We start from the raw sequence: 57,671 nt of genomic DNA on the forward strand, positions 1-57,671 counted from the left end.
CATCTTGCACACCTTACCTTTTGTAAATTTTTCCGCAAAAAAGAACAGGTTTAGTTAAACCTACTTATAATATAAACTCTCCGCGTTCATGTGTCAATTGCGTAATCTGCAACAAGATTTGCAGTTCAAAACCGGCATATGGCACAAAATTCCAAGTTTTTCCCGGTAAAGTCGGGAACCATCCCGGTCTCGCCTGCATTTTCCAGCAGTTCATAACTCTGGCCTGCATCGTCCAGAACGTCCAGCCACTGCTCCAAACCGATGCTGTTTTCACACAGGTAGCGCAGCAGCTGCATTGCCCGGGCAAAACTGTCCTGCAGCAGCACCGCGCTGCGGCGCACCCGGCCATCCTGCTCCTGCCGCAGCTCCATTACAACACCCTGCGCAGCGGCGGCACCGCAATATACAAGGGTGTGGGCATGCTGCAGTCCTTCCAGTTCTGAATATGTACGGATATAGCGGCAGTATTCTTTGCTCATCATGGAAAACTCTCTCCTCTCTATCGCATTGACATCTTTCCTGCCCTTTACTATAATGAATTTAGAAGTATTTTTGTGTCGAAGTATGACATAATCATCCAATATTTTCCACTTTTGCCAATTCTTTTCCGTCATATCATCCGCTGGGATAAGGGAGAACAACATGTATTCTGTTACCAGAAGCTTTGGTCTGAACGGCCTGAGCGGCTTTGCCGTGGCAGTGGAGGCCGACATTTCCGGCGGTCTGCCCGCCTTTTCCATCGTGGGCCTGCCGGATTCCGCTGTGCGTGAAAGCGCCGACCGTGTGCGCGCCGCCATCAAAAATCTGGGCTTCAAGTTCCCGGACCGGCGCATTACCATCAATCTTGCCCCGGCGGATGTGCGCAAGACCGGCCCGGTGTACGACCTGCCGCTTCTGCTGGCAGTGCTCACTGCCAGCGGCCAGCTGGAGGATGTGCCTGCCGACGCGGCATTTCTGGGCGAACTGGCACTGGACGGCACCTTGCGGCCGGTTTCCGGCGTGCTGCCCATGGCGCTGGCTGCAGCAGAAAATGGCACCCACGCCCTGTATGTACCTGCCGAGAATGCCGCCGAAGCAGCCGAGGCCTGTGCCGACAGCATGGCCGTCTACCCCGCCCACACGGCACGCGAAGTTGTAGATGCCCTGCGCGGCATCTCCCCGCTTGCCCCGGCGGCTGTTGTTCCCTTTGACCCTGCAGACGCATGGGCACAGGTGCCGGATTTTGCGGACGTGATGGGCCAGTCGCTGGCGCGGCGGGCTATGGTCATTGCTGCCGCAGGCGGACACAATGTTTTGCTCATTGGCGCACCCGGCACCGGCAAATCCATGCTGGCAAAGCGTCTGCCCGGCATCCTGCCGCCGCTCACCCGCGAGGAAGCCGTGGAGACCACTAAAATTTATTCCATTGCAGGGCAGCTGCCGCAGGGCCGGGGCCTGATCTCTGCACGGCCTTTCCGCAGCCCGCACCACTCGGCCAGTGCCGCAGCTCTGGCTGGCGGCGGCGCACAGTTCCGGCCCGGCGAGTGCAGCCTTGCCAACTGCGGTGTGCTGTTTTTAGACGAATTGCCGGAGTTCTCCCGCGAGAGTCTGGAAGTGCTGCGCCAGCCGCTGGAGGACGGCCAGATTACCGTGAGCCGAGCGGCAGGCAGTGCCACCTATCCCAGCCGCTTCCAGCTGGTAGCCGCCATGAACCCCTGCAAATGCGGCTACTACGGCCACCCCACCCGGCAGTGCACCTGTTCGCCCAGTGCTGTGCGGCAGTACCGCAGCCGTGTGTCCGGCCCGCTGCTGGACCGCATCGACCTGTGCGTGGAGATGGACCCCATCGCCTTTGACGAGCTGCACGCCGTCGTCCCTTCCGAGAGCAGCGCCGATCTGCGCAAACAGGTGCTTGCCGCCCGGGCCATTCAGGCAAAGCGCTATGCCGCCCCAGGTTTTGAGGGTGTGCTCTGCAACGCCCAGCTCACCGCCGGGCAGGTGCGGCGCGTCTGCCGCATGACCCCCGCCGCCGAGCGGCTGCTGCGTGCCTCCTACGACGCTTTGGGCCTTTCCGCCCGCGCCCATGACCGCATCCTGCGGGTGGCCCGCACGGTGGCCGATCTGGCAGGCAAACAGCTGCTGGATGAGGACTGTGTGCTGGAAGCCCTGCAGTACCGGGCACAGGAAAAAGTGGAAGTATAAAAGCTTCTTCGTCTTTGCTTCGCAGATCCGCCTTCCCCAAAAAGGGAAGGGTTTGTGCAGTTTACCGTTACGCGCAAAAAAGCCATCTGTATCTTTCCAAATGCTCAATACGAGCAGAAGATCACAGATGGCTTTTTATAATTGCTTTTTAGAATCTGCGCCATGTATCCGGCAGGAACAGCACCAGCATCGGGAAGATTTCCAGACGGCCGGCCAGCATGTCGAAGATCATCACCAGCTTTGCAGGGTTCGTAAAGCTGCCAAAGTTCATCATGGGGCCCACCTGCGCAAGGCCCGGGCCGATGTTGTTCAAAGTAGCTGCAATGGCTGTGAAGTTCGTCACCATATCAAAGCCATCCAGACTGATGAGCAGGAAGGATACCACGAAGATGAAGAAATACGCGCCCATAAACACATTGGTGGTGCGAATGGTCTCGTGGTTGAGCAGCTTGCCGTCCATGCGGACGGGGGCCACCACCTGTGGGTGCAGCGCCTGCTTGAGCTCCTTGCCAAGGGTCTTGCCCAGAATGAGGAGGCGGCTCACCTTGATGCCGCCGCCGGTGCTGCCTGCGCAGGCACCAATGAACATGAGCACCACCAGAATTTCTTTGGAGAGAGTGGGCCACAGGTCAAAATCACAGCTGGAAAAACCGGTAGTGGTGATGATGGAACCCACCTGAAAGGCTGCCTGACGCACCGCTTCGCCAAAGCTGTTATAAAGGCTGTAGATATTGGCCGTGATAATGCCAATTGCCACCAGAATAATGGCGAAGTAGCCGCGCACTTCCTCGCTGATGGCGCGGTTGAATTTGCGCAGCAGCAGCAGGAAGTAGGCATTGAAGTTGACACCAAACAGGATCATGAAGATGGTCACGACCCACTGGATGTAGGGAGAAAAGCTGGTAAAGCTGTCGTTCTTGAAGCCGAAGCCGCCGGTGCCCGCCGTACCGAAGGCCGTGAGCATGGACTCAAACAGCGGCATGCCGCCCAGCAGCAGGAATACCACCTCCAGCACGGTGAGTGCAAAATAGATGCCGTACAGGATCTTTGCGGTAGACTGCACCTTGGGCACCAGCTTATCCACCTGAGGGCCGGGGCTTTCTGCCTTCATCAGGTTGACGTGGGAGCCGCCGGTCAGGGGCAGCAGCGAGAGCAGGAACACCAGAACGCCCATGCCGCCGATCCAGTGGGTGAAGCTACGCCAGAACAGGATGCCTTTGGGCAGATCCTCCACCCCGGGCAGGATGCTGGCACCGGTGGTGGTAAAGCCGGACACCGTCTCAAACAGGGCGTCCACCGGGTTCGGGATGCAGCCCGTCACCACAAACGGAACGGCGCCCACGATGGAAATGACGATCCAGCTCAGCGAGGTAGCAGCAAAGCCCTCTCGCATATAGAATACCTTGCTTTGGGGCTTGATGCCGCGCAGGGCGTAGCCGATGGCGGCGCTGACTGCCGCCGTGATCAGAAACACGCCCAGCACGAACCATTCGCCGTAGATCCAGCTGGCCGCTGCGGGCAGCAGCAGCAGCGCACCCTCGATCAGCATGACATAGCCCAGCAGACGGAAAACGATCGCATAATTCATAGTCTGCCTCCGTCAACCCTCTGCGCCCTTGTCCAGAATATCGCGCAGGTCATGCAGACCATGCTCCAGCGTGACCACGATCACGTTGTCGCCCACCTGGATCTGGTCGCCGCCGCGCGGGATCAGGATCTGATGGCCGCGGGTGATGCAGCACAGCAGCAGATTCTTTTTCAGGTGCAGCTGGCTCAGGGGGACACCGGTGGCAGCGCTCTTCTCGTGGACGGTAAATTCCAGCGCTTCCACGCGGTCGTCCAGAATGCGGTACAGCGTCTTGATGTTGCTGCCCGCTTCGTTCTGCAGTGCACGCACATACTGCACGATGTAATCGCAGGTCATGTACTTGGGGTAGACCACGCTGCCCAGATCCAGACCGGCCAGAATATCATCAAATTCCAGACGGTTGACTTTGGTGACCAGCTTGCCCTTGGAGTGCTTTTTGGCAAACAGGGTCAGCAGCACATTCTCCTCGTCAATGTTGGTCAGGGCCACAAAAGCCTCGGTGGACTCCATGCCCTCCGAGAGCAGGAATTCGCGGTTGGAGCCGTCCTCGTTCAGGATCTGTGCGCCGGGCAGCTGCTCGGCCAGCTCCATGCAGCGGGCAGGGTCGCGCTCCACGATGCGCACACGCACGTGGTTTTCCAGCAGCTCCTGGCTCAGATAGAAGGCGATGGCACCGCCGCCCACGATGAAGGCATTGCGCACCGGGCGCACCGGCAGGTGGATGCGCTGGAAGAACTCGTGGGCCTTATCCTGTGTTGCAAGGAAGGTGACCTGATCGCCGTTCTGCAGTACAAAGTTACCGTTCGGAATGATCACGCCGCCGCTGCGCTCCACTGCACACACCAGAATGTCGCTCTTCAGACGGGTGGGAATCTCGCGGATGGCCACGCCATCCAGCCCCTGCTCTGCAGTGAGTGCAAACTTGATCAGCCGCACACGGCCGTCTGCAAAGGTGTCGATCTTGCTTGCACCCGGGAAGCGCAGCAGATGGGAGATCTCCTTTGCTGCAGCCATTTCCGGATTGATGATGGCCGAAATGCCGATCTGCTTTTTGATAAAGTCCAGCTCATGACTGTAGGACGGGTTGCGCACACGGGCAATTGCATGGCAGTGGCCCGCCTTTTTGGCAAACATGCAGCACAGCAGGTTCAGCTCATCCGAACCGGTCACGGCAATGAACACATCCGCGTCTTCAATGCCGGCCTCTGCCAGCGTGGTGATCGAGGAACCGTTGCCCACGATGCCCAGCACATCGTAGCTTTCAGTCAGGTGCTCCACACGCGCTTTGTTGGTATCCACAATGGTCACATTATGGTCTTCCTCACTGAGCTGCCGCGCCAGCGCAGTACCAACCTTGCCGCCGCCCACCAGAATGATCTTCATAACAAGTCCTTTCTCTTTCCGCGTCCCTTCTGCCGGGACAGCACAAATCCATCATAGTATACCATATCTCCTGCCAAAGTTCCACTGTTTTCCACATTATGCAACAAAAACCTGCCAAATGACGCAAAAAAGCCCCGGGAGATACCGTCCCGGAAGCTTTTATTTCATTTAATAGCGCGCCACGCCGTCCTTCGTTACAAGGGCATACACCAGCGGGGCTTCCTCCGGCTTCTCAGGGCCGTATCCAAGGCCGCTGCGGTACTCGGCGGCGGCAGCTTCAAACTTATCGGCTGCGCCGTAGAAGGTAGCCAGACTCTCGCCCTTCTTTACGTAGTCGCCGCGCTTTTTATGCAAGGTGATGCCGGCGGCAAAATCCAGCGGGTCGCCCTTTTTCTGTCGGCCCGCACCCAGCAGCACGCTGGCAGAGCCGATCTTCTCGGCATCGTTCGCCACAATGTAACCGTCCTGCTCTGCCAGCAGCTCAAAGCTTGCCGCGGGCTGCTCAAACAGGCTGTAATCGTCCAGCACGCGGGTATCACCGCCCTGTGCCGCAAACATCTCCTTGCACTTTGCAAAGGCAGAGCCGTCGGCGATCACCGCCTCGGCCATGGCGCGGCACTCGGCAGGAGTGCCCTTATCGGCCAGCACCAGCATGTTCGCCGCCAGCTGCAGGCAGACCTCGGTCAGGTCGGCGGGGCCATGGCCCTTGAGCACATCCATGCTTTCCATGACTTCCAGACTGTTGCCAATGTTATGGCCCAGCGGGGTGTCCATATCGGTGATCATGGCAGCCACCCGGCGGCCGTGATGGGTGCCAATGGATACCATCAGCTTGGCCAGCTCAATGCTCTGGTCTACCGTTTTCATAAAAGCTCCGGTGCCGGTAGTCACATCCAGCAGGATGGCATCCGAGCCGGAAGCCAGTTTCTTGGACATGATGCTGGATGCGATGAGTGGGATGCAGCTGACGGTTGCGGTCACATCCCGCAGAGCATACATTTTTTTATCTGCAATGGCAATGCCCTCGCTCTGGCCAATGACCGACAGGCCGATCCTGTTCACCTGCGCAAAGAACTCCTCCTGTGAGAGGGCGGTTCTGGTGCCGGGCACGCTCTCCATCTTATCGATGGTGCCGCCGGTATGGCCAAGGCCCCGGCCGCTCATCTTGGCGATCTTCACGCCGCAGGCCGCCACGATGGGGGCAATGACCAGCGTGGTCTTGTCGCCCACGCCGCCGGTGGAGTGCTTGTCCACCTTGATGCCCGGAATGGGCGAAAGATCCACCATCACACCGCTGTGAGCCATCACATCGGTCAGCTCTGCGGTCTCCTCATCGGTCATGCCGCGCAGATAGACAGCCATCATCCATGCAGCCATCTGGTAATCAGTCACTTCTCCGCTGACATAGCCATTGACGATCTGCTCCAGCTCCTCACGGCTGTGCGTACCGCCATCACGCTTTTTTGCGATCAGATCATAAACGCGCATCGTATCACGCTCCTCGTTTTTTCAATAGTACGACATTGTAAGATATAGTATAGCAAAATTCCAAACAAAAGCAAGTATCATTCTGTAAACTTTGCCCAATTTTAAGCCAAAAAGGGCGCAGCCGCCCGAAAAAGCAGCTGCGCCCTTGTTTTGGGAACACAAATCGTCGTTTTAGCGGGATCCCTTGTCGTAGGGGATGCCCTCTGCCTTGGGTGCCATGCTGTTCTTGGAGGTAAACGCCAGAATGATCATGGACGCCACGAACGGCATCATGTTGTAGATGTTGCTGGACCAGTGCAGCTGTGCCAGGAAGGTGGAGTCTGCAATGTTTGCCAGACTCTTGAACACAGCAAAGAACATGGCTGCGCCAAAGATGTTGAAGGGCTTCCACTGGCCAAAGATCATAACAGCCATGGCAAGGAAGCCTGCGCCGGCCACGCCCACCTCAAAGTTCCAGGTCTGCACCGGGGGCACAATGTAGGCCATACCGCCGATCGCGCCCAGTGCACCGGAAATGACAACACCGGCATAGCGCATCTTGTAGACATTGATGCCCACAGAGTCCGCTGCCTGCGGATGCTCGCCGCAGGCACGCAGGCGCAGACCAAAGCGGGTCTTGTACAGCACTACATAGCTGATGATCAGCAGAATGATGCCCAGCGGCACAAAAATGCTCAGCTCCAGCCCGCCGATGCTGAACAGGAAGGGCCTGTTGGTGTAGTTCAGCTTTGCACTGCCGCTCTCGCTGAAATTCTTGGCAAGGACCACCGCGATGGCCGTGGCCAGCAGGTTCAGGGCCGTGCCGCCGATAGTCTGATCCGCCTTCAGGTTGATGGAGGCAAAGGCCAGCAGCAGACTGTACACCATACCGGCCAGTGCCGCCACCAGAACAGAGATCAGCACCACGAGGAAGACCGGCATTTCGGCAGGCAGCATGGTCAGGGTGAGAACACCCGCCACACCGCCAATGACCATGATGCCTTCCAGTGCAATGTTGATGATGCCGGAGTGCTCACTGAACATACCGCCCAGTGCCACCAGCATCAGAACGATGCCATACAGCAGCGTATATTTGATCAGAAGCAGCATATCACTTGCCCTCCTTTTCGGTTGCAGATTTTGCAGGAGCAGCAGGCTCTGCGTTCACATTGGTTTTATCGGCATTCTTGAACAGCAGTGCGTGGATCTTGCCGCGGAACAGCATGGAGAATGCACACAGGTAGATGATGATACCGCTGATCAGGTCCGAGATCTCAGTGGGGTAATACTTGGTGGAAAGGAAGGAGCCGCCCACCGAGATATGGGAAATGAAGATTGCCGAGAAAATGGTGCCAATGGGGTTGGAGCTTGCCAGCAGTGCAACGGAAATGCCGTTGAAGCCCATTGTCGGCAGGCTGGTGGAGTTCAGCGGGTTCCACTGGGACACATTGGACAGATAGTACAGGCCCGCACCAAAACCGGCCAGTGCACCGGCAATGGCCATGGAGAGGATGATGTTCTTCTTCTCGTTGATGCCGGCGTAGCGGGCAGCGCTCTTGTTCAGGCCCACAGCCTTGAGCTCGTAGCCGAAGGTGGTCTTGTTCAGCACCACCCAGATCAGAACTGCCACTGCTGCCGCCAGGAAGATGGCGATGGTGGTGCTGTTGGTCTGGAACAGCTTGTTCAGGCCGAAATCCGGGATGATGGACTGAGCGTAATCGGCGTTCTTGCTGATGTTGATGGTGCGGGTATTGCGCACATCGTACATGGGGCCGGTGCCGTTCTGGTAAATGAGCTCATTGACCAGATACAGGCCGATCCAGTTGAACATGATGGAGGTAATGACTTCGTTGATGTTGAAGTAGGCCTTGAAGAAGCCGGGGATCGCACCCCAGATGCCGCCCAGAATGGTGGCTGCAATCAGACAGACGAACCACGGCAGCTTGAGCATGATGGCGCAGTACAGAGCGCCGTAAGCGCCCAGCGTGTACTGACCCGCCGCACCGATGTTGAACAGGCCGGTCTTGAAGGCAAAGGCCACAGACAGACCGGTCATAATGAGGGGAGCCGCATTTGCCAGCTCCTTGCCGACACCGTAGGGTGCGTCATGGAAGCCGCCCTTCAGGATGCGCACAAAGCCGTCGCCCCATGCGTGAGCCGGGTTGATGGCCAGCAGCACCAGAAAACCGACCACAAGGCCGATCAGGATGCACAGCAGAGCAGCCAGCACACTGGTGATGGAGCTGTTCAGACTGCTGTGGGAAAGTTTTTTCTTGTTCATGTGTTATTTGCTCTCCTTTCCCTGCTTGCGTGCGCCTGCCATATACAGGCCCAGCTCCTGCACGGTGGTGGTCTTGGGGTCAAATTCGCCCACGACCTCGCCCTCGTACATCACAAGGATGCGGTCGGACAGGTTCATCACCTCGTCCAGCTCCAGACTGACCAGCAGCACGGCCGTACCCTTATCGCGCTCGGCCACGATCTGACGGTGGATGTATTCAATTGCACCAACGTCCAGACCGCGGGTTGGCTGAACTGCCACCAAGAGCTTCGGGTCCTTATCGATCTCACGGGCAATGATGGCCTTCTGCTGGTTGCCGCCGGACATGCTGCGCACGGTGGTCAGGCTGCCCTGACCGCTGCGCACATCGTACTGGGCAATGAGCTTATCGGAATATTCGCGCACCTTATCGCTGCGGATAAAGCCGCCCTTCTGGAACTCGGGCTGCCAGTAGCGCTGCAGCACCATGTTGTTTTCCAGACTGTAGTCCAGCACAAGGCCGTGCTTGTGGCGGTCCTCCGGGATGTGGCTCATGCCGTCCTTGGAGCGCTGACGGATGGACTCGTTGGTGATGTCCTTGCCGTCCAGTGTGATCTTGCCGCTGCTGATCTTTTCCAGACCGGTCAGGCCGTAGACGAACTCGGTCTGACCGTTGCCCTCGATACCGGCAAGACAGACGATCTCACCGGCGTGCACCTGAAAAGAGACATTCCGGACTGCGTCCTTCTTGTGCTGGGCGCTGTGCATGGTAACGTTTTCCACATCCAGCACCACCCTGCCGGGGTCTGCGGGCTTTTTGTCCACCTGCAGCTGCACATCACGGCCAACCATCATGCGGGAAAGCTCTTCCTTGGTGGTGTCCTTGATGTCCACGGTGCCCATATACTTGCCCTTGCGCAGAACAGTGCAGCGGTCTGCCACCGCCATGATCTCGTTGAGCTTGTGGGTAATGAACAGGATGGACTTGCCTTCCTTCTTGAACCCGCGCATGATCTCCATCAGTTCGTCGATCTCCTGCGGGGTCAGCACTGCGGTAGGCTCGTCAAAGATCAGGATCTCGTTGTCGCGGTACAGCATCTTCAGGATCTCAACGCGCTGCTGCATACCAACAGAGATATCGCTGATCAGTGCATCCGGGTCCACGCGCAGGCCGTACTTTTCGCTCAGGGCCATCACCTTTTTGCGTGCCTCGGCCTTCTGCAAAAAGCCCATCTTGTTGGGTTCCACCCCCAGAATGATGTTGTCCAGCACGCTGAAGCATTCCACCAGCTTGAAGTGCTGGTGCACCATGCCGATGCCCAGTGCGTTTGCATCATTTGGGTTGCGGATGACAACCTCCTTGCCGTTTTTGCGGATCTGACCAGCTTCCGGTTGGTACAGGCCAAACAGCACGCTCATCAGTGTACTTTTGCCGGCGCCGTTCTCGCCCAGCAGGGCATGTACCTCGCCTTTGCGCAGCTGCAGGGTGATATCGTCGTTTGCCTTGATTCCAGGGAACTCCTTGGTAATGTGGAGCATTTCGATCACAAAATCCTCTGCCAATCTGCTCACTCTCCTTTCGTGTCGTTTCGACACCGATACTTCTTTAAGTTCCATTATACCTGATTTGCGGCAATTTGCACATGTCTTTTTTGCTTTTTGGCAGAAAGCACAGACAATAGTATTACTTTTGTACTCTTTTCACGAAGAGTACGCTGCATTTTTCCCGCATTACGCCAATAGAAGACAAAAAAAAGCGGGACACCCCGTTACAGGATGCCCCGCTTTGAAAAGAACTATCGATCGTCCGCAGGCAGGCCTGCCGGACAACAGCTTACTGGATGTAGTTGACGGTGGTGAACTCGCTGACGGTGGGCTTGGTAGCGTCGTCGGAGCTGTTATCAACAGTGATCTCGCCGCTCTTGATCTTGCCCTTGACTTCCTCGTACTCGTCGGTGGTGAAGGACTCGAAGTTCCAGCTGTCTGCATCGGTGGGCAGGCCGATATAATCGCCGTCCTCCAGACCGAAGTTGCCATTGGAACCTGCGATGTCGCCCCAGCTGCCGGCATCGATATCAGCCAGAGCAGTGTTGACAGCCTCGGACAGGCCCTTCATAGCAGAGGTGATGAACGGGTTATAAGCGTAGGTGCCATCTGCAACGCCGTTTGCACCGATGTAGTTCTGGTCAACGTCAACGCCGATGACGTAGCCATTGTTCTTCAGAGCAGCCTCAACAGCGGAGGTGTAGATGCCGCCGCCGCAGGCAAAGACGACCTGAGTGCCGTTGGAGTACCAGCCCTCCATACGGGAGGTGATGTTTGCATCGCCGTAGAACTGGCCGCCATAGAAGTAGTTGATCTCGATGTTCTGGCCCAGCTCAGCAGCAGCGGCATCAGCGCCCTGCACGAAGCCGTAGCCGTAACGGATAACAGCGGGAACAGCCATGCCGCCCAGGAAGCCCAGCTTGGTCTTGCCGTCCTTTGCGATGGCGTAGCCTGCCAGATAGCCTGCCTGCTCCTCCTTGAAGGTGATGCAGTAGCAGTTAGCAGGGATAGCGTCGGTGCCGATATCGCCCTGAGTCACATCGATGGCGATGAACTTGACATCGGGATACTGGTCAGCAGCCCATGCCAGAGAAGCGCCGTACAGGTAGCCGACACAGACGATCACATCAGCGCCGTCGTTGACAGCCTGACGGATCATGGTCTCGCGGTCCTCATCGGAAGCATCAGCCTCGGGAATGTAGTACTGGCAGTCATCGCCCATGTAGCCGGAAACAGCAGTCCAGCATGCCTGGTTGAAGCTCTCATCATCGATCGTGCCGGTATCGCAGGTCAGAGCGACCTTGACGATCTTCTCACCGCCCTCAGCAGCAGAGGAAGCAGTAGAAGCAGCAGCGGAAGAAGCGGTGCTGGTAGAAGAAGCGGAAGAACCGCCGCAAGCGGTCAGAGCAGCGGCAGCGGCAGCGGCACCAGCCACAGCCAGGAAATTACGACGAGAAATCATCATAATCAAACTCTCCTTTTATTTTTAATAAAATTGCGTCAAACAAATAAAATGCGCAGAACTGCACATTTACTGGCTCAAGTATAACGGCAAGCCGTGTCAGATGCAAGCGAATTCCGATTACAAAATCTTTACAATAATTTTGTAAGTTTTTATCAAAAGTAGTATTTATGCACAAATTTGCCGTAGTTCCGTGCGTTCTCTGTGCTTTGGCACACAATGCACGTATTGCCGTCACTTTATTGTCCTGCAGTGCACCTCTGCGTTTTTATCCCGTCACTTCACGGCACGGTTGCCCGCCACATTGGAGGGGCCAAAACCGAAGGGCAGCAGTTCGTCCATGCTGCGCTCGATAAAGTCTTCCGGTGTCTTTGCCATGATAACGTTCAGTTCCGGCCCGCCGAATTCAAACAGAGCCTGGCGGCACACCCCGCAGGGAGAAGTGATCTGCTCGTTCACCTCGCCGCGGCGGCTGCCCACCACAGCAATGTCGGTGAACTCGGTCACGCCCTCGGCCACCGCCTTGAACAGAGCCGTGCGCTCTGCACAGCTGGTGGGGGTAAAGGCAGCGTTCTCCACGTTGCAGCCGGTAAAAATGCGGCCATCCTTGGCGCGCAGGGCAGCACCCACCATAAAATCGCTGTAGGGCACATAGGCTTTTTCCCGTGCAGCCAGTGCCATGCGGATGAGCTCCTTCTTTTCTTCCAGGGTCAGGTTTGTCATATCCGTCACTCCTTTTTTGGTTTTCAGAGGTCGAAAACAGCGCGGCAAGCCCTTTTGCAGGCAAACCGCGCTGAAATGCGTTTTTAACGCTTAGTATTCTGCACCCAGTGCTACCTTCATCATATCGGTAAAGCTCTTCTGGCGCTGTTCTGCCGTGGTGATTTCCGGCGAAACAAAGCTGTCGGAAATGGTCAGCAGGCAGGCAGCGTTCTTGCCCAGCACCTGTGCATTGGCAAACAGGGCAAAGCTCTCCATCTCCACGCACAGGCAGCCGCGCTCGTCGCGCAGCTTTTCCCAGTAGGTGGGCTTTGCATCGGAGGGCTGACGGTAGAACACATCCGAAGAGTGGATGTTGCCCTCAATGAGGGGGATACCCTGCTTGGCGGCAGATGCGCGCAGCTTGTCGTTCAGGCTCTGGCTGGGCAGCGTGATGTCCCCTTCAAAGCCGCTCTGCACACGGGCATAGTTGCTTTCACTCACAGCACCGGCGGCCAGCACCGTATCAAACAGTCTGGCCTTGTCGGTATAGCTGCCGGCAGAGCCGATGCGGATGATGTTCTCTACATCGTAGAACTTGAACAGCTCATAGGAATAAATGCCGATGGACGGCATACCCATGCCGCTGCCCATCACGCTGATGGGCCGGCCCTCGTAAGTGCCGGTAAAGCCAAGCATGCCGCGCACGCCGGTCACCTGACGGACATCCTTAAGGAAGGTGTCCGCAATGAATTTTGCACGCAGGGGATCGCCCGGCATCAGGACGGTCTTTGCAAAATCGCCTTTTTCAGCACTGATGTGAGGGGTAGACATAAGATCATCTCTCCTTTTCTGTTACATAATACAGCAGATGGGCCTTCTCCGGAGAAAAAGCCCTCTGCAAACTTGCCTTTACCTATACTTTCTGCGGTTGAACACATTCTGCGGCGCGATGTAGCTGCCGTTGCGGCGGATCTCAAAGTGGCAGTGGTTGCCACTGGAGCGTCCGGTGCTGCCCACATAGCCGATCAGCTGGCCCTGCTTGACCGACTGACCAGAGTGCACCGCCAGCGACAGACAGTGCGCATACACCGTGGTGTAGCCGCTGCCGTGGCTGATGATGATGGAGTAGCCATAACCCGTACCGGCACCGGCCTTGTTGTAGCCGGCCTTGGTCACGGTGCCGCCCGCCGATGCGTAGATGGGCGTACCGGCAGCCGCACAGATATCCACACCCTTGTGGCTGCCGCCGTACCAGCGCGAGCAGTTCCGGTAGCCGGGCACCGGCCAGATGAACTGACCGCTGCCGGTGATGTAGCTGGTGCTGCTGGTCACCTTTTTGGTGCCCTTCACGATCTTTTCCGTGACAGGCTCCTGCACCACTTCCGTGCTCAGGATCTTCTGGGAAAGCTGGATGCCATCGGTGTTATAAACACGCTGCGCCGTGATCTGACGCAGGCCGTTCACACCGTTCTGCACCGTTTTCTTGGTACCCACCGTGTACTCGTTGGAGGTGGTGGTCTCGGTGGTATAGGGGATCTCCTCCTGCCAGGTCTCCACCTTGGTGATGCGCACTTCCAGCGTAGCTTCCTGCTTGGTCACGATCAGCTCATCACCGGCCTGAATGTTAGATTTCTCGTTCAGGGGCGCGCCCTTGAAATTGGTATTCAGTTCGCACAGCTCACGGAAGGTGAGGTCGTTTTTCTGGGCGATGCTCCATAGCGTGTCGCCTGTGCCCACTGTGTAGATCTTTTCCTGCTGCTGCACACCGGAAAGTTCCTTTTCCACATCCGCTTCGTCCTGAAAGCTGTCGTTGAAGTAGATGCCGTTTTCCAGCGTGACTTCCTTGTTGAAGCCCACGGTCACGTTGGAGTTCTCAGGGTCCTCATAGGGTTCCAGCAGGCTGCTCAGGTAGCTCTGCAGGCTGACACCATCGCTGCATACTGCGGTCAGCTCACCATCCAGATACAGGGCCGTGCCCTCGCTGATCTCGTCGCTGGCGCTCTTCAGGATCGCGTCCGCCATCTCGTTTTCATCCATGGTCTTGTGGGCCACGGTAACGGTGTAGGTAGGCTCCACGGTCCACTTTGCATGGTCGGTGTCTGCGTAGTTGATACGCTCCTGCACCGCCTCGCGGGCCGAGTTGAACACATCCTCATTGGCCACATAGCCGACGGTCTGACCGTTCACCTGCACCTCCAGCGCATAAGGCTGGCGGACGGTATGGTTGAACACGGTCACCATAACGGCCAGTGCGCACACCGGCAGCACATACATGGCCATGCGCGGCAGTGTTTTCAGGTTGCGGCGCACGCCGCTGGCCAGATAATGTACGCTGGCTTTGCAGGCTGCGGCAAAGCCTTTTTCTTTCCGCACCCGTTGGGCGTGCACCAGCAGCGAACCGCAGCCCCGGAAGAACAGCCAGATCGGGCCGAACAGGTCCCGGAACATCTGCGCTGCCCCCGGGAACGCCATTGCCGCAGCATTTGCCAGCAGTGTCGTAAATGCCTGCCACAGCCACAGCCAGCCGCTGCGCAGGCCGCGCCCAACGCGGACGAATCCATACTCTGTAGAATAGCCCAGTGCATACAGCGTCTCCCCGATGACTGGCACGGCAGAATTCTGGGCAAGCTTTCTGCCAAAATCATTCACATGATTCTGGGTTTTACGGCGCAGCCGGTGCCGGTGCAAAAGCCCCATGCATTGCAGCTGTGCCCAAAGGGAGCGCAGCCTCTGGCCGCGTTTCGGTTTTACCGGTGAAGCGGGCTGCTGCTCCTTTGTCTTGTCTTCGATCAAAAGGTTTTTCTCCTTCCTTGCCGCCAATGCACACACGGTGCCGGGATAAGACGGCGGCGGTCTTGGGCGCACATGCCCTTTCCAGCAGGCTCATGCACACAACATTCTTATTTTATTATACACCCTGCCGTCTTTGAAACAAGCATTGTCACAAAATTTGGGCGGTTCTTTCACTTACTTTTCACCAAAAAGCTGTTTCATATCCTGCGGCAGCGGGCTTTCCGCCGCAGCAGTCTTCCAGTTATTTCCATTCGCCGGGCATTCCACCCGGATTCCGCCCTCAACCGGGGTGTACACCGGCACCCGGAAGCTCTGCCTTGCACAGTGCAGCGCCTGCCGCCCAATGCGCTCCCGGCTCCCGCCGTAAAGGTCATCCCCAGCCAGCGGGTGGCCGATGGACGCAAAATGCACCCGGATCTGATGGGTGCGGCCCGTTACCGGCACACAGGCTGCAAGGCTCAGGCCGTTTTCTGCTTTTAATATGGTATACTCGGTACGGCTGGGCTTGCCGTCCGGGGTCACGCAGCGGCCAATGATGCTCTCCGCCTGGCGGCCAATGGGCGCGTCGATCACGCCCGGACCCAGCGGCAGCTCTCCCTCCACAACGGCATAGTAGAGCTTTTCCACATTCCGGGCCAGCAGCGGCGCAGCATAGGCGTGCTTTGCAGCCAGAACAAGGCCGCTGGTGTCCTTATCGATACGGTTCACCGGGCGGAACACCGGGCTGATGCCCTGCTGCGCAGCCCATGCCGCATACCCGTTGGCAAGGGTATCGTAGGGGTAGTTCAGGGTGGGGTGCACGGCCAGATGCGGCGGCTTTTCCAGCACCACTGCAAAGGCATCCTCATAGACCACGTTTACCGGGATCTCCGGCTGCGGGGCCACACCTTCCCCTTCCGGCGGCAGCTCAAAGCTAACCGTCTGCCCCGGGTACACCCTGCGGTTGGCAAGGACAGGCTCTCCATCCGCAAAAAAGCCGCTGCCCCGGAACTTGACTGCACGGGCAAGGTCGGTAGAAACGGCACACTGGCGCAGAAAGTTGCGCAGAAGCACTCCGTTTTGGGTCTGCGGCGTATCGGGCACCGTAAAAAACAGCCGCATATGCCCCCACCTCCTGTGCAAAAAACATAAAAATATATAAGATATTATATCAAAAAAGGCTTCTACTTGCAAATCCTGCTTTTTTATGGTATCATGAGGAGCGGAAAACGAGTGGAACATACGGCGGCGGGGCGGCTTTGACCGCTCTGAGGAAAGTCCGGGCCTCACAGAGCACGGTAACTGCTAACGGCAGCCGAGGGTGACCTTAGGGAAAGTGCAACAGAAAACAAACCGCCGCAGCAATGCGGTAAGGATGAAACGGCGAGGTAAGAGCTCACCAGCGCATGGGTGACCATGCGGCTTTGTAAACCCTACCGGAAGCAACGCCTATATGGGACGTACAGCGCTGCTCGCGTGTCCCGAAGGCGGCACGAACCTGTCAGCAATGGCAGGTCTAGACAGATCGTCGTTTAATACAGAACCCGGCTTACGGTCTATCTCGTTTTCCATTTTTCAGTCTTTGATTCCCGCACATTTTTGTGTGGGATTTTTTATTTTTTGTCTTGCCCGCTTCCTCCGTCGGGCAGTGCGAGATGGAGAGAGCGCGGCTGTTTTGTTTTTGTCATTGTTCTTTTACTTCCCGTTTGGGTCTGTTTGTGGTATACTATGTGCACTGCAGGAAATTGCAGTCAACTAAGAAAGACAGGATGTGAAATCCTCCGATGAAAGATGGTTTTTTGAAAGCAGCCGCCCTTTCTCCCGCACTGCGGGTGGCCGACTGCGCCTATAATGTCCGGCAGATCACGGATGCTTTGCACAAAGCCGCAGCCCGCGGCGTAAAGCTGGCCGTGTTCCCCGAGTTCTGCCTGACCGGCTATACCTGCGGCGACCTGTTTCTGCAGCGCACGCTGCAGACCGGTGCACTGGATGCCCTGAGCACCCTGCTTGATGAAACAAAAGCACTGGACGTTGTCACGCTGGTGGGCCTTCCGCTGCTGGTGCACGGCAAGCTGTACAACTGCGCCGCCGTGCTATGCCATGGCCGCATTCTGGGTCTTGTGCCCAAGACCTATTTGCCCAACTACGGCGAGTTCTACGAAAAGCGCCAGTTCACCCCGGGCAGCACCGAGGTGGAGCTGGTGGAGGTGTGTGGTCAGCAGGTGCCCTTTGGCACCTCCCTGCTGTTCCGCTGCCGCCAGATGCCCAGCTTTGTGCTGGGTGTGGAGATCTGCGAAGATCTGTGGAGCGCCCTGCCGCCCTCCACCTTCCACGCGCTGGCCGGTGCGACCGTGATCGCAAATCTTTCCGCCAGCGATGAGACCGTCGGCAAGGCCGAGTACCGCCGGGCGCTGGTGTCCAACCAGTCTGCCCGCCTGCTGTGCGGCTACCTGTATGCTTCCGCCGGGCACGGTGAGAGCACGCAGGACATGGTGTTCGCCGGCCACGACCTGATCGCCGAGAACGGCACCATCCTCTCTGAGAACGCCCCCTTTGACGGCGGCTGTGCCGAGACTGAGATCGACTGCCAGCGCATGGAAGCCGAGCGTGCCCGCAACACCAGCTTTGAGCCGGCCGGTGAGGGCTACCAGACCGTGGAGTTCGATCTGGAACCGGCAGAGACCACGCTGACCCGCTGGATCGACCCGGCACCCTTTGTGCCCGGCGACCCCAAGCGCCGCGCCGAGCGCTGTGAGCTGATTCTGAAAATGCAGGCCGACGGCCTTGCCAAGCGGCTGGAACACGCCCACGCAAAGACCGCCGTTATCGGCATTTCCGGCGGCTTGGACAGCTGTCTTGCGCTGCTGGTGGCCGTGCGTGCCATGAAGCAGCTGGGCCGCCCCGCCCGGGATGTGCTGGCTGTGACCATGCCCTGCTTTGGCACCACGAAGCGCACCCGCAGCAACGCAGAGATCCTGTGCGATGAGCTGCAGGTCTCCTTTAAAGAGATCGATATCGCCAACACCGTGCACAGCCATTTTGCAGACATCGGTCAGGACGAGAGCGTGCTGGATGTCACCTTTGAAAACGGTCAGGCCCGCGTGCGCACGCTGGAGCTGATGGATACCGCCAACCGCACCGGAGGCCTTGTAGTGGGCACCGGCGACCTTTCGGAGCTGGCGCTGGGCTGGGCCACCTACAACGGCGACCACATGAGCATGTACGGTGTGAACGCCGGTGTGCCCAAAACGCTGGTGCGCCACCTTGTGCGCTACGAAGCCGACATTGCCGCCACCGATGCTCTGCGCACGGTGCTGCTGGATATTCTGGATACGCCTGTCTCCCCGGAGCTGCTGCCTGCCAAGGACGGCGAGATCGCGCAGAAGACCGAGGACCTTGTGGGACCCTACGAGCTGCACGATTTCTACCTGTATCAGGTGCTGCGCTTCGGCTTTGGCCCGGCCAAGATCTTCCGGCTGGCAAAGACTGCATTCGCAGGCCGGCCGGAGTACCCGGACAGCGTGCTGTACAAGTGGCTGCGCAACTTCTACTGGCGGTTCTTTGCCCAGCAGTTCAAGCGCAGCTGCCTGCCCGACGGCCCCAAGGTGGGCAGCGTGACCCTTTCGCCCCGCGGCGACTGGCGGATGCCCAGCGATGCCTGTGCCGCACTGTGGCTGGCCGAGCTGGAACAATTACAGATCAAGGATTAACGCATGAAAAACAAAAAGCTGCTTACCAATCTTCTGTTTGCCGTGGTCATTCTGGCCATTGCCGCTGTGCTGCTGGTGGTGCGCCGCGTGCACGCTTCCGACTCCGGGCTGCGGGCCGAGCTGATCTACGGCGACAACAACACCACCATGAATCTGCCGCTGGACGTGGATGAGACCTATGATGTGGACACCGGTTACTATACCGTCCACATCCAGATCAAGGACGGTGCAGCCCGGTTCGTGGATTCGCCCTGCCCGGATCACATCTGTGAAGGCTTTGGCTGGCTTTCCAACGAAGATCAGACCGCCACCTGCCTTCCGGCCCGTGCAGTGCTGACCATTGTACCTGTTTCCTGACAAAAAGGAGTGGTTTTGAATGATGGATGAAAACGATCGTTCCCACGAAGATTACCGTTCTCTGCGGCACATCAGCCGCAAGGAAGGCTCTGAGGATACTGCGCCCATCGAGGTAGACAGCTCGGCGTTTTTTTCCGAGCTGCCGCCGGAACAGCCCAGCACACCGCCTCCGGCCCAGCCGCCCCAGAAGCCGCCGCGCAGCGGCCACAACACACCCGTACCGCCCAAGGCCCAGCCGCCCGTGGATGGAGCCGTGGCAGTACCTTCCAAGTGGGGGAAAATTTTGCTGATCTTACAAGGTATTTTAAGCATTCTGGCACTGGTGCAGCTGTGGCGCACCCAGATGCTGCCGGTGCTGTATCTGGTCATTCTGGCCGCGCTGCTGGCGCTTTTGTGGCTGCTGGTAAAGCGCTGTCAGGAGTACAATGTTCCCGGCAAGGTGGCCCGGGTATTCTCGGTGTTCCTGTGCGCTGCCATGGCGCTGGGCTGCTTCTGGGCCCAGCAGGGCCTTTCTGCCCTAGGCAGCATGACCTCTGGCCTGCTCACCGGTGCCGAGGCCAACAAGATCACCAAGGAACCGTTTGTGATCTACCTCAGCGGCGTGGACACCCGCGGCGAGCTGACGGAAAATGCCCGCAGCGACGTGAATATCCTTGCTGCCGTGAACCCTGTCACCAAGAGGGTGGCCCTGATCAACACCCCGCGCGACTACTACGTAGACCTTGCCGGCACTGACAGCAAGGATAAGCTGACTCACGCCGGTCTGTACGGCGTGGAAACCAGCATGGCCACACTGGGCAATCTGTACGGTGTCAATGTGGACCATTACATCCGCATCAACTTTGCGGGCTTCATCAGCATCATCGATGCGCTGGGCGGCGTGGATGTCTACTCCGATCAGGCGTTCACTTCTGTGGGCAGCCCCGGCTACTATGACCCCACCACCTTTGTGGAGGGCTGGAACCATCTGGACGGCAAGGCCGCTCTGGCCTTTGCCCGTGAGCGTCACGCCTTTGCATCCGGCGATATCCAGCGCGGCATCAACCAGATGAAGGTGATCGATGCCATGCTGAACAAGATCAAGTCCCCTGCCCTGCTGATGGGCTTTTCCAAGATCATGGATGCCGCAGCCGACTGCTTTGTGACCAGCTTTTCACAGGATCAGATCAGTGCGCTGGTGCGGATGCAGCTGAGCGACTTTGCCGAGTGGGATATTGAAAGCTACACCGTCACCGGCACAAGCTCCAGCAGCACCAAGTGCTACTCTGCCAAGGGACAGAAGCTCTACGTCATGAAACCGGATGATGCTTCTGTGAGCAAGGCCAGGGAAATGATCGCGTCCGTGCTGGGCGGTGAGGGCACCGTTGCCGACACCACCCAGAAGCCGGAAAAGACCGAGGTGTTCACCCCCACCACCGACCCGAACGCCGCTGTTTCGGAGGTGCCTGCCGAGAGCGTTCCCGAGGAAGTGCCCGCCGACAGCCTGCCGGAAGAGACCGTCCCGGCTGACCAGCCTGCAGATGCAGAGCAGCCTGCCGACACCCAGCCGCAGGAGCCGGAAGCTCCCGCCGAGGGCGAGACCGGCAGCGGTGATACGGCCGGAGAAGCACCGTCCATCTCCCTGCCCACACAGGAAGAGGTGGAACAGGCTGCATCCTCTATTTATAATGCGGCTTCCTCCATCTGGGGTGCCATTCAGGATGCTGCTTCGCAGCAGAACGACGCGGCCTGACGATTTGAAATATCCTCTGCGCAAGCTCCGGACTCTATCGCGGAAATATTATTTTATTTGCAAAACAGGAAACGACTGCGGTCATTTCCTGTTTTGCTTTTTCACCAGAAAGTCCGTGCCGATAAACTGCATAAAAATGCCGCCTGCATCTTGAACCAATGCAGGCGGCTTTCTCATTCTATAAAATAATTATGCCTTGATCTCGTTCCAGACGCTCTTGCCGTCCAGAGAGGAAGCATCCACATCAAGATACTCGCAGATGGTCTGGGCGATGGTGCCAAAGCACAGACGGGTGCCAAGGTCAACGCCAGGCTTCACGCCCTTGCCGCAGATCAGGTACGGCACATACTCGCGGGTGTGGTCGGTGGTCTTGGTATAGGACGGGTCGCAGCCATGGTCAGCGGTGACCATGAGGAGATCGCCCTCCCGCATTCCGGGGATGAAGTCGGCCACGAACTTGTCAAACTCGGTGGCAGCGGCGGCATAGCCTGCTACATCGCGGCGGTGGCCGTAGAGCATATCGAAGTCCACCAGATTCACAAAGGCAAGGCCCTCAAAGTCGCGGGTCTGCAGGGCCTTGGTAAAGGCGATGCCATTGGTGTTGCCAGTGGTCTTGATCTTCTCGGTCACGCCCTCGCCGTCAAAGATATCGAAGATCTTGCCCACAGCGATCACATCCCTGCCAGCATCTTTCAGCAGATCCAGCATGGTAGCGCGGGGCGGCTTGAGGCTCAGGTCGTGGCGATTGGTGGTGCGGTAGAAGGTATCCGCAGTGTGGCCCAGGAAGGGGCGTGCGATCACGCGGCCCACACCGTACTCGCCCTTGAGCATCTCGCGGGCGATCTCGCAGTAGCGGTACAGCTCATGCACCGGCACCAGCTCTTCGTTGGCGGCCACCTGAAATACGCTGTCGGCACTGGTGTAAACGATAAGGGCGTTTTCTTTCATGGCCTGCTCGCCGTAATCCTTCAGTACCTGCGTGCCGGAGTAAGGCTTGTTGCACAGCACCTTGTGGCCGGTCTTTTCCTCAAACTCGTGGATCAGCTCATCCGGGAAGCCGTTCGGGAAGGTGGGCAGCGGCTTGGGGCTTACCACACCGGCGATCTCCCAGTGGCCAATAGTGGTATCCTTGCCCATGCTCTGCTCCTGCAGGCGGGCAAAGGAGCCGATGGGCGCTGCGGTCTTTTCGCCTGCGGTCACGCCATCAATGTTGAACATGCCCATCTTTTGCAGGTTGGGGCAGTTGAAGTTGGGGTGTTTTGCAATGGCACCCAGGGTGTTGGTGCCCTCATCGCCAAAGGCGGCGGCATCCGGCTCTGCACCGATTCCAAAGCTGTCGAGGACGATCAGAAAAACACGCTTTTCCATATCGTTTTTTCTCCATTTCTTCCGGGGACCTGCCCCGGATAAGTGATACTATCTTTACTTATCATTATAAGCAAATCCTGTGCCGGATGCAAGCTTTTTCGCCTTCCCGCAAATATCCGTCATTTTCACCAAAATGTTCGTCATTTTGTTCACGAATTGACCGGGCGTTTTTTCATTTTTAAACGTAAATGCGTCATTCCGTGGCAAAGATTTCTTGACCGCCTAAAAAATTCAGCCACAGCGCAAAGTTTTCCTTGCCCTATTGTATCCCAGCGGATATAATAATAGGTGGAAAAGTTTTGAACCACAGGATTTTTCCGCTTTTGTACCACAGCACGGGATTTTTCCCGTTGGCCACGTGCAGCTGTCTGTATGACAGCGGACAGCCTGCCGCAAAATAGAGAATGTGAAGTTGTAGTTGGAGGTAGTAAAAGTATATGAGAAAAACAAAGATCATCTGCACTCTGGGCCCGTCCACCGATCAGGAAGGCGTTCTGCGCGAGCTGGTCGCCAACGGCATGAATGTTGCCCGTTTTAATTTTTCCCACGGCTCTCACGAGGAGCATCTGGGCCGCTTTGAAAAGCTGAAGGCCATCCGTGAAGAGCTGGGCAAGCCGGTCGCTGCCCTGCTGGACACCAAGGGCCCCGAGATCCGCCTGAAGGACTTCAAGAACGGCACTGAAATGCTGGAAGCCGGCCAGACCTTCACCCTGACCACCCGCGAGGTGGAAGGCACCAAGGAGATCTGCTCCATCACCTATAAGGACCTGCCGCAGGATGTGCAGCCCGGCGGCACCATCATGCTGGACGACGGCCTGATCAAGCTGCAGATCGTCACCGTGAACGACACCGACATCGTGTGCAAGGTGCTGAACAACGGCAAGATCAAGAACAAGAAGGGTGTCAATGTGCCCGGCGTGCATCTGTCCATGCCGTATATGAGCCAGCGCGACCGCGACGATATCATCTTTGGCGCACAGCAGGGCTTTGACTTCATCGCTGCTTCCTTCGTGCGCACCGCACAGGATGTGTACGATATCCGCAACCTGCTCAACGAGTATGATTCCGATATCCGCATCATCGCCAAGATCGAGAACCGTGAGGGCGTGAACAACATCGACAGCATTCTGGCTGCAGCCGATGCTGTCATGGTGGCCCGCGGCGATCTGGGCGTTGAGATTGACTTTACCGAGCTGCCCGGCATTCAGAAGAATATCATCGAGCGCTCCTTCTCCTTTGGCAAGCCCATCGTCACCGCTACCCAGATGCTGGACAGCATGATCGTGAACCCCCGCCCCACCCGCGCCGAGATCTCCGACGTGGCAAATGCCATCTACGACGGCACCTCTGCCATCATGCTTTCCGGCGAGACTGCTGCCGGTGCTTACCCCGTGGAGGCCCTCAAGACCATGTCTGCCATTGCTGAGCGCACCGAGCAGGAGAACCACGCCCGCTTTGTTCCCCTCACCGAGAACACCGGCAAGATCAGCGTGAGCGATGCAACTGCACACGCTGCCTGCCTGACCGCCAAGGACGTGAACGCTGCCGCCATCGTCACCGTGTCCGAGTCCGGCAACACCGCCCGTCTGCTGAGCAAGTACCGCCCGGAGCAGCCCATCATCGCCTGCGTGATGAAGGAGCAGGTGCAGCGTCAGCTGGCCCTGAGCTGGGGCATCACCCCGCTGATGATGCCTCTGGCACACAGCACCGATGAGCTGATCGAGATGTCCACCTCTCTGGCCAAGGAGAACGGCTACCTGCACAACGGTGAGCTGGCCGTTGTGACCGCAGGCGTGCCTGTGGGCGTGTCCGGCACCACCAACATGATCAAGATCCACATGGTGGGCAACTGTCTGGCTACCGGTGTGGGCGTTGGCCGCGAGAATGCCGACGTGACCAGCGCCACCGGCAAGGCCTGCGTCTGCCGCACGCTGGAAGAGGTGCGTGCAAAGTTCAAGCCCGGCATGGTGCTGGTGGTGCCCTCCACCAGCAACGAAATGCTGAGCTATGTGCGCGACGCCGCCGCTCTGGTGGTGGAAGAGCCGGGCCTGAACAGCCATGCCGCCATTGCCGGCAAGGCCCTGCTCAAGCCCACCGTTGTGGGTGCTGCCGGTGCCACCAGCCACATCCGTGACGGCCTGATGGTCGCTGTGGACTGCGCGCACGGCAGCGTGCAGCGCCTGCAGGCATAAGCCAAAGGAGAAGATCATGGAACGCATTGCAAGCTTCTGTGTTGACCATACCAAACTGGACCGCGGCATGTATCTGAGCCGTCAGGACGGCGATGTTCTCACATGGGACATCCGCATGAAAAGGCCCAATCACGGCGATTACCTGTCCACCGGTGCCGCCCACACGCTGGAGCATCTGTTTGCCACCTATGCACGCAACAGCGCCTTTCAGGACAGCGTGATCTACGTTGGCCCCATGGGCTGCCGCACCGGCTTCTATCTGCTCACCCGCGGCCTGACTCCCGCCGAGGCACTGGAGCTGACGGTGGAATCCTTCCGCTTCATGGCTGGCTTTGAGGGCGCTGTGCCCGGGGCCAGCGAAGTGGAGTGCGGCAACTACCGCGATATGGATCTGCCCGCCGCCAAGGCCGAAGCCGCTGCCATGCTGCCGGTGCTGGAAGCACTGACCGGCGACGAGCTGCATTACTAAGCTATCTTCACCCTTCAAATTCATCATCATAAAAAAGCGCTCTCCCACCGGGTTTCCGTTGGGAGAGCGCTTTCGTTTTAGTTGTTCTTGATCGCATCCAGTGCCTGCCGTGCAGCACGGATGTTTGCTTCGCTGGTCTGCCATACCTCAAACTCTGAAAAGCCCGGCAGCCCCATGGGCACACCCTCGCGGCGGAAGGTCATGCGGCTTTGCAGCACCTGCTTGCCGGAAAGGTGGAACGCATGTGCCCCGGTCTGTGCGGCCAGTGCCGGGATGTTTTGTGCCGTGACACCGGCACCTACCAGAATTTCCACACTGTCCCCTGCCCGCTCCACCAGTCGGCCGAGAAGCTCCGCTCCCTCTGGGGCACTCGCCGCCTGCCCGCTGGTGAGGATGGTACAAAGGCCCATGCTCCGGACCGTTTCCAGTGCCGCAAAGGGGTCGGCGCTGACATCAAAGGCACGGTGCAGGGTACACGCCACCGGACGGCCTGCCTTTTCCGCTGCCCTGCGCGCCGCCGCATAAATGGGCCGCATGGCCTCCGCATTCAGCTGCCCTTCCGGGGTCAGCACACCGGTCACGATACCATCCGCCCCGGCCTCCACCAGCTCTGCGGCCAGCTGTTCCATCTGGGCAAGCTCGTAGCTGTCGTAACAGAAGTCTCCGAACCGGGGCCGCAGCAGAGCACGCACCGGCAGGCCGGTCTCCGCCTTGACCTGACGCACCAGCGCAAGGCTGGGCGTTGTACCGCCCACGATCAGGTCGGCACACAGTTCCAGCCTGCTGGCACCGCCGCGCTTTGCTGCCAGTGCACTGGCAGTGCTGTCCACACATACTTCCAGAACGGAACGCATTTCAATTCCTCCCTTTTTGCCGGGCTTTGAACCCGGCATTCTGGTTTATTCTACCACGTTTTTCCGTTTTATAAAACCCTGTGGCAGCAAAAAAGCTGCGGCCCGGGTCTTATCCCTGCCGCAGCCTTTGTTGTTTTTTTCAGATCAGACCCAGCGCCTTGAACTCCTTTGCAATGCCGTCCTCGTATACCGAGGGAGCAATGCGGTCGCACCGCTTTTTCAGGTTTTCGGAGCCATTGGCCATGCACACACTGATGCCGACAACATCGGTCATCTGCAGGTCATTATCGCTGTCACCAAAGCCGATGGTATCCGCCAGCGTGCAGCCCAGATGATCACAGATGGCCTTGATTCCGGTGCCCTTATCAAATTTGCGGTTGATGAGCTCACCATTCACAAAGCCATCGGTCAGGCGGTCCAGCTTGCTTTCGCAGAACACGAACTGGTCGGCATAGAGCTGCTTTGCCTCGGCAAGGTCGCTCTCGTGGTCGGCAATGAACACGATCTTATACAGCGGTTCTCCTTTGTAATCGGAAAGCGGCAGGATGGACATGCCCTCTTCCATGGCCTTGCGCCAGCGTTCTGCTTCGCTGTTCAGCGGTGCACCGTTCTTTTTGTGGATAAATTTCCACCTCTCAGCCATCTTGCTTCCGCCAAAGGTGGCATCCCGGGCTTCCAGCGTGCACTCCACGCCATTGCGCTCCAGCGCCGCGCGCACGCCTTCAGCCTGCTGCGGCTCCATGGGGATATCCACCAGAGTCTTGCCATCGCACAGCACATAGCCGCCGGCGCTGCACACTGCGCCCGCAAAGCAGTCGTGCCGCAGCAGCGGTTCGGTCATGCGGTGGTTGCGGCCGGTGCACAAAAACAGCTTGTGTCCGTTTGCTCTGGCGCGATCCAGTGCAGCCAGAGTGCTTTCCGGGATGAGCATATCACCCGGCGGCAGCAGCGTGCCGTCAATATCCAGAAAAATCAGCTTACGACCCATACTTTTATCCTTTATCATCAAAGGGAGCCTCGCTCCACGATCTGATAGCCCAGCGTCACCTGACGCACAGGCCCGCTGCTCCCATTCTCTTCCAGCATCTGCAGCAGGATCCGGGCAGCCTCCTGCCCCACCTGCTTCTGGTAAAAGCGCACCGTGGCCAGCCCCGGTTCCATCATGCTGCCAGCCCAGCTGTCGCCAACGCCTGCAAGACCCACATCCTGCCCCACATGCCGTCCTGCTTCCCGCAGGGCACGCATGGCACCAAAGGCCACCGTGTCAGTCACGCAGACCACACCGTCCAGATCCGGGCAGCGCACCAGCAGTTCCTGCATACAGCGCTGGCCCTCCTCCATGGTAAAGGCGTTGCAGCAGATGCGGGGCATCTGTTCGCCGTTCAGTCCGGCAGCGTTCAGCGCATCCTGCACGCCCTCACGGCGCTGCACGCCGGTGGCATCGTCCCGCTCTGTACCGCCAATATAAACGATCCTTTTGCGGCCATGGTCCAGCATCCGCTGGGCAAGTTCCCGGGCTGCAGTTCGGTCGTCGTTGTACACGCAGGCCACATCCTGAAAACGCTGGCCTGTTACCACCACCGGCACACGGCAGTTTTTCAGCGCCTGCGCCAGCTGAGGAGTATAATAGCTGCCCAGCAGGATGATGCCCGCCACGTGGTTGCGCTGCATGGCAGTCAGATAGCCCAATTCCCGCTGGGCGTCCAGCTCGGTGTTTCCCAGCAGCATCAGATAGCTCTTTGCATCCAGCTCACTGGCAATGCCTGCCGTGATCTGCCCCACCGACTGGGAACCGATGCTGGGAGCGATCACCCCCACCTGATTCACTTTTCCGGTGCGCAGAGTCTGGGCGGCGGTATCCGGGCGGTAGCCGGTCTTTTCCACTACCTCGTGGATGACAGCCCTCTTCTGTTCGCTCAGGGGGCCTCCGTTCAGGTAGCGGCTGACCGCCGCACTGGATACACCCGCCATTTTTGCAATATCACTGATGGTCATTTGCAGTACTTCTCTCTTTTGGGATGCATTGTTATGTGTAAACGTTTTCATGCTTATTATAAACCGCTTTCACCCATCCCGCAAGATGCGCTTTTCCCGGTTTATTCCGAACGCATTTTTGTTTTTCTGGCAACTGTGTACAAAAGACGGCTTTTTTCTGAGAAGCAGAGCATTACAGGCGGTCAGGCTGCGCCCATGCTCCATGCACGCACGGCAAGCCCCAGCAGCAAGACCGCCAACAGAACGATGAACACGGTTTTATTGCCAGTTCTTCTCTGTTTCTTTTTGCGGCCTGCCGTGCTGCGGCTTTTGGCCGAGCTGCTGCGCGCTGTGGTGCTTCTGCTGCCGGAGGAACGGCCGCCGGCCGTTTTGCGGCTCTGGGTGCTGCGGTTCTGGCCCTGCTTTGTGCTCTGGCGGGCCGGCTCGTGCGCAGCCGTTTTTTCTTCCGGCGCACGGCTGGATGCAATCGGCTCCTTTGCGCCGCAGCGTGCCAGATAATTTTCTGCATCGCGGTAATAGCGGGCAAGTTCATTCTCGCGGAAAGCCGTGCCCACATAGCCGTCTTCCAAGCTCTCCACCGCCTCATTGAACAGGATCGCCGCCTGAGCGGCATCGGTGTGATCGGTGGCGTGGGCGGCTTCGTTGCGGGCGGTGCGCACAGCGTTGCAGGCGCGGCGGGCCGCACCCGGATTGCTGGTATTGCCCAGCAGGTCCAGCGGTTTGGCGGCATCCTTTTCCGGGTCCAGCAGAACCCGCATACAAATGGTGGTATCCAGCTGCTGCCAGCTGTTTTTGCCGGAAAGATCCGGCATACGGTCGTAGTAGTCCGGGCTTTCCTGCTGGCGCTGTGCAACGTGATCCAGCAGTGCACCCAAGCTGTGCGCACCGGGTTTGTGCTCCCAGTGCCAGCGCAGCAGGCGGCGGCTGATCTCATCGCAGGCAGTCTTGATCTCAAAGGCAGCCTGTAAGGCTTCTTCCGGCATAATGGTTCTCCCTTCTTCTGGCATACAAAAAAGCGGAGAAGGCATACCGCCCTCTCCGCTGCTGTTTGTGTTACAGCACGAACTGGTAATACACGAAGCCGCACAGTGCCACTGCTGCACAGACAATGGCAGTGATGGGCGGCACCCAGCGGATCAGCGCTTCGGCCACGCTGTCGCGCTCGTCCTCGTATTCTTCCTCGTCGTCATAGGCAGGCTCCGGCTGCTGAGATATCGGCTGTGCACGGCGGGCTGCAGCAGGCATCACACGGGTGCCTTCGTCCGCAGCTGCATGAGATGCCCTGCCCGGGAACTGTGCCCGCATTCCGGCATCCATCACACGGGTCTGCTCTGCAGCAGGTTCTTCCGGCTGTGGTTCTGCTTCACGGCACGGTGCACCCATGATCCGGGTCGGCTCCTCCTGCACGGGCGCTGCGCCCATAATGCGGGTAGGCTCTTCGGCCTGCGGGGCAAGAGGCGTTTCCAGTTCCGGCTCGGTCTGGGCAGGCTGTTCCGGCTGCAGCAGGGTGTTCAGCGCGTTCTGCAGCAGGATGCGGTCGCAGCCGCACTCCGAGCAGTACACGGTATCCTCCTCCTTCGGGTGGAAGGCACCGCAGGCGCAGTACCAGCCATTTTCAAACACCTGCGGCTGATACTTCAGCTCCGAGCGGTTCATGCGGGTCTCCAGCGCCTTTTCCAGCTCAGCAGACAGGCGCTTGGGGGCAGGCAGGCGCACGCGCTTGATGCCGTCCAGATGCACCACCCGCTTGCCGTTGTACACGTTGCACAGCGAAACATCCACGCTGGTGATGGCCTTTGCGGTAACGAACACCGCATCGTCCATGCCAAACAGTTCGCCGGGCTTTACTTCCAAGTCACGGTACTCGAACCGGTCCTCGCACAGGATCACGCCGTCCACGCCCTTGCACTTGAAGTGGATCTCCAGCGCGGTCAGGGTCACCTTGGAAATATTCTTGAAGGTCAGGCAGACCGCGTGCTCCCCGCTGACATCACCCTTGAGCAGCTCCACGCAGACGAACTGCACCGGGCTGCCGGGGGTGTAATAGTTTGCGCGGGTCCGTGCGACCGGGTTAAAATTTTCCTCCACGACACTCGCTCCTTTCCGTTTGGATCAAATCAGTTCTGCGGGTCCTGTGCATCCGGCGTTTCCGGTGCAGCAGTCTCCGGCAGCGGCTGGGCCGTTTCGGCCTGTTCGGCAGGCTCAGCGGTCTCTGCAGATTCAGCAGTTTCGGCCTGCTGAGCGGTCTCTGCAGGGGCAGCCTGCACGGTCTGAGCAGGCTGTTCCGGCTTCGGCTCATCGCCTTCACGCGGGGGCAGTGTGCCGCCCGCCATAATGGTGTTGAACTCCTGCTCGTTGAGCTTCTCGCGTTCCATCAGGGCCTGTGCCAGCGCGTGCAGCTGATCGATGTGCTCGGTCAGGGTGCGGCGGCAGGTCTCGTAGGCTTCATCAATGATATCCCGCATCTCGCCGTCGATCTCGGCAGCGGTGGTCTCGCTGTAGCCCTTGCCCTGACCCAGATCGCGGCCCAGGAAGGTTTCCTCCTGCGAGGTACCGTACACCACAGGGCCAAGCCGCTCCGAGAAGCCGTACTTGGTGATCATCTGGCGGGCAATGTTGGTGGCCTGCTGCAGATCATTGGAAGCACCGGTGGAGATATCCTCCAGGATCAGCTGTTCGGCCACGCGGCCGCCCAGACTGGAAACGATATCCTCGAACATTTCGCCCTTTGTCACGTAGCTGCGGTCTTTCTCGGGCAGGTACATGGTGTAGCCGCCAGCCTGACCACGCGGGATAATGGTGATCTCGTGCACACGGGGGTGATGCTTACAGTAGAAGCCCGCCACAGCGTGGCCTGCCTCGTGGTAAGCAGTCAGCTTCTTTTCCTCCGGGGTCACAACGCGGCTCTTCTTTTCGGGGCCAGCCATCACCTTCATGGAAGCTTCCTCGATATCCTCCATGGTAATGGCCTTGCGGTTGCGGCGTGCAGCCAGCAGGGCCGCTTCGTTGACAAGGTTTTCAAGGTCTGCGCCCGCAAAGCCTGCGGTGCGCTGTGCAATGACCCTGAGAGAGACATCCGGGGCCAGCGGCTTCTTTTTGGTGTGGACCTTGAGGATCTCCTCACGGCCCTTGACATCCGGCAGGCCCACATAAACCTGACGGTCAAAGCGGCCCGGACGCAGCAGAGCCTTATCCAGAATGTCGGCACGGTTGGTGGCCGCCATGACGATGATACCGTCGTTGGCCTCAAAGCCGTCCATTTCCACCAGCAGCTGGTTCAGGGTCTGCTCGCGTTCATCGTGGCCGCCGCCCAGACCGGCACCGCGCTGACGGCCCACAGCATCGATCTCATCAATGAAGATGATGCAGGGCATGGACTTCTTTGCCTTATCGAACAGGTCACGCACGCGGGATGCACCCACGCCGACGTACATTTCCACAAAGTCAGAGCCGGAAATGGAATAGAAAGGCACACCGGCCTCGCCTGCGCAGGCGCGGGCCAGCAGGGTCTTGCCGGTGCCCGGAGGGCCTACCAGCAGCACGCCGTGGGGAATGCGTGCGCCCAGAGTGTTGAACTTTTCCGGGCTTTTCAGGAACTCCACGACCTCTTTCAGCTCTTCCTTTTCCTCGTCCTCACCGGCAACATCGGCAAAGGTGGCTGTCTTTTGGTTCTCGTGCTCGTCCTTCACCTTGGCTTTGCCAACGTTCATGATCCCGCCGCCGCCAGCACCGCCGCGCATCATGGAGAATAGCAGGAAGCCGGTGCAGCCCAGCATTGCCAGATAGAACAGGATTTCCATCCATGGGATGTTTTCCTTGACAGGGGTATAATCGTACACCATGGGAGCATCCGGGTTTGCTTCGTCATAGGCGGCAATGTAGTCGCCCACATACTTGACGAACATGGATGCATAGGGCAGCTTGTAGCGCACAGTCACAGTGCCGTCGCTGTTCTTCTGCGCAGCAGTATCCTCATCCGAGGAGGACAGCATACCGCTCAGCAGTCCGCCGGTGGCCTGCGTGGTGCTCTGGGACGTGGTATCGGGCAGGGGCAGGTTATTTTTGCCGCCTTCCTTGAGGTTCATGGTGATGACACCGGTGTTCAGGTCCAGCGAGAACTGCGTGACCTGCAGGCTTTCAAAATAATGCACCACCGTGGAATATTCCATGGAAGAGCTGCTGGCAGAGCCGGTGCCGCCCAGCACCGACCAGACCATCAGCACCGCCGCCAGCGCCAGAGCAAGGATCAGCGGATTGAAACGGGGTCTTTTGGATTGCAAAAAAATCAACTCCAGTTCTTGGATGAATTATAGTGTGAGAAATCACTTCTCGTAGACTTCAGGCTTGAGCACACCCACATAAGGCAGGTTGCGGTACTTTTCATCGTAGTCCAGACCGTAGCCCACCACGAACTCGTCCGGCACCTGGAAGCCCTCGTAGTCAGGCTGGATATCGGCCTTGCGGCGGCTGGGCTTGTCCAGAATGGTGCAGATCTTTACCGAGTTGGGGTTGCGCATCTTGAGCATGGGCACAAGGTTCGAGAGGGTGACGCCGGTATCCAGAATATCCTCCACGATCAGCACATCCTTGCCGGACAGATCACCGTCCAGATCCTTGATGATCTTTACAAGGCCGCTGGTAACAGTGTTGCTGCCACCGTAGCTGGACACCACCATAAAATCGATGCTGCAGGGAATGCTCACCGCACGCATCAGGTCGGCCATAAACACCACCGAGCCCTTGAGGATGGACACCAGAACAAGGTTCTTGCCCTCGTAATCCTTGCTGATCTGGGCACCCAGCTCAGCAACCTTTGCCTTTAACTCTTCTTCACTGACCAGAACAGTCTTGATATCATCATGCATACTCATGTTATTTCCTCCCTATGTTCCATTTCCATCTGCAGCACCTGCGCAGTGTCTGCATCCGGGGCAAGGCCCTCGGCAAAGCCCGCACCGCAGACCCACAGTACTTCGCTGCCCGCCGCCAGCAGCGGCAGCTGATCGCGCTGGCTGGCCGGGATGCCCGTTTCGTTCATCCACTTGCGCAGCCGGTTGTGTACACTTCGCCCCGCCGGGCGGTAGACATCTCCCGGCTGGCGGGTGCGCAGGACAAGACCAGCATACAACGTAGTTATTCTAGCATAATCCGCCTGATTTTTTAAGTCTTTTTTATGAACGACTTGTATTTTTTCTTCAAAATCAGCCGTAAAAAGCCCTGCAGTCACCTTCCAGCCGCCCGCAAGGCAGTATTCTGCCTGTTTTTCCGGCTGAAAGGGCTGGCTTTCCGGCCGTTTGTCTTCCTGCTGCCGGGGCCGTTCCGGCACAATCTCCTGCCAGAAGCATCCGTCTTTGGCACAAAAGCGCACCCGGTCAGTCAGCTGTACCGCACCGCTGCCGCGCCGCACAAGGCCGCACAGCAGCTGCACATATTTTTTCTCTGCGTCACGCACGGGAGCCGTCAGCGAGTGCATGGCTGCTTCCAAAATAAGCGCATCCGCAGCGGAAAGCGGGCCCAGCCGCCACACCGTACAGGCTTCCGGGCTTTTGATGGCAGCCTGTGCCGCATCCAGACGTGCAGCAGAAAGCAGCTCTTCGGCCTTCCGGGCAAAATAGGCATCCGCGCGGGCTGCCTTCTCGCAGAAGCGGGCAAGGTTTTCCGCCGCTGCGCCGTTGGTGCTTTGCAGCGCAGGCAGCGCCGCACGGCGCACCCGGTTGCGGGCATAGGCATCGGTCGCGTTCGTCTCATCTGTGACCCATGCCTGCCCGGCTGCACGGCAGAAGCTTTCGGTATCCTGCCGGGTAAGAGCCAGCAATGGCCGCAGGTAGCACCCGCGCTTTGGCCGGATGCCTGCCGCACCGTGCAGCCCCGTGCCCCGGGCCAGCCGCAGCAGCAGGGTCTCAGCCTGATCATTTGCAGTATGGGCCGTTGCAACGACATCTATCCCCTCCCCGCACAAACGCGCAAAGCAGGCATAGCGCAGGCGGCGCGCCCAGTCCTCCCCGGCATGTTCCGACGGCAGGCCCACTTCGTCGGCCATCTCTGCAGCATGGAACACCCGCAGCGGCACACCCAGCCGGGCGCATTCCGCCCGCACAAAGGCTTCGTCCCGGTCAGCGCTCTCACCGCGCAGGCCGTGGTTCACATGGCAGGCCGAAAGCACAAACCCGAATTCCGGCTGCAGGGCCAGCAAGATGCGCAGCAGTGCCATGCTGTCCGCCCCGCCGGACACTGCTGCAGCCAAGTGCAGCGGCTCACCCGGACAAAGCAGCTTTTCTCGCAGAACAAACATGCGCACATGCGCCAGAATTTTTTCATTGTTCATCAGCGTTTAAAGTCCACATCCATAAAGCGGGTGTGGGCACCATCCCAGCCCAGCGGCACCGTGCTGGTCTCGCCGTGACGGTTCTTCGCCACGATGCACTCTGCCGTATCGGCATCCACCTCAGCGCCGTCCGGGTTCTGGCTGGCATAGTAAGAGTCGCGGTACAGGAACAGAACGCAGTCGGCATCCTGCTCGATAGAACCAGAATCGCGCAGGTCGGAAAGCTGGGGCCGGTGGCTGGAATTGTTGCCCTGCTTTTCCACCGCACGGGACAGCTGAGAAAGTGCGATGATGGGCACATTCATTTCCTTTGCCATGATCTTGAGGTTTCGGGTGATGGAGCTGATCTCCTGCACGCGGTTTTCGCTGCGCTGGCCGGTGGTCATCAGCTGCAGATAGTCGATGACGATGAGGCCCACATTCGGGCGGGTGGGGTCCTGATTCACCCGGCGGATCTTCGCCTTCATCTCGGTGATGGTGATGCCGGAGGTATCGTCCATATAGATGGGTGCATCGTGCAGCTTTTCGGTGGCAAGGGCCAGATATTCCCAGTCCTCGGCGCGCAGGGCACCGGTGCGGAATGCCTGACTGTCGATGCCGGCCTCAGCAGAAAGGATGCGGTTCGTGAGCTGTTCCTTGGTCATTTCCAAGCTGAAAATGGCCACCGGCACCTTCTGCTGCATGGCCACGCGGGTGGCGATGTTCAGCGCAAAGCTGGTCTTGCCCATACCGGGGCGGGCCGCAAGGATGATGAGGTCGCCGCGGCCAAGGCCGGTGAGCACCGTATCCAGCAGGCGGAAGCCTGTGGGGATGCCCTTGTATTTGTCCGCATCCGGGCCGCTGATCTTCTGCAGGTTGGTCAGGGTCTCCACCATGCTGGAGGAAAGCGGTGTCAGTGCGCTGGAATCGCGGCCGGAGCGGATCTCATAAATGCGCTGCTCCGCGTTTTCCAGCAGCAGGTCTGCATCCGGCTCATCTCCGGCATCCTGCAGGATGTCCTTTGCCACCCCCATCAGCTGGCGCACCAGATACTTTTCCTGCACGATCTGGGCATAGGCCTTCACATTGGAGATGCTGGGCACCGTCTCGGCAAGGCCGGTCAGGTACACCTTTGCTTCGTCGGCACTGGGGAACACGCCGTCCGAGATAACAGCGTCCAGCAACGTCACAAAGTCGATGGTCTGGTCGGCGGTGAACAGGCGCAGCATTTCGGAGTAGATCTGCGCATTCTGCCGGGTGTAGAACATCTCCGGCCGGATGATCTCCACCAAGTCGGTGAGTGTTTCCGGTTTGAGCAGCACCGCACCCAGCACGCTCTGCTCCGCCTGCATGTTGTAGGGCAGGTTGATGCCCACGCTTTCCAGATTCAGTTCATTGGAATAATGTCGTTCGTTCGGCATGGTAGTTTATCCTTTTGCATCATTTCGCTGAAAAGCCAAAAAGCGCCCCCTGCTGTGAGGGGGCGCAGATGGCAGAAAAATCAGGCCTGTTCCACTTCCACCATGATCTTGAAAGAAGCGACCACACCAACGTGCAGACGGACCTTGCCGTTGAACACACCGGCATCCTTGATGTCCTTGGTCTCCAGCTCGATCTTCTTCTTATCGATGGGTGCGCCTGCCAGCTGAGCCAAAGCATCGGCAACTTCCTTGCCGGTGACTTTGCCGTGCAGACGGCCGGATGCACCGCCCTTGGCCTTGATGGTCACAGTCTTGCCCTCGATCTTTGCGGCCAGATCCTTGGCAGCAGCTACGGTCTCAGCCTCGTGGAAATCGGCAGCAGCTTCCTTGCTGCGGGCAACGTTCACAGCGCTGGCATCTGCCACAGCGGCCAGCTTGCGCGGGAACAGATAGTTGCGGGCGTAGCCGTCGGAGACCTCGTGGATCTCGTCCTTCTTGCCAATGCCCTTGATATCCTGCTTGAGAATCACTTTCATGATGTTATCCCTCACTTCTCACCGGAAAACCGGTGCAGTTGTTGTGTTTATAGTATAGCGCATTTGTCGCTTTTGAGCAAGAGGAAGCGCGCATTGCAGCATTATCCTCAAGTGAACTCTCCCCCAGTCTGCTTCGCAGACAGCCCCCTCTGAGATGGGGCCTTTGGCAAAACCGAAGGCTTGTCCTTTTCGCCAGAGGCTCCTTCTTTGAGACAGACTCCCCCGGCCGGGGGAGGTGGCACAAAGTGCCAGAAGGGGAACAGCTGGCATCACGCAAGTGATGACTGAAGGAGTTTTCTTATTTCAGTTCCTTTGCGGCCACGTCCAGAGCTACCTCAATGACCTTGTCCATGTCATAGTACTTATACTCGCCCAGACGGCCGCCAAAGATCACGTCCGGCTCCGCATCGGCCAGCTTCTTGTACTCGGCATACAGGGCACCGTTCTTCTCGTCATTGACGGGGTAGTACGGCTCGTCGCCCTTCTTCCACTCAGCGCTGTACTCGCGGCTGATGACCGTTTTGGGCTGGGTGCCGAACTCAAAGTGCTTGTGCTCGATGATGCGGGTGTAGGGAGTTTCCGCATCGGTATAGTTGACCACTGCGTTGCCCTGATAGTTGTCGGTGTCCATCACCTCGGTCTCAAAGCGGACGCTGCGGTACTGCAGAGCACCCAGCTTGTAGCCAAAGTAGGCATCCACCGGGCCGGTGTAGACCACCTTCTCGGCCAGAGCGTTCAGATTTTCGCGGTCGGCCAGATAGTCCACATTCAGCCGCACCTCGGTGCCGTCCAGCATTTTTTCCACCATGGCAGTGTAGCCGCCATTGGGAATGCCCTGATACAGTGCGTTGAAGTAGTTGTCGTCGTAGGTGAAGCGCACCGGCAGACGCTTGATAATGAAGGCCGGCAGTTCGGTGCAGGGACGGCCCCACTGCTTGCCAGTGTAGCCCTTGATGAGCTTTTCGTAGATATCGGTGCCCACAAGGCTGATGGCCTGCTCTTCCAGATTCTGCGGGTCGGTGATGCCTGCTTCCTTCTTCTGCTCTTCGATCTTGGCCTTGGCTTCGGCAGGGGTAACAACGCCCCACATCTTATTAAAGGTGTTCATATTGAAGGGCAGGTTGTAGATCTCGCCGTGGTAGTTTGCCACCGGGCTGTTGGTGTAGCGGTTGAACTCTGCAAACTGGTTCACATACTGCCACACAGCCTTGTTGTTGGTATGGAAGATATGTGCACCGTAGCGGTGGACGTTGATGCCCTCCACCGGCTCCGTGTAGATATTGCCTGCAATGTGGCTGCGCTTATCGATCACAAGGCACTTCTTGCCTGCCTTTTTTGCTTCCTGTGCAAAGACCGCGCCGTAAAGGCCGGCACCAACGATCAGGTAATCGTACTGTTTCATGGGTGTGATCCTCTCTGTTCCGTTTATTTTCCTTCTACATCGCCCTTTTTCTGCGATGCATAGTATTTGTCGATGGCACCTTCGATGCGGGCATGGGCTGCTTCCGGCGTGATATGCTTGAGCTGTGCTGCTGCCATGGTCTGGTGGCCGCCGCCGCCCAAAGATTCCATGATCACCTGCACGTTCACGGCACCCAGACTGCGGGCCGAGATGTTCACGCCTGTGCCCACCTGCACTGCCACAAAGCTGGCATCCACGCCCTGAATGGTCAGCAGATCGTTTGCCGCCTGTGCAATGGCCACGCGGGCTTCCGGTGCCACCTCGCCGCTGACGGAGATTGCGCAATTTTTGTACATGCGTGCTTTTTCCACCAGATCTGCCTTGGCATTGTACTCCACCATGGTCACATCGAACAGCTGGCGCACCCGCTCCGTCTCCGCGCCATAGCGGCGCAGCGCAGCGGCGGCTTCAAAGGTACGCACACCGGTGTGCAGGGTAAAATCGCGGGTATCCAGCATGATGCCGGACAAAAGGCCCTCGGCCTCCACACGGTTGGGCTTGTCATCGCGCTCACCCACGTACTGCAAAAGCTCCGTGACCAGCTCACTGGCCGAGGAAGAATACGGCTCATGGCAGACCAGCGCCGGGTTCTCGATGTAGCCCACACCCTTGCGGTGGTGGTCGATCACGGCTACCTTGCCGCATTTTTCCAGAATATCCTTGCTTTCCACAAGGCCCACCTGATATGTATCCACCACGATGCACAAGGTGCGCTTGGAGATGATGGGCAGTGCGTCCTTCGGGTCGATAAAGTCGTCTTTCTGGCCTGCACGGCACAATGCATCGATCAGGCTGCCCGCAAGGGTAGCGTCACGCCGCACCGCGATCACCGCCGGGACATCGCATATTTTGCAGATGCGCAGCACGCCCTCGGCGGAGCCGATGGCATCCAGATCGCTCATGCGGTGGCCCATAATGACTACATGATCTGCTTCCTTGATCAGCTTCACCAGCTGATCGGCCACGATGCGGCTGCGCACCTTGCTGCGCTTTTCCACGCCGTGGCTCACGCCGCCGTAGAACGTAAAGCCGTCCGGTGTCATTTCAGCGGCCTGATCGCCGCCGCGGCCCTGCGCCATATCCAGCGCCTGCACGGCCATATCCTGGGCTTCCCGCAGAGTCTTGGCCCCGCGGCCAATGCCGATGGACAACGAAAGGTTCACGCTGGGATCCAGCGCACGGATCTTGTCCAGCACATCGTAGCCGCGGTTGGCGAACTGCTCCATCTGGCGCTCTTCCACCACAGCGATATAGCGGCCGCTGGCCACACGGCGCAAAAAGCCGCTGCCCCGGCCGATCATATCCTCCAATGTGCGGTTGATGCCTTCCAGCAGGCGGGCACGCTCGCTGTCCAGCATGTCACCGAACACATCGTCGTAGCCGTCCACCAGAAACACCAGATAGCCCGGACGGCTGGCTTTGTATTCCGCCTCCACCTTGCGCAGGGCGGTTTCCTCGTTCAGCACCAGCAGGGTCATGCTCTCCGCATCGCCGGGCACCGTGGAGCTGTGTACGCTCCACATGCCGTCCGCGAGGGTCAGCAGCTGGCCCTCCTGCTTGCGGCACTGCTGCAGATCAAGGCCGGGCAGCACCTTCTGCACGCGGCTCACCAGCGCATCCTGTCCGTTCAACAGGCGGGTGCGGAACTGTGCATTGTACCACAGCACCGTCTCACCGGAAAGCAGCGCGGCCGGCTGAGAGAGCGGCTCCAGACTGAACTGCAGCTTGGAGCCTTCAAAGCTGCCGCCGCACATCCACCGGGCCACCCACTTGCGCAGCTGGCAGCGGAACAGCACCACCACAACGCCCCACAGCACCACCAGTGCCAGCAGCGCCGGCCATGCCGTGGGCCGCTGGATCAGCAGCACCAGCACCAGCAGGCCGCACAGCACGGCCAGACTGGCGGTGAGCATCTCCAATGTCCATCTTGGTTTTTGTTTCATCAAATCTCCTGCCTTCCGCCGCATTGTTTGCGGCAGCGTGCCCGGATCAGACCTCCATCAGGATGGGAAGGATCATCGGGCTGCGCTTGGTGCGCCGATAGATATAGCTGCTCAGTGCCTCGCGCACGCGGGTCTTGACGCTGTTCCAGTCGCGCACATGTTCATCCACGCAGCGGTCCAGCGCATTTTCCACGATGCTCTGTGCACCGTCCATCAGGCTCTCGTTCTCGCGCACATACACAAAGCCACGGCTCACAAGGTCCGGGCCGGCCAGCACCTTGCCGGTCTTGCTGTCCACGGTGGCCACAATGATGACCAGACCGTCCTCGGACAGGTGCTTGCGGTCGCGCAGGACCACATTTCCCACATCGCCCACGCCCAGACCGTCCACCATGACGGCACCGGCAGTCACCGGCTCGCCCAGCTTCATCTCATCCTGACTGAGGACGACATTGGAGCCATTCTCCGCAATGAGGATGTTGCTGGTGGGGATGCCAAGGCTGGCAGCGGTGAGGGCGTGCTTTTTGAGCTGCTTGTACTCGCCGTGCACCGGAAGGAAGTACTTGGGCTTCGTCAGGGTGAGCATGAGCTTCTGTTCTTCCTGACAGGCGTGGCCGGAAACATGCACATCGTACATGCTCTCGTAAATGACCTCTGCACCCAGCAACAGCAGACCGTTGACGATCTTGGTCACGCTCTTCTCGTTGCCGGGAATGGGATTTGCCGAAATGATAATGAAGTCGCCGGGGCCCACGCGCACCTGACGGTGGCTGCAGGATGCCATACGGGAAAGGGCACTCAAGGGTTCGCCCTGGCTGCCGGTGGTAATGAGCACTACCTGCTCCGGAGGATACTGGTTCAGCTCATCCACGCTGATGAGGGTGCCCTCCGGGATGTGCATATAGCCCAGCTCCTGCGCCATGGCGGTGTTGTTCACCATGCTGCGGCCGCTGAATGCCACCTTGCGGCCATCCTCCACAGCCAGATCGATGATCTGCTGCACGCGGTAGATGTTGGAAGCAAAGGTGGCAATGATGATCCGCTTGTTGCGGGCACGGGCGAACAGATTGCGCACGCCTGCAGCCACCTTCTGCTCGGTGGCGGTAAAGCCCGGGCGCTCGGAGTTGGTGGAATCACTCAGCAGGGCCAGCACGCCGCGCTGACCGTACTCGGCCAGTGTGGACAGGTCGGTGACGCCGCAGGCCAGCGGAGTGTAATCGATCTTGAAGTCGCCGGTCTGGATGATGGTGCCAGCCGGGCTGTCGATGGCAAAGGCCACCGCATCCGGGATGGAGTGGTTCACATGGATGGGCTCAATGGTAAAGCAGCCCAGCTTGATCTTCTGTCTGGGGGTGATCTCCACGAACTTGGTCCTGCCTGCCAGACCGAACTCCTCCAGCTTGTTGCGGATCAGGCCGCAGGTCAGGCGGGTGCCATAGATGGGCAGATCAAATTTCTGCAGCAGATACGGGATGCTGCCGATGTGGTCTTCGTGGCCGTGGGTGATGAGCAGGCCCTTGATCTTATCCTTGTTCTGCACCACAAAAGTGAAATCCGGGATGACCATATCCACGCCGTACATGTCGCTGTCCGGGAACACAAGGCCGCAGTCCACGATGATCATGTCGCCGTTGCACTCGTACACGGTCATGTTCTTGCCCACTTCGCCCAGACCACCCAACGGATAGATGTGGATGGGCACAGCGGCCTCTCTGGGCTGCTGCGGGCGGCGGGGCCGACGGTTATAATAAGGGCGGCGGGTGGTGCGGGGGCGCTTTTCGCCCGTCTGCGCGGCGGGTGCGCCGGTGCTCTGAGCAGCTGCTGCTGCCTTGCTGCGTGCGGAATTATTGGTATTTTCTTTCGACTGTGCCATTCTGACCTCCAAAATAATTACAGCGCAGGCCGTCCCCGCTTGTGGAAACAGCCGCGCTGTGCATGGGAAGCACCTTGAAAAATCGCATCGGCTTCCGTTGGATGCACCGTATAGAATTTATTTCTCAGCGTGTTTTTTGCAAACCGCTGCCTGTTCCGTAAGAGGTTTTGTGCCAGATAGGTCCATCTGCTCGATGCGACCGTGGCTTTTCTGTTGGAACGCCCGGGCACACGCCTGCGGTGCGCCCCTATACGCATTTTGTTAGGATAAGTATAGTATTTCCCGGCGTTTTTGTCAATTCCAAGGTTTGGCAGCTCCGGCACGGAATATACATTCGCACTTGACAGAAGCCGGAAAATAGCGCTAAATAGAAGCAACTCATTTTAGAAGGAGAACCGCATGAAGCAGGTCGAAGTGTACACCGACGGCGCATGCAGCGGCAATCCCGGCCCGGGCGGCTGGGGTGCCGTGCTGCGCTACCGTTTTAACGGCAAAGTTTACGAGAAAGAGCTGAGCGGCGGCGACGACAGCACCACCAACAACCGCATGGAGCTGACAGCCTTTATCGAAGCACTGCGCCAGCTCAAGGAGCCGTGCGAGGTACGGCTGTGCTCCGACAGCCAGTATGTCATCAACGGGCTTCAGAAGGGCTGGGCCAAAAACTGGCAGCGCCGGGGCTGGAAAAAAGCAGATGGCTCCCCCGCCCTGAACCCGGATCTCTGGGCACAGGCACTGGAGCAGGAAGCCCGGCACAAGATCACCTATGTCTGGGTCAAGGGCCACGCAGGCCACCCGGAGAACGAACGCTGCGACCAGCTGGCCGTGGCCCAAAGCAAAGCACATGGCGGGAGGCAGGGAACATGAGCGACACATTTTTGCCCGGCAGTGGGTTCGACACCTACGAGAGTCAGGATAAGGTTCTGGTGCAGATGGACGGCAGCAGAGAATGCGCCGTAGCTGTGCGCATTTTACAGCAGCAGGGCTTTGCCGTGGCGGGCGCTGCCGTGCGGCTGGCAGCAGAACAGACCGCCGATGCGGAAAGCGCCAAAAAGGCAGCAGAGGCCCTTGGCATCGAGTGCATCGTGCTGAACGCCGAAGCACTGGCCGGGCAGGACGCAGACGTTCTGGGCGAAGGCGGCACGCCGCTGTTTGCCGCTCTGCTGACGGCTGCAGACAAGCTTGGGATGCAATATGTGGCAACCGCTCACCGTGCCCGGGTGGAGACCGGTGCAGACGGCGTGCACACCGTCTGCCCGCCCGCAGGCACCGGCAGTGATGACAGCACGATTCTTGCAGCTCTGCCGCAGGAAACGCTGGCACGGCTGATCTTGCCGCTGGGCGATTTTGCCCCGGAAGATGTGGCGGAGATGGCCGAGGATTTTAAAGTTTAACCGTACGTTTCAAATGGCCTCCGTTGCACTCTGGCCATATTCAGCGGAAACATTATTTTTATATTAGAATTCCGGAAAATCTGCGGATTTTCCGGAATTCTTTTTTCACAGGCAAGGCCGCTGCGGCACACGGCATCTGCTGTTTTTGCTTCCTGCGGAAACAGCCGCACGGCGGCAGAAATGCATTCTGCGGTCCGGACCCCATTCCCGTGAAAATGAAAATCGGGAACATCCGCAGATGCTCCCGATTTTCGCATTATCAATATAGTTTCCGCTGAATATGGCGCAGCGCACGCAGAGCCATTCCAAATCGTTTTGTCAGTTCTGGGGATGCACGATATCGCGCCAATCCAGATCGCCGCGCTCCAAGCCGTGGATGAGCACTTCTGCCGTGGCAATGTTGGTGGCCATGGGGATGTTGTGCACATCGCACAGGCGCAGCAGCGTCATTTCGTTGGGTTCGCTGGGCTTTGCGTTGATGGGATCACGGAAGAACAGCAACAGGTCGATCTCATTGCAGGCGATGCGGGACGCGATCTGCTGGTCGCCGCCCTGTACGCCCGCCAGAAAGCGCTGCACCTGCAGGCCGGTGGCTTCGGCGATCATCTTGCCGGTCGTACCGGTTGCCACCAATTTATGCTGGCTCAAAATCCGGCAGTACGCCGTACAGAACTGTACCATCAGCTCTTTTTTGGAGTCATGCGCAATCAGTGCAATCGTCATCGGTCAACCTCTCCTTTTCCCACGCCCCTGTCCGGGGCAATCATCTTGCACATATCATAGTATCACAGTTTCTGTCTTTTTACAACTGTTTTTCGGGCAAAAGTTCCAATTTTTCATAGATTTCTGCCAAATCCACGCACCATCGCTCAGACGGCGGGCTGTTCTGCGGGAGCGGTGTCGTCTGCAAGGGCGTCGTTGTTTTCCACAGTCTCCGGCACAGCATCCTGCCCGTCGGCTGTCGTGTCCGCCGTCTCGCCTGCTCCTGTCTCGTCCAGCGTCAGGCTGCCGTCCTTCATGGCGTAGTAGGCGTCGAAGATGTCGGCCACGAGGTTGCCGGCGCGGGCGCCGCCGCCGCCGTACTCAATGACGATGCCGAGGGCGATCTCAGCGTCCTCTGCCGGGCCGTAGGCGATCATCGTGGTGTTGGTGTAATGCTTGCGGGTGCTGCCGACGTAGTACGTCTCGCTGCGCTGAGGGGTGCCGGTCTTGCAGGCGATGGTGACGGGGTAGTTTTTCAGGCCCGACATCGTCTCCGACACTCCGATCATACCCTGCCGCACGAGGTCGAAGGTGTCGCCCCGGTCCTCGATGACGTCCATCACCTCGGGCTGGGTCTCCTGCAGGACTTTGCCGGTGTTGGTGTCGAGGATGGCCTTGACGAAGTGGGTGCGGTAGCGCACGCCCCGGTTGGCTAGCGTGCCGGCGTAAGTTGCCAGCTGGACGGGGGTGACGACGGTGTTGCCCTGACCGATGGCGGCCTGCACATCCAGCGATGCCGTATAGTTGGAGTCGCTCTTGGTGGTCAGACGGCCCACGGCCTCGCCCACCTCCACACCGGTGCGCTGGCCAAGACCCAGCTTGTAGGCATAGGCATCGTACACATCACTGGTCAGGCGGCGGCCAACATCATAGAAGAAGATGTTGCAGCTCCACTTGATGGCCGTTACCACATCGATGTTGCCGCTGTGGCCATGGCGGGTACAGCGGGGGTGGTAATCCTTGAAGTAGTTGTACACGCCGTTGCAGTAAACGGTAGAATACTGGTTGATGAGGCCGCTGTCCAGTGCAGCCACCGCCACGGCGGGCTTGAAGGTAGAACCCGGCGTATACAGGCCCTGCAATGCGCGGTTGAACAGCGGCAGGCTCGGGTCGGAGCTGTACTCGCTGTAGTTAGCGGCATACAGGTTCTGGTCATAGCTGGGATAGTTGGAAGCAGCCAGCACACTGCCGTCCTTCACATCCAGCACCACCACCGCACCGGCGGCAGCTTTCATGGTGCCGGTATTGTACACGCGGTTGATCATATCAATGTTGTCCGCCAGTGCCTTGTCCACGGCACGCTGGAAGTTGCTGTCAATGGTCAGCTGCACGGTATGGCCCGGCTCCGGCACAGTGGTGAGCTTTGTATCCACGATCACGCCGTCCGAATTGCGGGTGATGGTCTCCACGCCGTCCTTGCCGCGCAGCTCGTCCTCATAAACGGATTCCAGACCAGAAATGCCCAGAACATCGTTCATGTTATAGCCTTTTTCCCGCAGCGGATAGGTCACCTGACCGTTGGAATCGGTCACCTTCCACTTTTCCGCCGTGATCTTGCCCACACGGCCCAGCACCGCTGGGATGATATCGCTCTGGTCGTAGCTGCGGGCGCTGGTTTCCACGATCTCCACACCTGGCAGCTGCAGGCTGTGCTCCTTGATGGTGGCCACCGCGAGGGTGCTCACGTTCTCCGCCATGACAAAATTGTTCACATTGGAGAACGCCTGCCGGTCCATCTCGTAGTGGATGCCGGCCAGCACACGCTGCCATTCCGGCGAAAAATCCTGCAGATCGTTCTTTTCCACCAGCATTTCCATTACATCGTTGGCGGTGGCGTACTGCTGCAGACCAAGCGTTTCCTTCATGTCTGCCAGCTGCTTCTGGTCGCTGGTGGACGTGTCATCGTCCGTAAAGGCGTAATTGCCTGCTGCGTCCGCCTGACCGATCAGCAGCGTATCATTCCAGCTCTCGCCGTTCGCACGCAGCAGCTCCACGATCTGCTGCAGCATGGTGTCCAGATCCCGGTCGCCCATCAGCAGTTTGTTGAGAACCACATTGTAGCTGGTGGTTGTGGTGGCAATGCGCCGCCCGGCGCTGTCCACGATATCGCCGCGGGCCGCCGTGACCGTAAAGTTATAGTCGGTGGTGTTGGTGGCCTTGGCCTTGAAGTCGTCGCCGTTGACCAGCTGCAGAAAGATCAGCCGCATCACGTACAGGCCCATGATAACACATGCCACTGCAATGAGCAGGATCATCCGGCGCGCAACGGTTTTTCGTTCGTTTTGGTTCATCCGCGTTTCCTCCGGCGGTTCAGACTACGCCGTTGTCGATTTTAAATGCGCTGTAAATGTGCCGCACCAGACTGAACAGCATCAGCGACGGCACCAGCGTCATCATGGCCGAAGGCAGCACAAAGGTCAGCCAGCGGCTCAGCGCCCAGCTGTAGCCGGGCATGTAGTAGAAGAACAGCCAGTCCAGCGAGAGCACTACAAGGGCCGTGCCGGTGCTGATGAGCGCAAAGTTCCATGTGCTGCCCTGCAGATACACCTGAACCAGCACCGAAAGCGCAAAGCAGAGCAACAGCAGTTCCAGCGCCAGCATACCCACGGTGCGCCCGGCGGTGTAGTCCCACAAAAGGCCGCTCACGGCACCAAACAGCGCACCTGCAAACTCGCCTTCATACACGGCCACAGCCAGACACAGCGGCAGAATGAACAGCGGCTTTGCCTGCCCCAGCTGGAGCAGGCCGGGGGTCGTCTGCAGTGCCGCGCACACAAACAGTGCCACCGCGTAGCAGACCCATTTCAGGATCTGGCTGCGGCTGCGCATGCGGCGTGATTCCATACAAATGCGCCCCCTTAATAGTCGGTAATAACGAATACGTGCTTGACCGTGCGCGGGTCTGCACCCGGGCGCACCACTGCAATGGAAGATTTGCCGCTGACTTCCGGCTCCACCTTCTGCACGGTTCCCACCAGCAGATCCGGCGGGAACACTCCTCCAAGACCGGTGGTGATCACCTGATCGCCCATCTTCGTCTCAGTGGCGCGTTCCAGATTGGTCAGCACGCACAGGCCGTCACCGGCATAATCGGTGCTGCCATTGATAATGCCGTTTTCCCGCGTGCGGGATACCACGCCCGCAGCGCTGAAGCTGGGGTGCAGAATGGTCATCACCTTGCAGCTGGTGGTATCGGCTTCCACCACCATGCCGATCAGATAGCCCTTATCGCTGATCACGGCATCGTTCACGGCTGCGCCGTTCACCGTGCCGCAGTCCAGCGTAAAGCCTCCGAACTCATCCAGCGGGTCGCGACCGATCACAAAGGCAGAAATATAGCTTGCTTCGGTGTTGGAATCCTGAATGCGGGCCAGCGCCTTGTAGGCTTCGTTTTCCGCCTTGATGCGGTCATAGTCCACGATCTGCTGGCGCAGCTCAGCATTCTCCGCTTCCAGCTGTTCGTTCTGTTCCATGACCTCATCGATGCTGGTGTATTTTTCCCACACCGAGCCAATGCCGCCGCTCAGTGCCGATGTGACCTTCTGGAGCGGCATCAGCACCACGCCCAGCAGTTCCTGCGGGGCAGCAGTCAGCCGTCCGTTGGCACCGGCATAGGCCATGATGCCCACCAGAAACACCGCCACGGCTACCAGTATCTTAAATTTCCATGTGTCAAAAAAATCCTTCAAGGGAGTACCCTCCTGTTTCGGGTGGATGCCATGCCATAAGAAAAGCGCGGACAGCCCTGCCATCCGCGCAAGAGACATTGTTTGCAGCGGAAATCAGCGCAGACGCTGCGCAAAAGAGCCTTTTTCCGCAAGTGTGGGCCTTGCCCGTGTTACATGTGGCCGCCGTCGGTGTCCAGCACGTCATGCAGGACATCCACATGATCCAGCACCGCACCGGCACCCTTGGCCACGCAGTCCAGCGGGTCTTCCGCAATGTGTACGTCGATGCCGGTCTCGCTTTGGATCAGCTGATCCAGACCGCGCAGCAGTGCGCCGCCGCCGGTCAGGGTGATGCCGCGGTCGATGATATCCGCACTCAGCTCCGGCGGGGTGCGCTCCAGCGTTTCCTTGATGGCGCTGGTGATCTTGACCAGGCATTCCAGCAGAGCTTCGCGCACATCCTCAGAGTGGACGACGATGTTCTTGGGCAGGCCGTCCACGAGGTTACGGCCCTTGATCTCCATGGTCATTTCGGGGTCCAGCGCATAGGCGGAGCCGATCTCGATCTTGATCTGCTCTGCGGTGCGCTCACCGATCAGCAGGTTGTACTTGCGCTTGATGAAGGCGATGATGGCCTGATCGAACATATCGCCTGCCATGCGCACGCTGCGGGAGGCCACGATGCCGCCCAGAGAGATCACAGCGATCTCAGCCGTGCCGCCGCCGATATCCACGATCATGCTGCCGGTAGGCTCGCTGATGGGCAGGCCCGCACCGATGGCTGCTGCCATGGGTTCCTCAATGACGGACACCTGACGGGCACCGGCCTTCAGGGTAGCTTCGCGCACAGCGCGGCGCTCCACCTCGGTAACGCCGGACGGGATGCAGATGACCACGCGGGGGCGGGAGAACATGCTGTTGCCGCATGCCTTCTTGAGGAAATTTTCCAGCATGTTGGTGGTGATGTCAAAGTCAGCGATCACGCCATCCTTCAGCGGACGCACAGCCACGATGCTGCCGGGGGTACGGCCAATGACAGCCTTTGCCTCGGCACCCACACAGCGCACCTCGTCGGTCTTGGTATCCACAGCCACGACCGAAGGCTCCCGCATGATGATGCCCTTGCCCTTCATATATACCAGAGTATTTGCGGTACCCAGATCGATACCTACATCTTTAGAAAACAGGCCCATTGTAAAAATTCTCCTTATGCTTCCCATTTTATCTATAGCGCCAGAACATCCGGCAGCCCTTTTGTGCCGCCTTTGCGCAGAATAACACAGTTCTATTATAGCCGCAAGGCAATGATTTCTCAAGCGTTTGCGCAAGTTTTCTTCGTTTTTTCCAGTTTTATCACACAAAATGTGCCAGCAGCTGTACGGTGCGGCTCACCGGCAGACCCATGATGGTGTAGTAGTCGCCCTCGATACGGTCCAGCCAGAGGGCCGCCCGTCCCTGAATGGCATAGGCACCGGCTTTATCGTAGGGTTCGGCGGTGGAAGCGTAGAAGTCGATCTCCTCTTCACCCAGCGGGAAGAAGGTAACGCGGCAGCTGTCCACAAAGCTTTCAGTGCGCGCACCGTCCGAGATGCACACGCCGGTGTGCACCTCGTGGGTAGCACCGGAAAGGGCGCGCAGCATCCGCTTTGCGTCCTCTTCGCTGTGGGGCTTGCCGAACACCTCGCCGTTCACATCCACCACCGTATCACAGCCGATGACCACAGCGCCCGGGTGCTGGGCCGAAACAGCAAGGCACTTGCCTCGGGCCAGCTGTTCCACCAGATGGGCAGGCGTAGCGGCCTGCACCGCACTTTCGTCAAAGTCACTGACGCAGACGGTGAAATTGGTGGTATATAAGGAGAGCAGCTCCCGCCTGCGCGGGCTGCCGGAAGCTAAGATCAGGTTCATGATTCCATCTCACTTTCCGGTAGAGCCAAAGCCGCCCTCGCCGCGCTGGGTATCGCCCAGCTCTTCGGCAGGCACAAAGGCAGCGGTGTACACCGGTGCGATGCACAGCTGGGCCACACGCTCACCGGGCTGAATGGTGTAGGCTTCCCTGCCCAGATTGACCATGGGCACCTTCAGCTCGCCGCGGTAATCGCTGTCCACCACACCCACGCCGTTGGCCATGCACAGGCCGTGCTTGATGGAAAGGCCGCTGCGGGCGTACACCAGTGCCACGCTGTGGGGGCCGGGCAGCTCGATGGCAAGGCCGGTGGGCACCAGTGCCCGCTCCATGGGGGCAAGGGTGAGCGGCGTGTCCAGTACGGCGCACAGGTCGGCTGCAGCAGAGCCGGGGGTTGCGTAAGAGGGCACCTTGGCACGGGTGTCCAATACCTTATATTTTACTGTGATGGGTTCCATAGTATACCTCGTTTTGATTTTATAGCAACTCCTTCAGTCTCGCATACGCTCGACAGCTCCCTCAGGGAGGTGGCATTGCGTCAGCAATGACGGAAGGAGTTTCAGTTCGTACCTTTAAAATACAACCCACGGGTAAAATCACCTTCAAAGGGTGCATGGGTGCGGATCATCTCCAGAATTTTGGCCGCTTCCTCCCGGCTTTCCAGTGTGAAGTAAGCCACACCGTAGTCCACCGTCAAAGCGCCCGGCTTATCCCCCATATAGATAGGTACAGGGTTATAGATGGTGCGCACACCAAGGCCGCACCGCACTGGGAACTTCTTGGCCTTGCGGTCGGTCAGCACACCGGTCTTATCGCAGTGGGCGCAGTCGTGGATGTTCTGCAGCGGGCAGGCACGGGTGACCATCAGCGGCATATGGCCGTACACCAGCACGCCGGTGGGCACCGGCCTGCCGTTATGGGTGGGCGCAATGGTGCTGATGTCGCTGTCCTTCACCTCGGGCAGGATGAGCATGGAGCCAAGGCCGTTGTCCGCGTAGAACTGCGCGGCCAGCTGGTTCGTGATGTTCAGGCCAAAGCTGCCGCTCATGGGCAGGCCCCGGCACAGGCGCAGGTGGGCGATATTGCTCACCTCATAGCCTGCAAAACCGGCGTCCTGCGTGGCCGCGATGCGGCGGGCGGTATCCTCTTCCAGCTTGCCAAACATGACCCGGGGCAGTTCCAAAAGGGTCTTTGCCCGCCATTCCCGGGGCACGCGGTCGGCCTGCGCAATGGGCAGGATGAGATACTCGATGCCGTCAAGCGCCCGCTCCGGCACCTGCTCCCAGCTCTCAAACCGGGCACGCAGGGTACGGTGAGGCGGCAGGGTGCGCAGCGGCAGGGCAGGCACATGCTCCTCGGTGGTGGGCCACGGGCGCAGCACTTCCCGCTTTTTGAGCAGGGCATCCAGCGCTTCCCGGCGCAGCTCGTTCACCGCACCGCCCGGGATAAACCACGGCCCGCCGTCCATTTCCACGGTAATATCCTGATCTTCCACCGCAAAAGGCGTGCCGCCGGTCTTGGCAAGGCTGCGGTGCAGGCTTTCGGTGGGATCAGTACGGGCAGGCTGCGGCTCTGCATCCCCATAGGCAAAGGCCTTGCTGCCGTCTGCATCGGTGACAGTGAGCTTTTCGCCGCCCTCTTCAATTTCCAGTTTCATCTTTACCGGCACGCGGCTGCGCTCACGGCGGTAAAGCTCCCGCAGCATGGGCAGGGTCTTTTTGGTCTGCTCGGCATCTGCTTCACTGCGCACGCCGAACATGGTGCCGTCGATCTTTCCATCCAGATAGCCGGAGGTGAAGCCGGAACGGCTGAAAGCATTCTTCAACAGGTCGCGGTCGTAGGCGCGGCCCTCGCGGCCTGCAAGACAGGCGCTGACTGCCGCCGCCACATACTCCGGCGTGCGCAGACGGCCCTCGATTTTTGCCGATGCCACGCCAAGCGCCTGCAGCTTGTCCAGCTTATCAATGACCGAATTATCCTTTAAGGACAGGTGGTGCAGGCGGCCCGGCTTGCCCTCCGGCAGGGCATTTGCCTCAAACGGCAGGCGGCACGGGCCGGCACAGGAACCGCGGTTGCCGCTGCGTCCGCCCAGAAAGGCCGACATGTAGCACTGGCCGCTGACGCACATGCACAGCGCGCCGTGCACGAAGCACTCGGTCTCGATGCCGCAGTGCTTTGTGATATGCTCCACCTCGGGCATGCTCAGCTCACGGGCCAGCACCACGCGGGTGAAGCCCAGCTCCTTGAGCTCCAGCGCACCCTGCAGGCTGTGCACGCTCATCTGGGTGGAGCCGTGGCGCGGCAGCTGCGGTGCAATTTTACCGATCAGCGTTGCCACTGCCAGATCCTGACAGATGACCGCATCGGCACCGCTGGCTGCAACGGCACGGATGGCCTGTTCCAGCGCGGGCAGCTCGCCGCCATAGACGGTGGTGTTCAGCGCCACATGCACAGCCACGCCCCGCGCATGGCAGAAGGCGACCGCATCTTTCAGCGTATCCGCGTTAAAATTGTTGGCACTGGTGCGGGCATTGAAACCCGAAAAACCCAGATACACTGCGTCGGCACCGCTGAATACAGCGGCACGCAGCATTTCTTCGTTGCCCACCGGGGCAAGGATCTCGATCTTTGACATACTTCTCCTTTATCCTGTAAACGGCTTATTCCGCCTTGTCCGCTTCGCCCTCGGCAGCAGACTGCTGTGCCGCCTGCTGGGCGCGCTCCTCGCGCCGGGCTTCCTTATTGCGCATCTTTTCCAGCTGTTCGCGCAGGGCGGCAGCTTCCCGCCGCAGCACCTCATTCTCTGCTTTGACCTTATCTTCCGCCAGCTTTGCGCGGGTGGCATCCGCAATGTAATCCTGGATCTGGCTGCGCATATTCTCAGCACTGCCGGTGCTCTTGCGGTATTCGTCCAGATAATCCATGGCGCAGAACACCGCCGCCTTCGTCACCGAAAGATTCGCATTATCGTCCAAAAGCTTGGTGATGTCTTCATCCAGCTTTTTCGCCAGCGACAAAATATATTTTTCCGGGTCCGTCGTAGCAATGGCATACGGCGTACCTGCAATGTTCACCCGTACCTTGTTGACCATATCTGTTTCCCCTTTTTATCCTTTTCTGCCCGCAGCGGGCAGTGATCTTCTGATTTTTGCCAGGAAGCGGCACCGTTCCCGGTACCGTTTTGGTGTCTTGTCACCCGCCGGGCGAGTTACCCGGCACATTTCTCCCGGAGTTTGTCCCCGAAAATGTTTCGGAACACAGCTTTCTCTCCCTATTATAATATAAATAAGCATCAAGAAAAAGTGTATTTTTTGAAATTTTGGCATATTTATCAGAAAGTTCAATAAAAAAATGTCAGTTACGGAAAAAATCCCCTGATTCCTTGCATTTGTCATTCTGCCATATTATAATATCTTTGTTATGTTGGCGGCAGAGCAAGTGAGGGAAAGTGCCTGCAGGCGCCAATTATTTCAATTATTTTAGCAAAGCTGAAAACTTATGCGGATAGGAGTACCTTTATGACATCGAAAGAATTCGGTAAACTTCTTCAGGACAAGCTCACCAGCGAGTACGGCGTAGAGCTGAGCGTTGCTTCCAACCAGCAGATCTACCGCTCTCTGGCTCTGATCTGCCGCCAGATGATGAGTGAGAACCACAAGAAGTTCCAGTCCAAGGCCATTGGCACCGGCACCAAGCAGGTGTATTATCTGTGCATGGAGTTCCTGATGGGCCGCAGCCTGAAGACCAGCCTGCTGAACCTGGGTCTGGACGAGGTGGCAAAAAAGGCCCTGTCCGATGCTGATATCAATATTGACAGCATCTTTGAGGAAGAGCCGGATGCAGGTCTGGGCAACGGCGGTCTGGGCCGTCTGGCTGCCTGCTATCTGGACGGCATGGCCACCACCGGCATCTGCGGCACCGGCTACTCCATCCTGTACGAGTACGGCATCTTCAAGCAGAAGATCGTGGATGGCTGGCAGCAGGAGCGTGCCGACAACTGGCTGCCCGGCGGTCAGGTCTGGCTGAAGAGCCACCCCGATCAGGCTGTGGAAGTGCGCTTTGACGGCGAGATCCACGAGAACTGGGACAACGGCTTCCATTATATCCAGCACACCAACTACAACAGCGTCATGGCTGTTCCCTCTGATATGTATGTGCAGGGCTACGACGGCAAGGGCGTTGCAAAGCTGCGCCTGTGGCAGGCAAAGGCCCCGGACTTTGATATGTCCAGCTTCTCTCTTGGCAACTACAACACTGCAATGAGCAAGAACGCCAATGCAGAGCTGATCTCTAAGGTGCTGTACCCCAACGATAACCATGTTGAGGGCAAGATCCTGCGCCTGCGCCAGCAGTACTTCCTGTCTGCCGCATCCATCGGCGATATCGTCCAGAACCACCTGTCCAGCTATGCGACCCTCGAGAACCTGCCTGACAAGGTCGCCATCCAGCTGAACGACACCCACCCCACCCTCGCCATCCCCGAGATGATGCGCATTCTGCTGGATGAGTGCGGCTTTGGCTGGGACAAGGCATTCGACATCTGCCAGAAGGTCTTCTCCTACACCAACCACACCGTCATGGCTGAGGCTCTGGAAAAGTGGAACGTGGATATCTTCAAGATGACCCTGCCCCGCATCTACCAGATCGTGGTGGAGATGGACCGCCGCGCCCGCGCAGAGCTGGAGAAGGTCTTCCCCGGCGACAAGGGCAAGATCGACTATATGGCACTGATCGGCGACAATCAGGTGCGCATGGCAAACATCTGCGCCTACACCGCCAACAGCATCAACGGCGTGTCCAAGCTGCACAGCGAGATCATCAAGGACAGCGTCTTCCACGATTACTACCTGTTCAAGCCGCAGGCCTTCAAGAACGTGACCAACGGCATCGCTTACCGCCGCTGGCTGCTGGCCTCTAACCCCGGCCTGTGCAAGCTGCTGGACGAGACCATCGGCGACGGCTACAAGCATGATGCTTCCGATCTGTCCAAGCTGAACAAGTTCGAGAACGACAAGACCGTTCTCAAGCGCCTGAACGAGATCAAGCTGGAAAACAAGAAGAACTTTGCCAACTATCTGTCCAAAAGCACCGGTCAGGTCATCGACCCGAACTCCATCTTTGACTGTCAGGTCAAGCGTATGCACGAGTATAAGCGCCAGCACCTGAACGCGCTGAACATTGCTGCCCAGTACCTGTACCTGAAGGAGAACCCCAACGCCGACTTCATCCCCAAGACCTATATCTTCGGTGCAAAGGCTGCTCCCGGCTACTACATGGCAAAGCAGATGATCCGCATGATCTGCAAGCTGGGCGACCTCATTAACAACGACCCCGCTGTGCGCGACAAGCTGCGCGTGGTCTATCTGGAAGAGTACTGCGTCTCTCTGAGCGAGCACCTGATGCCCGCCGCCGAGGTCTCTGAGCAGATCTCTCTGGCCGGCACCGAGGCTTCCGGTACCGGCAACATGAAGTTCATGCTGAACGGCGCTATCACTCTGGGCACTCTGGACGGCGCAAACGTGGAGATCGCAGACGCTGCCGGCAAGGAGAACGAGCTGATCTTCGGTATGCTGACCCCCGAGGTGAACAACCTCAAGCAGGTGGGCTACCATCCCAACGCCTTCATCATGGGCGACGATGTTGCCAACAACGCTCTGAACTTCCTGGAGCGCGGCTGGAATGGCGAGAACTTCCACGAAGTGACCGAGAACCTGCGCAGCAGCGACCCGTATATGGTCATGGCCGACTTCAAGGATTACCGCCGCGCACAGGCCGACCTGCAGAAGCTGTATGCCGACCGCGAGAAGTGGGCACACATGAGCCTGAAGAACATTGCCAACAGCGGCATCTTCAGCGCCGACCGCTCTGTGCTGGATTACGCACACGACATCTGGTACGCTTCCCCGGTGCCCATGGGCAAGTAATTTTCCCTTAAAAAATCCATCTGCCCCGGCGGCGTTTGGCCCGCCGGGGCTTTTTTGAGAAAGGACGACCCTGCTTTGTCTTGTCTGTTCAATAGCTACGACCCCTATTTCAAGCAGCCCTTTGGCGCACTGCAGGCCGGTCAGACCGTACGTTTGACCCTGTGCATCCCGGAAGAGCTGGGCTATGTCGATCCTCATCTGGTGCTCCAGAAGGAGGGAAAATATGACGTGCCGGTGCACTACCGCATGAAGTTCGACGGCCAGACCCCCCAGCAGAACCACTTTTCCGTGGAGCTGCCGCTGAATGACCCGGGCCTGTACTTCTACTACTTCGACCTCTACACCGACTTCCGCCGCATCTACCGCGGGCCGGACAACTGCGGCGTTGTCAGCTGGCAGGAAGGCGAAAAATGGCAGATCACCGTCTACGATGCCGGTTTCCAGACCCCGGAGTGCATCAAGGGCAAGGTGTTCTATCAGATCTTCCCGGACCGGTTCTGCGAGGGCATTGAGAACAAGCCCATGCCTTTCCCGGACCGGCTGTATCAGGCCGACAAACACGCCGAACCCTTCTGGCAGCCCAATGAGACCGGCGGCCACCTGAACGAGGACTATTTCGGCGGCGACTTGGAAGGCATCCGCATCAAGCTGCCCTATCTGCGGGAGATGGGGGTGGACTACCTTTACCTCAACCCCATCTTTGAGGCGCACTCCAACCACCGCTACAACACCGCCGACTATCTCAACGTAGACCCGCTGCTGGGCACCAACGAGGAGTTCGAGGTGCTCTGCCGCGAGGCCGCTAAGTACGGCATTGGCATCGTGCTGGACGGTGTGTTCAGCCACACCGGTTCCGACAGCCGCTATTTCAACCGCGAAGGCCGCTATGGTGACGGCGGCGCTTACCGCGACCCCAACTCCCCCTACCGCAGCTGGTACGATTTTGACCCCAAGTATAAGGGCGGCTACCGCAGCTGGTGGGGCTTCGAGACCCTGCCCGAGGTGAACGAAGAGAACCCATCCTATGTGGAGTTCATCACCGGCGAGGGCGGTGTCATTGACACATGGCTGCGGCGCGGTGCCGCAGGCTTCCGTCTGGATGTGGCCGACGAGCTGCCGGACGACTTTATTGAAAAGATCCGCGCCGCTGTCAAGCGGGTCAGCCCGGAGAAGTTCCTGCTGGGCGAGGTGTGGGAGGATGCCACCACCAAATACGGCTTTGGCCAGCGCCGCACCTACCTGCTGGGCAAGGGGCTGGACAGCGTGATGAATTACCCCTTCAAGAACGCTGTGCTGGACTTTGTAAAGGGTAAGCCCGCCGAGCAGGCCATGGGCGAAATTCTGTCCATCTGTGAGCACTACCCCGCCCCTGCCATGGACACTGCGCTGAACTTTCTCTCCACCCACGACACCGAACGCGCCCTCACCGTCATTGCGGACGAGCCCGCCAACGGCCGTGGCCGCGAGTGGCAGAGCGGCCGCTGTGTGACCGGCGAAGCCTATGAGGAAGGGATGCTGCGTCTGCGCATGGCCTATGCCATCATCTACACGCTGCCCGGCGTGCCCTGTCTGTACTACGGTGATGAGATCGGGATGCAGGGCTACCGCGACCCCTTCAACCGTGCCTTCTTCTGCTGGGACAGCCACGAAAAGCGCCTGAAGCCGGTGCTTGCCCAGCTGGCGCAGCTGCGCCACACCTGCGAGGCCTTCCGCACCGGTGAGCTGCGGGTGCTGCGGGCGCAGGACGGCATCCTGCACTACCAGCGCGTAGGCGAAGCGGAAACTGCCGAGGTCATCGTGAACCGCTCGGAGCACATCATCGTGGAGCCGCTGGCTTCCGGCAAGCACACGGAGGTGAACCCCATGGGCTTTACCATCGTGGTGGAGGAGAACGGGCATAACCCAAACCACAGCTATTACGATATCAAGTAAAAACGATTTGAATGCCCGCCACGTTCGCTCTGGGCACATTCAGAGGAAATTTTATCTTTTATTTTCGCAACAACGGGCAGCCTGCGGGCCGCCCGTTGTTGCATTTTCACACAAAGGGCCGTATCCGCAAACTACATCTTGCACTGCTTTTCATTTATTTTGTTCTTTATTTCGTTTTCTGCGCAACGTTCCAGTAAAAAACGCTTGACCTTCCACCCGGGGGATACTCTATAATAGGGGCATAAGGAGGGAGAACCATGAACCCTGTTCCATTTCTCTGGCTGGCTGCCGTGGTGGGCTTTTTGCTGTTGGAGGCTTCCACCTTCAGCATGACCTCCGTCTGGTTCGCCGTCGGCGCAGCTGCCGCCCTGCTCACCTGCCTGTTCACGGATTCGTTCCGGGCGCAGGCCCTGGTGTTCATCGTGGTAAGCATTCTGTGCCTGCTGGCGTTCCGGCCGCTGGCTGCAAAGCTGCGCCAGAAAATCACCCCCACCAATGGCGACCGAAACCTT

Annotated in this window: 47 protein-coding genes and 1 other RNA gene (2 of these 48 running past the window's edge); 12 read left to right on the forward strand and 36 right to left on the reverse strand. The window is 58.7% G+C overall.

All coding sequences use genetic code 11. The annotated features are described in order from the left end of the window. Nucleotides 1-3 carry the 5' end (the start) of a phospho-sugar mutase gene (locus J3348_RS02905; RefSeq protein WP_207698250.1) on the reverse strand. Its footprint begins 1,680 nt before the window's first position, so the window shows 3 of its 1,683 coding nt (coding positions 1-3); the start codon lies at nucleotides 1-3; the stop codon falls past the left edge of the window. A gap of 122 nt (nucleotides 4-125) precedes the next feature. After that, nucleotides 126-482 carry a hypothetical protein gene (locus tag J3348_RS02910; RefSeq protein WP_207698251.1) on the reverse strand — a complete coding sequence of 119 codons (357 nt, stop codon included), beginning with the start codon at nucleotides 480-482 and terminating at the stop codon, nucleotides 126-128. Between the two features lie 160 nt (nucleotides 483-642). On the opposite strand from J3348_RS02910, the gene J3348_RS02915 reads away from it, so the two are divergent. Further along, the gene (locus J3348_RS02915; RefSeq protein WP_005940096.1) at nucleotides 643-2,181 is read left to right on the forward strand and encodes a YifB family Mg chelatase-like AAA ATPase; all 1,539 of its coding nucleotides are present in this window, start codon (nucleotides 643-645) and stop codon (nucleotides 2,179-2,181) included. Nucleotides 2,182-2,329: 148 nt separating this feature from the next. Here J3348_RS02915 and J3348_RS02920 read toward each other — a convergent pair whose 3' ends face one another. The 11 genes from J3348_RS02920 to J3348_RS02970 all read right to left on the reverse strand — a co-directional run bounded on the left by J3348_RS02920 (nucleotide 2,330) and on the right by J3348_RS02970 (nucleotide 16,482). After that, nucleotides 2,330-3,769 carry a TrkH family potassium uptake protein gene (locus tag J3348_RS02920; protein ID WP_097778158.1) on the reverse strand — a complete coding sequence of 480 codons (1,440 nt, stop codon included), beginning with the start codon at nucleotides 3,767-3,769 and terminating at the stop codon, nucleotides 2,330-2,332. A gap of 12 nt (nucleotides 3,770-3,781) precedes the next feature. Beyond that, nucleotides 3,782-5,152, reverse strand: coding sequence for a Trk system potassium transporter TrkA (gene trkA, locus J3348_RS02925; protein ID WP_005940088.1), 1,371 nt, complete (start codon nucleotides 5,150-5,152; stop codon nucleotides 3,782-3,784). A gap of 168 nt (nucleotides 5,153-5,320) precedes the next feature. Then, a complete protein-coding gene (locus J3348_RS02930) occupies nucleotides 5,321-6,640 on the reverse strand; it encodes a thymidine phosphorylase (RefSeq protein WP_097778159.1) in 1,320 nt (439 codons plus the stop codon). Between the two features lie 171 nt (nucleotides 6,641-6,811). After that, the gene (locus tag J3348_RS02935; protein ID WP_154255366.1) at nucleotides 6,812-7,729 is read right to left on the reverse strand and encodes an ABC transporter permease; all 918 of its coding nucleotides are present in this window, start codon (nucleotides 7,727-7,729) and stop codon (nucleotides 6,812-6,814) included. 1 nt (nucleotide 7,730) lies between these two features. After that, entirely contained in the window at nucleotides 7,731-8,900 is a 1,170-nt protein-coding gene (locus J3348_RS02940; protein WP_005940077.1) for an ABC transporter permease, read from the reverse strand. A 3-nt stretch (nucleotides 8,901-8,903) separates the two neighbouring features. Then, the gene (locus tag J3348_RS02945) at nucleotides 8,904-10,418 is read right to left on the reverse strand and encodes an ABC transporter ATP-binding protein (RefSeq protein ID WP_154258887.1); all 1,515 of its coding nucleotides are present in this window, start codon (nucleotides 10,416-10,418) and stop codon (nucleotides 8,904-8,906) included. A gap of 295 nt (nucleotides 10,419-10,713) precedes the next feature. After that, nucleotides 10,714-11,889 (reverse strand): BMP family ABC transporter substrate-binding protein, encoded by a 1,176-nt coding sequence (locus J3348_RS02950; RefSeq protein WP_154258681.1) that lies wholly within the window; start codon nucleotides 11,887-11,889, stop codon nucleotides 10,714-10,716. 273 nt (nucleotides 11,890-12,162) lie between these two features. Next, nucleotides 12,163-12,609 carry a cytidine deaminase gene (locus J3348_RS02955; protein ID WP_005940064.1) on the reverse strand — a complete coding sequence of 149 codons (447 nt, stop codon included), beginning with the start codon at nucleotides 12,607-12,609 and terminating at the stop codon, nucleotides 12,163-12,165. 90 nt (nucleotides 12,610-12,699) lie between these two features. After that, nucleotides 12,700-13,419 carry a purine-nucleoside phosphorylase gene (deoD, locus tag J3348_RS02960; RefSeq protein WP_097774805.1) on the reverse strand — a complete coding sequence of 240 codons (720 nt, stop codon included), beginning with the start codon at nucleotides 13,417-13,419 and terminating at the stop codon, nucleotides 12,700-12,702. 78 nt (nucleotides 13,420-13,497) lie between these two features. Next, entirely contained in the window at nucleotides 13,498-15,381 is a 1,884-nt protein-coding gene (locus J3348_RS02965) for a M23 family metallopeptidase (RefSeq protein ID WP_242702840.1), read from the reverse strand. Nucleotides 15,382-15,555: 174 nt separating this feature from the next. Then, on the reverse strand, nucleotides 15,556-16,482 hold the full coding sequence (locus J3348_RS02970) for an RluA family pseudouridine synthase (protein ID WP_154255365.1): 927 nt from the start codon (nucleotides 16,480-16,482) through the stop codon (nucleotides 15,556-15,558). 108 nt (nucleotides 16,483-16,590) lie between these two features. On the opposite strand from J3348_RS02970, the gene rnpB reads away from it, so the two are divergent. The 4 genes from rnpB to J3348_RS02990 all read left to right on the forward strand — a co-directional run bounded on the left by rnpB (nucleotide 16,591) and on the right by J3348_RS02990 (nucleotide 21,159). Then, an RNA gene (gene rnpB, locus J3348_RS02975) (RNase P RNA component class A) lies at nucleotides 16,591-16,928 on the forward strand. A 216-nt stretch (nucleotides 16,929-17,144) separates the two neighbouring features. Beyond that, a complete protein-coding gene (locus J3348_RS02980) occupies nucleotides 17,145-19,070 on the forward strand; it encodes an NAD(+) synthase (protein ID WP_207698252.1) in 1,926 nt (641 codons plus the stop codon). A gap of 3 nt (nucleotides 19,071-19,073) precedes the next feature. Further along, on the forward strand, nucleotides 19,074-19,427 hold the full coding sequence (locus J3348_RS02985; RefSeq protein WP_207698253.1) for a NusG domain II-containing protein: 354 nt from the start codon (nucleotides 19,074-19,076) through the stop codon (nucleotides 19,425-19,427). Between the two features lie 19 nt (nucleotides 19,428-19,446). Further along, nucleotides 19,447-21,159 (forward strand): LCP family protein, encoded by a 1,713-nt coding sequence (locus J3348_RS02990; protein WP_207698254.1) that lies wholly within the window; start codon nucleotides 19,447-19,449, stop codon nucleotides 21,157-21,159. 189 nt (nucleotides 21,160-21,348) lie between these two features. Here J3348_RS02990 and J3348_RS02995 read toward each other — a convergent pair whose 3' ends face one another. Continuing rightward, nucleotides 21,349-22,527 (reverse strand): phosphopentomutase, encoded by a 1,179-nt coding sequence (locus tag J3348_RS02995; protein WP_097774800.1) that lies wholly within the window; start codon nucleotides 22,525-22,527, stop codon nucleotides 21,349-21,351. Between the two features lie 437 nt (nucleotides 22,528-22,964). Here J3348_RS02995 and pyk point away from each other — a divergent pair, with 437 nt between their 5' ends. Both pyk and J3348_RS03005 read left to right on the forward strand, forming a co-directional pair. Then, complete coding sequence (pyk, locus tag J3348_RS03000) at nucleotides 22,965-24,719, forward strand: pyruvate kinase (protein WP_207698255.1); 1,755 nt, start codon at nucleotides 22,965-22,967, stop codon at nucleotides 24,717-24,719. 16 nt (nucleotides 24,720-24,735) lie between these two features. Further along, nucleotides 24,736-25,188: an S-ribosylhomocysteine lyase gene (locus tag J3348_RS03005; RefSeq protein WP_005940027.1), complete on the forward strand. Its 453-nt coding sequence runs from the start codon at nucleotides 24,736-24,738 to the stop codon at nucleotides 25,186-25,188. 77 nt (nucleotides 25,189-25,265) lie between these two features. Here the strand turns inward: J3348_RS03005 and J3348_RS03010 are convergent, their stop codons facing one another. The 13 genes from J3348_RS03010 to J3348_RS03070 all read right to left on the reverse strand — a co-directional run bounded on the left by J3348_RS03010 (nucleotide 25,266) and on the right by J3348_RS03070 (nucleotide 41,576). Further along, on the reverse strand, nucleotides 25,266-26,042 hold the full coding sequence (locus tag J3348_RS03010; RefSeq protein WP_207698256.1) for a copper homeostasis protein CutC: 777 nt from the start codon (nucleotides 26,040-26,042) through the stop codon (nucleotides 25,266-25,268). Nucleotides 26,043-26,181: 139 nt separating this feature from the next. Next, on the reverse strand, nucleotides 26,182-27,030 hold the full coding sequence (locus tag J3348_RS03015; RefSeq protein ID WP_207698257.1) for an HAD family hydrolase: 849 nt from the start codon (nucleotides 27,028-27,030) through the stop codon (nucleotides 26,182-26,184). 17 nt (nucleotides 27,031-27,047) lie between these two features. Beyond that, complete coding sequence (locus J3348_RS03020; protein ID WP_097781943.1) at nucleotides 27,048-28,037, reverse strand: LacI family DNA-binding transcriptional regulator; 990 nt, start codon at nucleotides 28,035-28,037, stop codon at nucleotides 27,048-27,050. A gap of 182 nt (nucleotides 28,038-28,219) precedes the next feature. Next, nucleotides 28,220-29,020: a hypothetical protein gene (locus J3348_RS03025; RefSeq protein WP_207698258.1), complete on the reverse strand. Its 801-nt coding sequence runs from the start codon at nucleotides 29,018-29,020 to the stop codon at nucleotides 28,220-28,222. A gap of 70 nt (nucleotides 29,021-29,090) precedes the next feature. Then, nucleotides 29,091-30,125: a hypothetical protein gene (locus J3348_RS03030; protein WP_005940009.1), complete on the reverse strand. Its 1,035-nt coding sequence runs from the start codon at nucleotides 30,123-30,125 to the stop codon at nucleotides 29,091-29,093. A gap of 29 nt (nucleotides 30,126-30,154) precedes the next feature. Continuing rightward, a complete protein-coding gene (ftsH, locus tag J3348_RS03035) occupies nucleotides 30,155-32,254 on the reverse strand; it encodes an ATP-dependent zinc metalloprotease FtsH (RefSeq protein WP_155115868.1) in 2,100 nt (699 codons plus the stop codon). Nucleotides 32,255-32,359: 105 nt separating this feature from the next. Further along, nucleotides 32,360-32,908: a hypoxanthine phosphoribosyltransferase gene (hpt, locus tag J3348_RS03040; protein ID WP_005940003.1), complete on the reverse strand. Its 549-nt coding sequence runs from the start codon at nucleotides 32,906-32,908 to the stop codon at nucleotides 32,360-32,362. After that, nucleotides 32,905-34,362, reverse strand: a complete 1,458-nt coding sequence (tilS, locus tag J3348_RS03045; RefSeq protein ID WP_207698259.1) for a tRNA lysidine(34) synthetase TilS — start codon at nucleotides 34,360-34,362, stop codon at nucleotides 32,905-32,907. The genes hpt and tilS overlap by 4 nt, the downstream gene beginning before the upstream one ends. Further along, nucleotides 34,362-35,762 carry a replicative DNA helicase gene (gene dnaB / locus J3348_RS03050; protein ID WP_005939997.1) on the reverse strand — a complete coding sequence of 467 codons (1,401 nt, stop codon included), beginning with the start codon at nucleotides 35,760-35,762 and terminating at the stop codon, nucleotides 34,362-34,364. The genes tilS and dnaB overlap by 1 nt, the downstream gene beginning before the upstream one ends. An 80-nt stretch (nucleotides 35,763-35,842) precedes the next feature. Further along, complete coding sequence (gene rplI, locus J3348_RS03055; protein ID WP_005939994.1) at nucleotides 35,843-36,298, reverse strand: 50S ribosomal protein L9; 456 nt, start codon at nucleotides 36,296-36,298, stop codon at nucleotides 35,843-35,845. Between the two features lie 298 nt (nucleotides 36,299-36,596). Next, nucleotides 36,597-37,700 carry a UDP-galactopyranose mutase gene (gene glf / locus J3348_RS03060; RefSeq protein WP_207698260.1) on the reverse strand — a complete coding sequence of 368 codons (1,104 nt, stop codon included), beginning with the start codon at nucleotides 37,698-37,700 and terminating at the stop codon, nucleotides 36,597-36,599. 23 nt (nucleotides 37,701-37,723) lie between these two features. Continuing rightward, on the reverse strand, nucleotides 37,724-39,703 hold the full coding sequence (locus tag J3348_RS03065; protein WP_242702841.1) for a DHH family phosphoesterase: 1,980 nt from the start codon (nucleotides 39,701-39,703) through the stop codon (nucleotides 37,724-37,726). Between the two features lie 46 nt (nucleotides 39,704-39,749). Further along, nucleotides 39,750-41,576, reverse strand: coding sequence for a ribonuclease J (locus J3348_RS03070; protein WP_207698261.1), 1,827 nt, complete (start codon nucleotides 41,574-41,576; stop codon nucleotides 39,750-39,752). A 399-nt stretch (nucleotides 41,577-41,975) separates the two neighbouring features. On the opposite strand from J3348_RS03070, the gene rnhA reads away from it, so the two are divergent. Together rnhA and J3348_RS03080 are read left to right on the forward strand one after the other, a co-directional pair. Beyond that, nucleotides 41,976-42,440 carry a ribonuclease HI gene (rnhA, locus tag J3348_RS03075; RefSeq protein ID WP_005939979.1) on the forward strand — a complete coding sequence of 155 codons (465 nt, stop codon included), beginning with the start codon at nucleotides 41,976-41,978 and terminating at the stop codon, nucleotides 42,438-42,440. After that, a complete protein-coding gene (locus J3348_RS03080; protein ID WP_097781947.1) occupies nucleotides 42,437-42,967 on the forward strand; it encodes a hypothetical protein in 531 nt (176 codons plus the stop codon). The genes rnhA and J3348_RS03080 overlap by 4 nt, the downstream gene beginning before the upstream one ends. A gap of 318 nt (nucleotides 42,968-43,285) precedes the next feature. On the opposite strand, the gene mgsA is transcribed toward J3348_RS03080, so the two are convergent. From mgsA to J3348_RS03125, 9 genes are all read right to left on the reverse strand, one after another. Continuing rightward, on the reverse strand, nucleotides 43,286-43,690 hold the full coding sequence (gene mgsA / locus J3348_RS03085; RefSeq protein WP_097781948.1) for a methylglyoxal synthase: 405 nt from the start codon (nucleotides 43,688-43,690) through the stop codon (nucleotides 43,286-43,288). A gap of 146 nt (nucleotides 43,691-43,836) precedes the next feature. Continuing rightward, complete coding sequence (locus J3348_RS03090) at nucleotides 43,837-46,020, reverse strand: penicillin-binding transpeptidase domain-containing protein (protein WP_207698262.1); 2,184 nt, start codon at nucleotides 46,018-46,020, stop codon at nucleotides 43,837-43,839. Between the two features lie 19 nt (nucleotides 46,021-46,039). Then, nucleotides 46,040-46,573, reverse strand: a complete 534-nt coding sequence (gene mreD, locus J3348_RS03095) for a rod shape-determining protein MreD (RefSeq protein WP_044953428.1) — start codon at nucleotides 46,571-46,573, stop codon at nucleotides 46,040-46,042. 14 nt (nucleotides 46,574-46,587) lie between these two features. Then, nucleotides 46,588-47,418 carry a rod shape-determining protein MreC gene (mreC, locus tag J3348_RS03100; protein ID WP_101956484.1) on the reverse strand — a complete coding sequence of 277 codons (831 nt, stop codon included), beginning with the start codon at nucleotides 47,416-47,418 and terminating at the stop codon, nucleotides 46,588-46,590. A gap of 149 nt (nucleotides 47,419-47,567) precedes the next feature. Beyond that, the gene (locus tag J3348_RS03105; RefSeq protein WP_005939954.1) at nucleotides 47,568-48,590 is read right to left on the reverse strand and encodes a rod shape-determining protein; all 1,023 of its coding nucleotides are present in this window, start codon (nucleotides 48,588-48,590) and stop codon (nucleotides 47,568-47,570) included. Nucleotides 48,591-48,750: 160 nt separating this feature from the next. Beyond that, on the reverse strand, nucleotides 48,751-49,308 hold the full coding sequence (locus tag J3348_RS03110) for a Maf family protein (RefSeq protein ID WP_082210837.1): 558 nt from the start codon (nucleotides 49,306-49,308) through the stop codon (nucleotides 48,751-48,753). A gap of 6 nt (nucleotides 49,309-49,314) precedes the next feature. After that, nucleotides 49,315-49,761, reverse strand: coding sequence for a dUTP diphosphatase (gene dut, locus J3348_RS03115; RefSeq protein WP_207698263.1), 447 nt, complete (start codon nucleotides 49,759-49,761; stop codon nucleotides 49,315-49,317). Nucleotides 49,762-49,862: 101 nt separating this feature from the next. After that, nucleotides 49,863-51,938 carry a U32 family peptidase gene (locus J3348_RS03120; RefSeq protein ID WP_207698264.1) on the reverse strand — a complete coding sequence of 692 codons (2,076 nt, stop codon included), beginning with the start codon at nucleotides 51,936-51,938 and terminating at the stop codon, nucleotides 49,863-49,865. A 25-nt stretch (nucleotides 51,939-51,963) separates the two neighbouring features. After that, nucleotides 51,964-52,395 carry a cell division protein ZapA gene (locus J3348_RS03125; protein ID WP_097774784.1) on the reverse strand — a complete coding sequence of 144 codons (432 nt, stop codon included), beginning with the start codon at nucleotides 52,393-52,395 and terminating at the stop codon, nucleotides 51,964-51,966. Between the two features lie 426 nt (nucleotides 52,396-52,821). On the opposite strand from J3348_RS03125, the gene J3348_RS03130 reads away from it, so the two are divergent. From J3348_RS03130 to J3348_RS03140, 3 genes are all read left to right on the forward strand, one after another. Further along, the gene (locus tag J3348_RS03130) at nucleotides 52,822-55,227 is read left to right on the forward strand and encodes a glycogen/starch/alpha-glucan phosphorylase (RefSeq protein WP_207698265.1); all 2,406 of its coding nucleotides are present in this window, start codon (nucleotides 52,822-52,824) and stop codon (nucleotides 55,225-55,227) included. A gap of 75 nt (nucleotides 55,228-55,302) precedes the next feature. Next, nucleotides 55,303-57,159, forward strand: coding sequence for a glycoside hydrolase family 13 protein (locus J3348_RS03135; protein WP_207698266.1), 1,857 nt, complete (start codon nucleotides 55,303-55,305; stop codon nucleotides 57,157-57,159). A 257-nt stretch (nucleotides 57,160-57,416) separates the two neighbouring features. Further along, nucleotides 57,417-57,671, forward strand: the 5' portion of a protein-coding gene (locus J3348_RS03140; RefSeq protein WP_120079455.1) for an NfeD family protein. The gene runs 195 nt beyond the window's last position; the window shows 255 of its 450 coding nt (coding positions 1-255); it begins with the start codon at nucleotides 57,417-57,419; the stop codon falls past the right edge of the window.

The organism is Faecalibacterium sp. Marseille-Q4896, assembly GCF_017377615.1.
GTDB lineage: Bacteria > Bacillota > Clostridia > Oscillospirales > Ruminococcaceae > Faecalibacterium > Faecalibacterium taiwanense.

Bases quoted from the DNA above. Each gene is read 5' to 3' on its own strand.
- J3348_RS03080 (WP_097781947.1), top strand. From the start codon at position 42,437: ATGAGCGACACATTTTTGCCCGGCAGTGGGTTCGACACCTACGAGAGT.
- J3348_RS02935 (WP_154255366.1), bottom strand. From the start codon at position 7,729: ATGCTGCTTCTGATCAAATATACGCTGCTGTATGGCATCGTTCTGATG.
- J3348_RS03010 (WP_207698256.1), bottom strand. From the start codon at position 26,042: ATGCGTTCCGTTCTGGAAGTATGTGTGGACAGCACTGCCAGTGCACTG.
- J3348_RS02970 (WP_154255365.1), bottom strand. From the start codon at position 16,482: ATGCGGCTGTTTTTTACGGTGCCCGATACGCCGCAGACCCAAAACGGA.
- J3348_RS03130 (WP_207698265.1), top strand. From the start codon at position 52,822: ATGACATCGAAAGAATTCGGTAAACTTCTTCAGGACAAGCTCACCAGC.
- J3348_RS02955 (WP_005940064.1), bottom strand. From the start codon at position 12,609: ATGACAAACCTGACCCTGGAAGAAAAGAAGGAGCTCATCCGCATGGCA.
- mreD (WP_044953428.1), bottom strand. From the start codon at position 46,573: ATGGAATCACGCCGCATGCGCAGCCGCAGCCAGATCCTGAAATGGGTC.
- J3348_RS02930 (WP_097778159.1), bottom strand. From the start codon at position 6,640: ATGCGCGTTTATGATCTGATCGCAAAAAAGCGTGATGGCGGTACGCAC.
- J3348_RS03090 (WP_207698262.1), bottom strand. From the start codon at position 46,020: ATGAACCAAAACGAACGAAAAACCGTTGCGCGCCGGATGATCCTGCTC.
- J3348_RS03015 (WP_207698257.1), bottom strand. From the start codon at position 27,030: ATGGGTCGTAAGCTGATTTTTCTGGATATTGACGGCACGCTGCTGCCG.
- J3348_RS02990 (WP_207698254.1), top strand. From the start codon at position 19,447: ATGATGGATGAAAACGATCGTTCCCACGAAGATTACCGTTCTCTGCGG.
- J3348_RS02985 (WP_207698253.1), top strand. From the start codon at position 19,074: ATGAAAAACAAAAAGCTGCTTACCAATCTTCTGTTTGCCGTGGTCATT.
- pyk (WP_207698255.1), top strand. From the start codon at position 22,965: ATGAGAAAAACAAAGATCATCTGCACTCTGGGCCCGTCCACCGATCAG.
- hpt (WP_005940003.1), bottom strand. From the start codon at position 32,908: ATGAGTATGCATGATGATATCAAGACTGTTCTGGTCAGTGAAGAAGAG.
- J3348_RS03065 (WP_242702841.1), bottom strand. From the start codon at position 39,703: ATGAAACAAAAACCAAGATGGACATTGGAGATGCTCACCGCCAGTCTG.
- J3348_RS02950 (WP_154258681.1), bottom strand. From the start codon at position 11,889: ATGATGATTTCTCGTCGTAATTTCCTGGCTGTGGCTGGTGCCGCTGCC.
- J3348_RS03070 (WP_207698261.1), bottom strand. From the start codon at position 41,576: ATGGCACAGTCGAAAGAAAATACCAATAATTCCGCACGCAGCAAGGCA.
- glf (WP_207698260.1), bottom strand. From the start codon at position 37,700: ATGAAACAGTACGATTACCTGATCGTTGGTGCCGGCCTTTACGGCGCG.
- J3348_RS02945 (WP_154258887.1), bottom strand. From the start codon at position 10,418: ATGCTCCACATTACCAAGGAGTTCCCTGGAATCAAGGCAAACGACGAT.
- ftsH (WP_155115868.1), bottom strand. From the start codon at position 32,254: ATGGTCTGGTCGGTGCTGGGCGGCACCGGCTCTGCCAGCAGCTCTTCC.
- J3348_RS03105 (WP_005939954.1), bottom strand. From the start codon at position 48,590: ATGGGCCTGTTTTCTAAAGATGTAGGTATCGATCTGGGTACCGCAAAT.
- J3348_RS02920 (WP_097778158.1), bottom strand. From the start codon at position 3,769: ATGAATTATGCGATCGTTTTCCGTCTGCTGGGCTATGTCATGCTGATC.
- trkA (WP_005940088.1), bottom strand. From the start codon at position 5,152: ATGAAGATCATTCTGGTGGGCGGCGGCAAGGTTGGTACTGCGCTGGCG.
- tilS (WP_207698259.1), bottom strand. From the start codon at position 34,362: ATGAACAATGAAAAAATTCTGGCGCATGTGCGCATGTTTGTTCTGCGA.
- J3348_RS03025 (WP_207698258.1), bottom strand. From the start codon at position 29,020: ATGCCGGAAGAAGCCTTACAGGCTGCCTTTGAGATCAAGACTGCCTGC.
- J3348_RS02910 (WP_207698251.1), bottom strand. From the start codon at position 482: ATGATGAGCAAAGAATACTGCCGCTATATCCGTACATATTCAGAACTG.
- deoD (WP_097774805.1), bottom strand. From the start codon at position 13,419: ATGTCTACCCCTCACATCAGTGCTGAAAAAGGCGATTTTGCAAAGACC.
- rplI (WP_005939994.1), bottom strand. From the start codon at position 36,298: ATGAAAGTGATTCTCAAGCAGGATATCAAGGGCATTGGCAAGAAGGAC.
- J3348_RS02980 (WP_207698252.1), top strand. From the start codon at position 17,145: ATGAAAGATGGTTTTTTGAAAGCAGCCGCCCTTTCTCCCGCACTGCGG.
- J3348_RS02995 (WP_097774800.1), bottom strand. From the start codon at position 22,527: ATGGAAAAGCGTGTTTTTCTGATCGTCCTCGACAGCTTTGGAATCGGT.
- rnhA (WP_005939979.1), top strand. From the start codon at position 41,976: ATGAAGCAGGTCGAAGTGTACACCGACGGCGCATGCAGCGGCAATCCC.
- J3348_RS03020 (WP_097781943.1), bottom strand. From the start codon at position 28,037: ATGACCATCAGTGATATTGCAAAAATGGCGGGTGTATCCAGTGCGGCG.
- J3348_RS02915 (WP_005940096.1), top strand. From the start codon at position 643: ATGTATTCTGTTACCAGAAGCTTTGGTCTGAACGGCCTGAGCGGCTTT.
- J3348_RS02940 (WP_005940077.1), bottom strand. From the start codon at position 8,900: ATGAACAAGAAAAAACTTTCCCACAGCAGTCTGAACAGCTCCATCACC.
- dut (WP_207698263.1), bottom strand. From the start codon at position 49,761: ATGGAACCCATCACAGTAAAATATAAGGTATTGGACACCCGTGCCAAG.
- J3348_RS03005 (WP_005940027.1), top strand. From the start codon at position 24,736: ATGGAACGCATTGCAAGCTTCTGTGTTGACCATACCAAACTGGACCGC.
- mgsA (WP_097781948.1), bottom strand. From the start codon at position 43,690: ATGACGATTGCACTGATTGCGCATGACTCCAAAAAAGAGCTGATGGTA.
- dnaB (WP_005939997.1), bottom strand. From the start codon at position 35,762: ATGCCGAACGAACGACATTATTCCAATGAACTGAATCTGGAAAGCGTG.
- J3348_RS03120 (WP_207698264.1), bottom strand. From the start codon at position 51,938: ATGTCAAAGATCGAGATCCTTGCCCCGGTGGGCAACGAAGAAATGCTG.
- J3348_RS03125 (WP_097774784.1), bottom strand. From the start codon at position 52,395: ATGGTCAACAAGGTACGGGTGAACATTGCAGGTACGCCGTATGCCATT.